Below are 57671 nucleotides of genomic sequence, written 5' to 3'. Positions count from 1 at the left end.
TGCTAATTCAATCAGTATAAGAATGAAAAGTAAATAGAACTCTGATTATGTTCTTATTGTGAAAGGATGGGGGCTATGATAGAAGAATTATTTAAGGAAAATTTAAAAGTGTTTAAGGCATATGAAGTTCCGAAACTTGAGTATAAGGTGAAGCTAGATGCTAATGAAAGTTTTCTGGCCTTGGATGAAGAAATTCTTGAAACAATAGCAAGTAGACTAAAGAAAATTACCATCAATAGATATCCGGATGCAGAGTCCCAGACAGTTTGTCAATTATATGGACAATATTCTGGAATAAGTCCTAAAAATATAATTGCTGGAAATGGTTCTGATGAATTAATACAAATGATTGTAGGAACTTTTGTAGATAAAAATGAAAAAATAATGACCCTAAATCCAGACTTTTCAATGTATAAAAGTTATGTGGAATTAGCCGGTGGTAAGGCGCTACATTTTGAACTAGATGAGGAGTTTAATTTAGATGTAGAATCACTTGTAGAAAAAGTTAATGAAGAAAAGGTAAAGATACTATTTATATCAAATCCCAATAATCCCATAGGAAGGGTTATAGAAAGAAGAGAAATAATAAAAATAATAAAAAGTTGCAATTGCATAGTAGTGATAGATGAAGCTTACTTTGAATTTTACGGGGAGTCGGTAGTGGACGAAGTTCAAGACTATGAAAATTTGATAGTTCTAAGAACTTGTTCAAAGGCTATAGCAGTGGCAGGTATACGATTAGGATTTTTAATAACAAATGATCTTCTTTTAAACGAGATTAAGAAAGTTAAGCCTCCTTTTAACGTAAACTCTGTTACTCAGTTGATAGGTGAAGTAATTTTAGAAAATACAGCTAACATAAAAGAAGCCATAGAAAAAATAGTAAAAGAGAGAAGTTTCCTTTTGGAACAATTAGCCTCTATAGAGAAGATAAAAATATATCCGACCTTTGCTAATTTTATATTAATTCAGTCTGAGAATATAGATAGGATTTACAATGGTCTTTTTGAAAAGGGAATAATAGTGAGAAAGTTTAAGGATGAGAGATTAAAAGGATGTCTAAGAATAACTGTTGGAAGCAGGAAAGAGAATCAGCTGCTATTAGACTGTCTCAAAAGTATAGAACTTTAACAGTGATTTTAGTAAAGATGAAAGGTGAATAGAAAGATATGAGTAGTATTAGAAAGGCGGAAATTTTTAGGATAACTAGTGAAACTGATGTGGCTGTAGAAGTGAACTTAGATGGAGAAGGAATTTATAATGTGGATACAGGAATAGGCTTTTTTGATCATATGCTTTCTCTTATGTCAAAACACAGCATAATTGACTTGAATATAAAGGCGAAAGGTGATCTGTATGTTGATGGACATCATACTGTAGAAGATGTGGGAATAACTCTTGGTAAGTGTATACAAAAGGCTTTAGGAGATAAAAGCGGTATAAAAAGATATGGCACAGCCTTTGTGCCTATGGATGAAGCTCTAGCTGTAGTTTCTATGGATATAAGCGGAAGGCCTTTTTTGGTATTTGACGGCAAGTTTAATTCAGAAAAGGTTGGAAAAATGGATTCGGAGCTAGTTGAAGAATTTTTTAGAGCATTTGCTGTTAACAGTGGAATCACTCTCCATATAAAGGTGCTCTATGGCAAAAATACTCATCATATGATAGAGGGAATTTTTAAGGCCTTTGGAAGGGCTTTAAGAGAAGCAATAAGTAAGGATGATAGAATAAAGGGAGTGATGTCAACAAAGGGAAGTTTATAATTTGTTTGTACTTATGTAGAAATGTTTTTGTGCTGGAGGTGAAAGTAGTGATTTCTATTATAGATTATGGTATGGGAAATTTAAGAAGTGTTGAAAAAGCTTTAGAGTACATTGGAGAACAAGTTGTTATAACTTCAGATAGAGAAGAAATAGAAAAAAGCACTGGAATAATATTACCAGGAGTAGGGGCTTTTCCAGATGCTATAGAGAACTTAAAAAGTAGAGAATTAGATATGGCTTTAAGGACAGCAGTAGATAAAAATAAACCGATGTTAGGCATATGTCTCGGCATGCAGCTTTTATTTGAAGAAAGTGAAGAAGTTAGCTTGAACAAAGGCTTAGGTTTTTTAAAAGGCACAGTTAGAAGACTTTATGGTGGTATAAAAATACCTCACATGGGCTGGAATAGTTTAAAGGTAGAAAGAAATTGTCCTATTTTAGAAGACATAGAGGAAGGAAGCTATGCATATTTTGTTCACTCCTTCTATGCAGATGTTGAAAATAAAGAAAACCTTGATGCTATAAGTTTTTACGGAATCAATATTCCTGCGGTGGTAAGCAGCGGCAATTTATTTGGAGTTCAGTTTCACCCTGAAAAGAGCGGGGATATTGGGATCCAAATGCTAAAGAATTTTGTAAAACTTACAAAATAGATTCGGGAGGTAAGTACAGTGATAATATTTCCTGCTATAGATTTGAAAGAAGGTAAATGTGTAAGGCTTTACCAGGGCGAAATGTCTTCTTCAGAGATTGTTGGTGAAGACGCAGTAAAAACAGCGCTAAGTTTTAAAAATTCAGGAGCTGAATACCTACATATGGTAGATTTAGATGGTGCGGTGAAGGGATCACTTCAGAATATGGATGTAGTTTTGCAGGTAGTAAAGGAAGTTAAAATACCGGTGGAACTGGGTGGAGGTATAAGAGATTTGCAGACTATTGATACAATTATAGACAAGGGTATCAGTAGAGTTATACTGGGAACTGCAGCTCTAAGCAATCCTGAGATGGTAAAGGAGGCTGTGAAAAAATATAACAAAAAGATAGCAATAGGAATAGATGCTAAAAATGAGTTAGTAGCAGTAGATGGCTGGCTAAATGTAAGTAAGGTGAAATATATAGATTTTGCTAAAAAAATGGAGGATATAGGAGTACAAACTATTATATATACAGATATAAGTAGAGATGGAACTTTGACAGGACCTAATTTGGAGCAGCTTTCAAGAATAAACTCCGCGGTCTCCTGTAACATAATAGCTTCTGGTGGGGTAAAAAACATTGAGAGTATTAAAGAACTTAAAGAAATAGGGGTATATGGCGCAATAGTTGGAAAGGCTATTTATTCACATAACATTAATCTGGAAGAGGCAATATCTGTTGGGAGGGAGTAAGATATGCTTGGTAAAAGAATAATTCCCTGTTTGGATGTAAATATGGGGAGAGTAGTAAAAGGTATAAACTTTGTTAAACTTAGAGATGTTGGCAATCCAGTAGAAATAGCAGAATTCTACAATAAAGAAGGCGCTGATGAATTAGTTTTTCTGGATATAACTGCCACTCACCAAGGTAGAAAAACTATGATAGAGGTGGTAGAGAGAACTGCAGAAAAGGTATTTATACCTCTTACTGTTGGTGGAGGTATAGGCAGCATAGAGGATTTTAAAAGTATATTGAGAGCAGGTGCTGATAAAATTTCTGTTAATTCAGCAGCTATAAGAACGCCGCACCTTATTAGCAGGGCCGCAGATAAATTTGGAAGTCAGTGCGTTGTAGTCGCAATTGATGGAAAGATGAGAGAAGATAAATCAGGGTGGAATGTAGTTATAAACGGTGGCAGAATAGATACAGGTTTGGATGCAGTAGAATGGGCGAAAGAAGCAGAAAGACTAGGTGCAGGAGAAATACTTTTAACTAGCATGGATGCTGATGGAACAAAGGCTGGATATGACATAGCTCTTACTAAAGCTATAACTGATAGCTTAAATATTCCAGTAATAGCTTCCGGGGGCTGTGGAAAGTTAGAACATTTCTATGATGTGTTTGCAGAATCTGGGGCAGATGCAGCGTTAGCAGCATCACTCTTTCATTATAGAGAATTAACTATAGGTAAAGTTAAGGAATACTTAAGAGGTAAGGGGCTAGAGGTTAGAATATAAATTCTATAAACTTTAGGTGGATTATATACTGATTTTTGAGGTGGAAAGTAAAAACTTGCTAAAGAAGGTAATTTTAATGAAAAGTTTACAGTTAAGTAATATAAGTAATAATAATCTCAAAGAGGTAGATTTTAATAAGGGATTGATCCCGGTTATTATACAAGATTACGAAAGCAAAGAAGTGCTTATGCTAGCATACATGAATAAAGAATCCCTAAATAGAACTTTGGAAACAGGAACTACATGGTTTTGGAGTAGATCAAGAAATAAATATTGGAATAAAGGGGCTACTTCAGGGCATTTTCAACATGTAAAGAGTATAAGTATAGATTGTGATGGAGACACCTTGCTTATAAAAGTAGAACAGGTAGGTGCTGCTTGTCATACAGGAAGCAGAACTTGTTTTTATAGAGAAATTATTACAGAGTAAAACTTTGGGAGGCTACTTGATTTTAAATTAATAAGGGAGGGGTTAAGATGGAGTTAAAGAGTATCGTAGAGCAACTTTATGGAATAATAGAAGAAAGAAGAGAAAACCCAATAGAGGGCTCCTATACTAGTTACTTATTTAAAGAAGGCTTAGATAAAATATTAAAAAAGATAGGAGAAGAGAGTTCCGAAATAATAATAGGAGCTAAGAATAATAGTAAGGACGAAGTGGTATATGAAACCTGTGACTTGGTTTACCATTTATTGGTATTGATGGTTCAACAGGGAATTGATATTAATGACTTAGTAAAAGAGCTAGAAAAAAGAAGATTAAAAATATGCAATAAAAAACCAGAAAGAAAAACAGTAGAGGGTATACATTAAAGGAAAATTAAGTTTTTAAAAGCACTAATCTTTTTAGGATAAAGTGCTTTTTCCTCTTGTTAACATATACGGAATATTTGCTTACAAGGTACTAGGTTTCATATTACTTAAAATATAGTCTAAGCATATAAGTCTTAATGGATGTCCTGTACCTTCTAAGTTTAGTAAAGAATCTTTTGAACTAATCCGAGCCTTAAGTGCCCTTTTAAAGTGGCGTCTTTCTTTTTTGCCTAAGGATTTATAATATTCATACTCTTCGATGACGATATTTATTGCCTCTAATTTGTAGTAATTTTCTTCAATAATATAGGTTTTTAAAGCAAACACCCATATGTAAAGGAACAATGCCATTATACTCCACATATCTGTTCCTAGAATTTGTCTATTTTGCTCAGGCATTGAAGCTTCTTGAAATCTAAGAATCTGAACAGGCAATTCTGAGTGATTTTTCACTAGACTAAAAGTAGCAATATCATAAGTATTATATAAGATATCATCTAAAAATGTTTTAATGCTAATGGGATAAGCGTTTTTCATTTTTATTTCCTGTTCCAGGCTTTCCTTAATTCTTTCAGATATTATTATAAAACTCTCTAAGTCGTTATTAGAATTTATTAGGCAGTATAAATCATATATATTCTTATAAATTCTATCTAATTGAGTTTTTTCAAGACCAGAGAGATTAGGTGCTAAAGTGAGAAATTTATCACTAATAGTAGAATATTTATCAATAACAATAGGCTTATATGAGAGTTCAAGTCCTAAGGCTTTACACTTAGAAAGTCTTACAGTATGAAGTTCTTTCAAATCTAAAAACAAAAAGTCTATTTTAAGCCCTGGATATCGTTGTCTTTTCCAAGAGTTAAATACAAAAGGTATATGGAATATAAAAGTCATCATAGGTATGGTCCTACCATGGATTTGTACTTCTCTAGGTATATATTCTTTATAACTGCAGTGAATGCCGCCTTTATTAAAATCCTCTTTAATTGAGCGGATTATTTTCTCTAATTCTTTTCTTGATAAATCCGTTGCACAATCTATATCAGCTGTTAATCTTTGGAGTTCCAGAGGAAGATGTAGTTGTGTAGATGCTCCACCCTTTAAGACACATCTATTTTTTGCCCTCCTCTGTATTTGAGAGTGCAGTTCATATATCCAAATTTGATCTTCTAAGGTGTATTTATTTATTATACCAAGCTGCTTAGAGGCAGACTTAATATATCCTTTTGTAAAGTTAACAGATGGATGACAGAGCATATTCTGTTTTTTCCCCGCCAAAACCTTCACCTCTCCATCATAGTTTAGTTTTAGAAAAACTATATTTATATAATTATTATTACAAATTGATTAAATTATATCATAATTGTGCATTGAAAATAATGTTATAATTAGTGAAAGTAGTTATTAAGTTTTAATGGAAAGGGAAAGATGGGAAGTTATGAAGTTAAATAAAATTCATCATGTTGCTATTATCTGTTCTGATTACCAGAAATCTAAAGATTTTTATGTTAATATATTAGGATTAAAGATTATAAGTGAAACTTATCGGGAGGAAAGAAAATCTTATAAACTAAATCTTTTAATTGGAAAGGGGGAAGAAATAGAGTTGTTTTCATTTCCCAATCCACCTAAAAGATCGAGCTATCCTGAGGCAAGAGGCTTGAGACATCTAGCCTTTGAAGTTGATGACATTGAGATTATAGTAAAGGAATTAAATTCAAAGGAGATAGACACTGAACCCATTAGGAAGGATGAAATTACCGGTAAAAGATTTACATTTTTTAATGACCCTGATAACTTGCCAATAGAATTGTATGAAAAGTAACTAAACTCTAGAACATATTAAGGTATACACTTAAATATAAGTTCTTTAACTTTATTATGGTTTATATTTCCAAAAGGGTGCTCATGGCACCCTTTTTATTAGTTAGCATATTTTAAATTATAATTTGTGTAGTAGAGTTAAAAGATATTTTTAAGAAATAATTAAGATTTTGTATATCAATTAATTAAGATGGACATCTTATAATTTTACATATAGATTTTAGAAACATGAGGATAATCCATAAGAAAGGGTGATTGTGAAATGAAGAGGTTAAAAGATAACATATTTCCATTAATGCTAATGCTATTAATACCGTTGGTGAATATTTTTTACGGTTATATAAATAATCCTAGGAGAGGAACACACAGCCTCGTAACGGATTTAGATAGAAGCATACCTTTTATAAAAGCATTTATAATACCCTATTTAATATGGTATCCCTTTATAATACTTACCCTAATATATTTATGCATTTACTATAGAGAAACTTATTATAAAGCTATAAGTACCATAATTATAGGTATGCTTTTAAGTTATTTAGTATACTTTTTCTTCCAGACAACTGTTCCAAGGCCTATACTTACTGAAAATGATTCTCTTACGGAAGTTGTAAAATTTGTATATAAAACAGATAATCCTTTTAATTGTTTTCCAAGTATACATGTTTTAACCAGTTATGCTATGATAAGAGGGGTAAGAAAAAGCAGCTGTAGCAAATTAACTATTAAGTTAACCATTTATTTAACAGCTATACTTATAATTTTATCAACTGAATTTGTTAAACAACATGTTATTTTAGATATATTTTCAGCAATATTGCTAACTGATGGAATATATAGAACTATTGACAATTTGACTATAAAGAGGTGTTTAGTATGGAAAAAGAAACAATTTTGGTCGTGGATGACGAAAAAGAAATTAGAGATTTAATAGGAATATACTTAGCAAATGATGATTATAGGGTTTTAAAAGCAGGAAATGGAATAGAAGCTTTAAATTCCTTGGAAAAAGAAAATGTAGACTTAATAATATTAGATATTATGATGCCTAATATGGATGGAATGGAAGCCTGCATGCAAATTAGAAAAGATAAGAATATGCCAATTATTATGCTTTCCGCCAAGAGTGAGGACATTGATAAGATTATGGGTCTTACCACAGGAGCAGATGACTATGTTACTAAACCTTTTAATCCTTTAGAACTTATAGCTAGGGTAAAGTCTCAGCTTAGGAGGTATAAAAGACTAAACTCATCAGCGGCACTAGAAAGAAATGAGGCTGTGATTGAAGTAGATGACCTTTTAATAAACATAGATACTCATGAGGTTAAAAAAGGTAGTAGAGAAATAAAGTTAACGCCTAGAGAGTTTGATATATTATTATTACTTGCTAGAAACAAAGGTATAGTTTTTAGTATAGAAAAAATATATGAAATGGTATGGAAGGAAGAGTTTTTTCAATCGGATAATACGGTAATGGTTCATATAAGAAAAATAAGAGAAAAAGTAGAGGATAATCCAAGAAAACCTAGATTTATAAAAACTGTGTGGGGAGTTGGATATAAAATTGAAAATTAGGGTTCCCAAAATAATAAAGAAGCTTTTTAGTCCCGGTAGGAAATTGTATACACTGATTTTAAGTAAAGTTAGTAAAAGTATAAGAATGGAATTAGTTTTAGTGTTTGGAATATGTTTACTAGCTTCTATATTGGTGGGAAGTATAGTAAGTGATTCTTTTCAAGGAAGAAACGCTAGAATCGATTACACTACAGGCGTACGAAGGATATCAGAACAGGCAAGTTATATCGCTAATACCTTAAGAGAAGGAAAAGTAAGTGTAAATGATAAGGAGAAGGTACAACAGACTTTGCAGCATTCAATACAATCTGAGAATTTTAAAGTAATAATATCAGACTTAGATGGAAAAGTTTTATACAAATCAGCTAATTCAAATGAAACGCAGATAGACATATATAGTACAATAAAAAATGCAATGGAGACGGTTAGAGATTCTGAATATGGAAACAATTCAGCTGTGTATAGAAATAAAGAATATGTAAGCTTTTACCCTGTGAACTTTACAGATGCAAGGGGATATTTAATAGTAAGCGGAATGCCGCAGGGAGAGATAGTTTATGATAAAAATAATAATAATTTGCCAGGCACAGTAGCAATACTAGTTACTTTTTTATCATCCTTTTACTTTATAACAAATAAAAAGATGAAATACATAGAGGTGGTATCTAAGGGGCTTTTAGAAATATCCAAAGGTAATTTAGACTATAGAATTAAAAAGTATGGAAATGATGAACTTGCTTCTTTAGCAAATAATATTAATTTTATGGCAGAAGAGCTTAAAAATAAGATAGAAAGTGAAAGAAAATCAGAAAGGGCCAAAAGTGAATTAATAACTAATGTATCTCATGATTTGAGAACACCTTTAACCTCAATTAAAGGATATTTATCACTAATTAAAGATAAAAAGTATTCACAGGATTCTCAGTTAGAGCAATATGTAAATATAGCCTACAGTAAGTCAGAAAAGCTTGAAGTTCTAATTAATGACTTATTTGAATATACTAAAATTGCTAATAATGGAGTTAGTTTAGAAAAACAAAATATAGCTTTAAATGGATTATTAGAGCAGCTTATAGATGAATTAGTTCCTATTAGTGAAGAAAACAATGTGACTATATCTAAAGAGTTTGTAGAGGAAAAAGTGATTGTTAGTGTAGATCCAAATAAAACTATGAGAGTATTCGAAAACTTGTTAATGAATGCTATAAGGTATAGCTTGAAGCCAGGAAAAGTTAAGGTAGTTCTTTATAAGGAAGAACAATTTGCTCTAGTAAAAGTGCAGAATAACTGTGACAACATAACTGAAGAGGATTTGGAAAAGATATTTGATAGATTTTATAGAGTAGAGAAATCTAGATCTACAGATACAGGAGGAAGTGGTTTAGGACTTGCTATAGCAAAAAATATTGTAGAGCTTCAAGGAGGCGAAATTGACGTAAACTATAACAATGGATATATAAGTTTTAATATTAGATTTAAACTATGAAAGGGCTAGAGATAAACAAACTTTAGCCTTATTTTAACCTTGAATAGAAACTATGCAACTGCTAGTATTTAGGATAAAGTGAAAGATTTGAAAGAAAATAACAAGTTAAAAATATAAAATTGTGGTATAATTTAGTGTGTGTAATAAATTTAACTTGTGTTATGTTTAATTTTTAACAAATATTATATTATTCAAGAGGACAAGCAGGGGAGGGTTAATCATGGAGAGTAGTATTAAAGATAAGAATACTTTAATATTAGAACTTGTAGAGATTTCTACAAAACCAATATTTAGTTCGAAAAATTATTGGTATGAAAGTATCTATAATATTTTAAGGGGGAAGGCAGAAAACATTAAAACTGAAGAAGAATATATTAATGTATTAAAATCAGAACTTCTTTATCTTAAAAGATTGTGGAATAGAGAATTGGACACAATTTGTCAATGGGGGATAAAAGGTCAAATTCCAGAGGTAGATGAAATTAACAAAGTCATTGTTGAAATAGAAAATGAATGTGAAACTGCTGTAGTTAACGGTAAAATTATATTTAAAGATGGAAAAAGTATAAATAAGGATTATCTGCAGTTTATTGAGAGATATAATGCTATACCAGATTCAAAAGAAAAGATTAGAGCTTTACAAGAAGACTATATGTATCTTCGTATTAGAGATTACATTACTCTAAATATTTATCAGTTTCTTTCTGAAAATAAGGAATTATTATTAGGTTTATTTAAAGATAATGCTAAAGAAACTACTCAGAGAATTGCCGATTTAGTTTCTAGTGCTGCAGATGCTTGCATGTATCCCGATATAGAAAATGTTTAGTATATAAAATAGCAGATGGTCCCCTGAGGTAGTAAAAAGGTTTAACAGATATAAATATATCTGTTTTCCGCCTCGGGGGTCTTATATACTATTTTTAAAATCACTATTGCATATGAAGTAATGATCTTCCCTATATGATTTTCTGCATAACAAGATATAAAAAACTTATAAAACAAATCCTTTATTTTTCTAGCATAAAAGTGTAAAATCTTAGTGGACACTAATTTTGGGGGAGATATTTTGAATAACAATGTAATAAATCAAGTAATAATATTATCATTAGTAATGATGGTTGGAGTATATGCAAGGAAAAGAAATATAATAACTGGAGAAACTAGAAAAAGTCTCTCGGACCTACTTATGAATATAACACTTCCTTTTTTACTTATATCTTCATTTAACTTTAACTACTCAGAGAACATGATTGTAAACGCTAGAACTATTTTTATATATTCTATACTTATTCATGTAATTCTAATATTTGTAAGCAAAATCCTAGCTTTTAAATATCCAGAGAATTCTCAGAAGGTTTTAAGGTTTGTAACAATCTTTTCAAATTGCGGTTTTATGGGATATCCAGTTTTGGAAGGTCTCTTTGGAAAAATAGGGATTTTCTATGGAGCAATTTATAATATACCTTTTAATATATTTATGTTAAGTGCTGGCGTTATGATTTATACAGGTAAAAAGGACTTAAAGACATTAAAAAGTGTTTTAGTACATCCAGGCATAATTGCAACGGTACTAGGTTTTTTAATGTTTATTTTTCAAATAAAGTTACCTTATCCATTATATACCACACTCAGCGTTGTAGGTTCAATGACTACACCTCTTTCTATGGTTATTGTAGGTGCAATGCTTGCAGAAGTTAAGTTTAAGGAGGTTTTTAAAGGAACCTTAGTATATTATGCTTCCTTTTTAAGACTTATGGTGGTACCGTTTCTTACTCTTTTTATTCTAAAATTGCTTAATGCAGACAGATTGCTGTTGCAGGTAAGTGTAGTTATTGAAGCAATGCCGGCAGCAGTGCTAGGATCAATATTTGCAGAAAGATATGGAGCAGATACAGCACTTGCATCAAGAAGTGTGTTTATAACAACTGTAATATCAATGATCACAATACCTATAGTGGTTATGTTTATTTAAAGGAGTGAAGGAATATGTTTGATACCCATGTTCATACTAAAATTTCCACAGATTCAAAAATGGAATTAGAAGATGCTATCAAATTAGCGAAGGATAAAGATATTTCACTAATAATAACGGAACACATGGATTTAAAATTTCCAAAGGAAGGATTATTCTGTTTCGATGCAGAGGACTATTTTAATCAATATGCTAAATACAGAAATGATAGGCTATTACTAGGAATTGAAATAGGGATGAAAGATGATTGTGTCTATGAAAGTAAAGAGTTAATAGAAAACTATCCTTTTGACTATGTACTAGGCTCAATACACTTAGTTAACAACTTAGATATTTACTATCCTAAATATTATGAAGGCGTTAGTAAAAAGGAAGCTTACAAAAGTTATTTTAATGCAATGCTTAAAGCAGTAAATGAATTTGATTTTATCGATAGCATGGGACACATAGATTATATTGCAAGATATTCAAAGTTTGAGGATAGAGAAATATACTATGAAGAGTTTTCAGAAATAATAGATAAAATACTAAAAACAATTATTGAAAAAGAAAAATGTATGGAACTTAATACCAGAAGACTTGATGATATAAAGGTAGCAAAGAATCTTATACCTATATATAAAAGATTTAGGGAGCTTGGAGGCAGAGAGATAACCTTAGGTTCTGATGCTCATAATTCACTAGCAATAGGCGGTAACTTTAGTGTTGCTAAAGAAATAGTAGACTTTTGTGACTTAAGAGTAGTATATTTTAAAGATAGAAAAAAGCAATATGATAAAATATAAATATAGTTAGACTTTGGAGGGAACAAATATGGACTTTACTAAAAACTTAGAAAAAAATATGGAATTCTTACACAAGAAAGGGGCTTTTCTAACTACAAAGGTTGGTGACGAAGTTAATACAATGACTATAAGTTGGGGAAGTATTGGATTTATTTGGGGTAAGCCTATGTTTACTGCATTAGTTAGAAAGTCAAGACATACATACAATCTTCTTGAAAAGGCAGGGGAATTTACTGTAAGCATACCTCTTGATGATAGTATGAAAAAAGAACTAGCATTATGCGGAACAAAGTCTGGAAGAGACATGAATAAAATTAAAGAAGCTAATTTGAAGCTTGAAGAAGGAAGAAGTCTTTCAACTCCTGTTATCAAAGGTTCAAAAGTTCATTTCGAATGTAAAGTAGTGTATAAGCAGCCAATGACTCCAAATCTTTTAGATGAAGCTGTGGATAACAATTCTTATGGAACTAAAGATTATCATACAATCTATTTTGGAGAAATAATAGACTGCTACGAAGAATAAGTATGATGCGACACAAAAGCTTGGGTGCACTGAACACCGGTGCGTTTGATAGAGGTATACTGCTCAAAAGCCCTCACTTCGGGAAGAAGATCTAATGCTGGCTCAACTTCGAAAATGAACTCAAACTCAATGCTTTCTTCGAAAGCTGAGTTTGAGTTAACATTTTCGAAATCGCCAGCATAAGACCTTCTAACCCTCATTCGAAGCTTTCTACACAGTATACCCCTATCTACACACCTGTTTTTAGTGTATACAAAGACTTTGTTGTGTCTGTCATCACACATAAAATTTATGCCACAGCATAACTAATAGATTAAAATAGAAGTAATATAATGTAATATTTAGGCGTTAAATCATAGAAATAAGAATGGGAGGCATGAGTTTGACAAGTTTCTATAATTAGTATTGCTAAATTTGATTAAATAAAAAGTCTTCAACAAAATTATGATTCTTATTGTTTGGGAAACTTACATAATTCAAAATCTCTAATTTTCATCTTACATATTATTCTCCAGTATATAACACTTTAATACTCTTTATTATATTTTGAGTGAAACATAACTATTAAAATTGCTTCCAAAAGCAATATTCCTACAGGAATGCATACTATCCATATTTCCACTCCCATTAATCCTAAGGAAAAACCAATAACCCCTAAAATTGGTGTCATTAGTTGATAGACTCGATAACTTGATTTGTATAGAATAAATTGATTTCTTTCATCATTATTAAGAATTTCATGTTTCTTTTACAGTTACATATCATCTCTCAAGGAATAACTTGTAAGTATTCTACTAATGACTGATGACAATGTCATTATTCCAATGCCTACACCGATTGCTAAAAGCCAGTTTTTTTTATATGAAAATCCAATTAATCACATCCCAAAAATTAGTATTCCTACAACTAATAATGCACATTCCTTTTTATTTTTCTTCATATTATTCATCCTCCTCATAAATAAATATTTCTTCGATACTAAGATTAAAATATCGAGCAATTTTAAATGCTAATATAATAGATGGATTATATCTTCCGTTTTCTAAAGAGCTGATTGTTTGTCTAGATACTTCTAAGATATTTGCCAGTTCTTCTTGATTTATACCTCGTACTTTCCTTATTTCTTCCAACTTATTCTTCACATTTATTTCCTCCGTTTGTAAAGTTAAGCATATGTCAAGTTGGCTTTACATATATCGTAAAAAGTACAAGTCTACATAAAACTTTTGAATGAACTAAAAACAGATATATATCGCTATCTACACACCATTTTTCAGTGCACAAAACTTTTGTGTCGCAATAAACTGCCATTATTCATTTAGCTACACTTTGATTTAATAATTGGTAAACTTATATTGGACAACTTGGTTATAAATCAAGTATCTTCATATACCATAATAACAACTATTATTGCTTTTTCAGAGGTAAAATAAATTAATGATATTACCAAGTTTTTAATTTGATTTCAATGACAAGTAGATTTAAATAAGTTCAAGCTTGTAAATTGTATAATGCGTGTAAAAAATATAATTTTCAGGGTAAGGAAAGATGGCAGTTAGTTCTATTGAGGAGAGTATTAAAAATAAGTTACCACTATGTCACATAATATAGTAATCTCCAATATTATATAGTATAATTGTACTTAATAATATAAAGTAGTATGTATAATGTAATAGTTTTATTAAGGAGGTGAAAGTATTGCAATTTGATAAAGAGATACTGAAGGGATATATTGATACAATGGTATTAAGTGTTTTACAAAACAATGATATGTACGGATATGAAATTGCTAAAAGAATAAGAGAAAAATCAAAAGAAGAGTTTGAGATAAAGGAAGCTACTCTGTATGTATCCTTAAAACGGTTAGAAAAAAAGAGTTATCTAGAAGGATACTGGAATGATGAGGAAGGTACTGGAGGAGGAAGAAGAAGATATTATAGAATTACTGAGGAGGGAAAAAGATATTTAACAGACAAGGTAAAAGAATGGAAGCTTCTAAAATCATTATTAAATAATTTTATGGAGGTTATGTTAGATGAATAAAATTGATGAATATATCGATAGTATTTATGGTAATTTTGATAATTTAGATAAAGATACGAAAATATTAAAAGAAGAAATGAGAAACCATCTGTATGAGGAAGTAGAAGAGTTAAAAAGGCAAGGATTAAGCGAAGAAGAGAGTATAAGCAGAGCCTTGGAAGGTTTTGGCCAGGAAAATTATGTAGTAGCTGAGATGAGCAATGTATTAAAAAGTCGTAATATATTTACCAAAATGCTTGTTAAAGCAGGGATTGCTGTTTTCGTTACAGCATGCTTTTTTCAAGTTGCAAGTATATTTTTCAGTAATGAAAGTATTCATTACTTTAGTTTAGAACTAACAAAAAATCAGTTAAAAAACAGCTCATATTTATTATTTGTAATTTCCCTAGCACTTTGGGACATAGCTTTCTATTATTATTACTTTATTAAAAAACTAGATCTAGTATTACTAGCTTTTATAGCTTGTGATTTTGTCATATGTGTACCTTTCTGGTTTGTATGGATTTTCTTTCCTCAGCATAAGGTGAAAAGCATGGCTTTTATAGTAGGTAGTACTTTCATAATAACCTTAATTATACGGATGTATTACATTAAAAGAAAAAATAATGATAAGTAAAGCATAAAGTGGAAAAGATGAAGAAAGTAGGCTACAATATTACTTAACCTAAAGACAAGTGCAATAGTTTAGAAGATATGAATATATATTAAAAAATAGGAGAGAGGGCCTTATGGGATTAATAAATAAGTTTACAAAGTTAGGAAAGTTAGCAGCTAGTTCTATTGAGGAAAATGTTAAAGGTAAGTTAGCAGAAAGTAAGATTAAAAGTATAGATAAAAAACTAGAAAACTTGGATGAAAAAGAAGGCGCTCATTTAATAATTGAAAAAGAAAATCTTGAAAAAAAGCTTAAGAAAGAAAAAAATGAGGAAGAGAGAAAAAGAAATAAAGTAAGGTCAGAATTAAAAGAGGAAGTTAAACACTCCATATTACAAAGGAAAAAAGACAATAAAAATCTAAATGTTATACAGAAAGTCCAAAAGGAATTTCAAGAAATTCCTATAGCTACTGTAGTAAATGACCTGGCAGAAGGGCTATCTGAGATAGAAAAAGCAAAAAAATGCATAAAAGTTAACCCTGAAAAGATTGAATGCTGGCTTGAATTAGCAGAATCTTTAAGGTTTTATAAAAAAGCTTTTGTAATTATAAATGGAATAAAAGCACCTATTGACCCAATAGGAAGCACTATCGATATTACATCAGAATTAGTTGGAGGATCTATAGAAAGTGCTCTAGATAAGGACAAATGGACTTATGAAAGAGCATTAGAACAAGCTAGAAAGCTAGGAGCTACAGAAAATCAAATAAAGGAGTTTGGCGAAAATTATAAGAGAAATGTTCTTGTTACAACAATAAAAGGAACAGGGCATATGGTTAAGAAACAAAGTCAGAAATTATTAAAGACTAGTGAAAGAATTGTGGATTTTGCTGTAGATAAGCTAATTGAAGACAAATAAAAGTGTAAAAAATTTTTAAACAATTTGTCTTAAGTTTGAACTTAAGGTTAAAAGTATTCTCTATAGGTTTACAGAAAGGCACTTGAAATTTATAATTCCTGTATAAACATAAATCTTTGTATATATAATTATCTATACAAAGGATGAAAATATAGTGTTTATTATAGGAGGATAAATTGAAAAAATTAATTAATTTTTTTAAGGGAATGGCAATTGCTGTGGCGACGCTAGTTCCAGGAGTCAGCGGGGGAACTATGTCCATAGTATTGGGAGTCTACGACGAACTTATTAATTCTATCAGTTCTTTCTTTAAGGATTGGAAAAAACATTTTGTTTTTTTAGCACAAATAGCATTAGGTGGGGCTATCGGTATTCTACTTTTCAGCAGACTAATAGAGAGTGCTCTTAGTAAATATCCCTTTGTGATGAGATTTTTCTTTATAGGGGTGATTCTTGGTAGTTTACCTCTATTATATAAGAAATCTATTTCAGTAAAAAGGAATAATAAAGATTTGATGTTTTTACTAGTAGGTTTGGGAGTTAGTCTTTTAATGTCTGCAGAGCCTGAGGGAATTGCTGCTTTAGCTGCAGCAGAAGGAATGAAAAGTATAATTTTTCTTCTGATTGCTGGAATAATTATTGCAGTAGCATTAATTTTACCAGGTATAAGTGCCTCCTTTATGCTTTTAACTTTGGGACTATATGATATTACATTAAGTTCCATAAATACTTTTAATATAAGATTTCTAATTCCATTGGGGATTGGAATAGTTATAGGTACCTTAGCCACTGTAAGAACCTTAGAAAAACTAATGCAAAGACATCCCGGCAAAACTTATATGCTAATTATAGGCTTTGTAGTAGGTTCTTTAATACCTGTATTTCCAGGTATTCCTCATGGAATCCATATTATACTGTCAACTGCAGTCTTTGTACTTGGCTTTATATTAATATATTGGTTAGGAAAAAAAGAGATTAATTAAAAAGCTTACAAAGCCATATAAAAAGGATTTAGTATAGAAGTTTATGAGAATTTTCTATACTAAATCTTTTTTTATTTAGAAAAACCTTATTCTATTTGTCATCAATATGTTTATACTACCAGGTTAAAAAACTAAAATAATTTAATTTTTATATTTACATGGTTGTTAATACTGTATATAATGTATATATACAGTATTTGCAGAATAAGAGGTGATTAAAATAAATGAATATAATTATTTCTAATTCATCACAGGAGCCCATATATAGTCAAATTGTAACTCAAATTAAGCAATATATTTTAAAGGGTGAATTAGAGGAAGCGGAGACACTTCCGTCAATTAGGAACTTAGCAAAGGAGTTGCAAATTAGTGTTATCACTACTAAAAGAGCTTATGACGAGCTAGAGAGAGAAGGCTTTATAGTAACAGTTCCAGGTAAAGGAAGCTATGTTTCAGCTCAAAACAAGGAGCTGCTTAGGGAAAGCAGGATAAAGATTGTGGAAGAAAAGCTAATGGAAGCTGTTAATGCGGCACAAAGTATAAACTTAACATTACAAGAGCTTCAGGAAATGCTTAAACTTTTTTACGAGGAGGTATAGGAAGTGAATTCGATTCTAGAAGTTAAAAATCTAAATAAGTCTTTTAAGGACTTTTCTTTGAAAAATGTAAGTTTTTCTCTACCGAGAGGATTTATAATGGGATTTATAGGACCTAACGGTGCTGGCAAAAGCACTACTATTAAGTTAATAATGAATTTATTAAAAAAGGATAGCGGTGAAATTAAAGTCTTTGGATTAGATAATATTAAAAATGAAAAAGAAATCAAAAATAAGATAGGTTTTGTATACGATGAAAATTATTTTTATGAAGAACTGACTATAAGCGAAATGAAAAATGTCATTGCTCCACTATATAAATTTTGGGATAAAGACGCTTTTGATAAGCATATAAAAAATTTTGAACTTTCTCCTAAAAAGAAAATAAAGGATTTGTCCAAAGGAATGAAAATGAAGTTTTCCTTGGCAGTTGCTCTTTCACATGGAGCAGAGCTTCTCATAATGGATGAACCAACATCAGGCTTGGACCCGCTAGTAAGAGGTGAACTTTTGGATATATTATCCTTTTTAATACAGGATGAAAACAAAGGAGTCTTTTTCTCAACTCATATAACATCGGACTTAGATAAAACTGCTGATTATATCACTTTACTTCATAATGGAGAGGTTTTATTTTCTACTGCTAAGGATGAACTTTTAGATAGTTATACTATTATAAAGGGGGATAAAAAACTTCTAAATGAAGCTGTTAAACAGAATTTTATCGGTATTAAAGAAAACAGCTTTGGCTTTGAAGGTTTATTGAGAGACAGGAATAGTATTAAAACTCTATTTAAAGATAATGTAATTGTTGAAAAACCAACACTAGAGGATATTATGTTGTATTCTACAAGGAGGAGTTTAAATGATTAATTTAATTATAAAAGATATTTTAGTGCAAAAAAAGACTATATTAATTTCTTTAGTGTATACTATATTTTTTATATTTACTTTTCAAGGTATGGGAAATGTAGGCTTTGTTGGATCAGTAGTAGCGATAGTTTACCTATTACTTAATACTTCCTTGGCATATGATGATAAAAATAAGTCTGAGATTATGCTAAATAGTTTACCTATAAAAAGAGAGGATATAGTTACTGCAAAATATGTTTCGGTGCTTTTATACTTAACTATTGGGATAGGTTTTTATTTTATATCAATTTTATTGATTAAATTAACTATGCTGCCTATTCAACTTAACACTGTTACAACTGTGGATATTATTAGTAGTATGGTTTCTGTAATATTATTAAGTAGTATTAATTTACCTTTGTTTTTTAAATTAGGTTATATTAAATCTAAAATGTTTAGTTTCATTTTGTTTTTCCTATTTTTCTTCGGAGCAGCGTCGCTAGCTGGATACCTAAAGAATAATAAAATTATTGGGACATCAGGGTTACTATTAGATTTTTTATATAATGGGTCAGATATTCAAATATTACTCTTTTTTATTGTAATTGTATTTATACTAGCTTTAGTTTCTTACGGAGTATCTATTATTCTTTATAAGAATAGAGAATTTTAGCCTGAATGAGAAAGTTTAAAAGATGTTGATATAGCTTAGAAACAGGTATACAATTTTAAATAGAAAAAAAGAAAATAGGGAAATGGGGATAGTATAAATGTTGAAGCTTATAAACCTTTCCACATATGATTATGATCTTGAGAAATTTAATTTTGATAGTAAGCAAATAACGGACTTTTTAGAAAAGCATAAGATGGATGGTGTTGAACTTTTAAATCCAGTTACCTGGGAAGAAAGTATTCTTCCTAAAAAAATAGTTAGAGGAGTACACTTAAAGTATTACCCTACATGGTTGGATTTCTGGAATGGTAATAAAAAGGAGCTTTTAAACCAATTTAAAACAAAGGATATGGTTAAACAGTACTATTTAGGTAATAGCAGGGAAGTTATGATACATCACTATAGGAAAGAAATTGAAACTGCCACTAAAGTTGGTGCAGAGTATGTGGTATTTCACGTAGCTCATGTAGAAACTGAACATACTTATGACTACAAATTTACATATTCAGATAATGAGGTGGTACATGCAAGTATTGACTTAATAAATGAGGTGTTTAATGGTATAAACACAAATGTAAAACTTTTGTTTGAAAATATGTGGTGGCCTGGATTTACTATGCTTGACAAAAAAATTGCACTTGAATTGTTAGACAAAGTTCAATATAAAAATAAAGGTTTTATGCTTGATACATCACATCTAATGAATACAAATTTGTATCTTAAAGATGAAAAAGAAGCAGTGGAATATATAATAAACTCTGTAAGGAATCTTGGAGAGTTAAAAAAATTAATAAATGGTATACATCTTAGTTGTTCATTGTCAGGAGACTATGTAAGGTATCAGATAGAGAAAAGTGAGAAAAAAGATAAAGAATTTTCTTTAAACCCAATAAGTGATGAATTATTTATGCATGTTTTTAGAATAGATCCCCATAGACCTTTCACTGATAAATATGTAAAGAAACTTATTGAATTTATAAATCCTCAGTATCTTGTATATGAACTTATAGCAAATTCTATGGAACAACTTGAAGAATATATAGAAACTCAAGATAAAACCTGGAATCTTTAAAAAGAGCTTAAACAACTATTAAAAGGTTAAGAAAGATAAAGCAAAAAATCAATCCATGTGGTAAGGTATGGATTGATTTTTCTTTTTATCCATGTTCACAATAATGTTAGTTAACACAGCGCTTATCTTTAAGTTATTGCTAAAACTTAGTGATTTTATTAGTTTATTTTTTATCCCAGAGTCTAACTAATCTCTCTTTAATTTTAGATTCGAATCCGTTAGATGTTGGATTATAATACACAACGTCCTTATGAGAATCAGGTAAGTACTGCTGTTTAATAAATCCACCATAAGAGTGGGGATATAAATAATCAGTTCCATGTCCTAATTTTTCTGCACCTTTATAATGAGAGTCTCTTAAATAAGAAGGTATTCCAGAATCTCTTCGATCTCTTACGTCAGTAAGTGCTGAGTCAATGGCAATGCAGGAAGCGTTTGATTTTGGTGCTGATGCAACATATATTGCAGCCTGTGATAGTACATATCTACATTCAGGCATGCCAATCATATGGGCAGCATTCATAGCGCTTACAGCTAATACTAATGCCATTGGGTCTGCATTTCCTACATCTTCTGAAGCCTGTATAACAATTCTCCTTGCTATAAATACTGGGTCTTCACCAGCATCCAGCATTTTTCCAAGATAGTATACTGCTGCATCTGGAGAACTGCCCCGAAGGGATTTTATGAAAGCACTGATAGTATCGTAGTGAGATGTACCCCCTTTATCGTACAGTGTCATTTTTCTCTGAATGCATTCTTTTGCATCTTCAACAGTTACAAAAATTTTATCTTCTTTTCTTGATGAGGTTCTAACTGCCATATCTAAAGCATTTAAGGCCTTTCTTATATCGCCATTACTATGTACAGCAAAATAATCAAACACTTCAGGTTCCACTTCTATTTTAAGATAGCCAAAGCCTTCTGGACTTTCAATGGCATTTTTCAATGCTTTTTTAACATCATCCTCGGAAAGACTGTTTAACTGAAAGATCATAGAACGAGAAAGAAGTGCATTATTAACTTCAAAATAGGGATTTTCTGTAGTGGCACCTATCAATATAATGATACCTTTTTCAACTGCATTTAAAACACTATCCTGTTGAGCTTTATTAAATCTATGTATCTCATCAATAAATAATATTGTTCTTTTAGAATAAAACTTTAAGTTATCCTCGGCTTCCTTTATAACTTTCTTTACATCTGCTGTACCAGAATTTACAGCACTTAATTCATAAAAATTTGCCTTTGTTGTATTAGCTATAATTCTTGCTAATGTGGTCTTACCTACGCCAGGTGGCCCATAAAAAATTGCTGAAGAAATATTATCTGTAACTATTGCTCTATACAGCATCTTACCTTTACCTAAAATATGATTTTGACCTATATATTCATCTAAAGTCCTTGGTCTCATTCTTTCAGCCAAGGGCTTTAATCCTTTATTGTTTTTTTCGTTAGCAATATCAAATAAATCCATAATCTCACCATCCTTTTAAAAAGTATTTTATATTATTATACTTCAAAATTGATGGTTTTTAATAATAAAATCAATATTCAAGTATTTATGTGCACATGTTCACTTGTCTGAAGCTGATATTCCAATGCTAACTTTATTTTTAACAGACTATTAATATCTTAATTGCTTTATCTGTTCAACTTATTGTTTATGAATTATAATAAGTGTAACGACTAACCTTCAGCTTATAAGTATTATATAAGCAGCTAGCATATAAAAAACAGTTTAAAGACTGATAACTATTAAAGATGGAGGTAATATCCATGGATAACGAAGAAAAAATCTTAAAGACACTTTCTATAAATCCTAATTATATTAAATCAGTGGAAAATCCTACAGAAGAGATGCAGCTGATGGCAGTTAGGGCAAATGGAATACTTTTAAATTACATAAAAAACCCCACTGAAAAGGTACAATGGGAGGCTTTAAAATATAATAAATGGGCTATAGAATACATCAAAGATCCTTCGGAGGAAATGTGCCTATTCGTAGTAGGACAGGCATGGAATACATTGAAATTTATTAAAAATCCAGGAAAATCGGTTATTATAAAGGCTCTAGAACAAAAGGGATGGGCAATTCAATTTTATGAAAACCCTCCAGAAGAGTTGCAACTCATGGCTGTGGAAAAAGATTGGGATGCTATCAGGTATATTAAAAATCCTACGGAAAAGGTTAAAAAACTTGCAGTAAAAAAAGAGTGGAATAGTATAAAATATATTAAAAATCCATCAGTGGAGCTTCAAAGAATATCAGTGATTCAGAATGAAGAAGCAATAAGATACATTGATAATGTTACAGAAGAAAGCTGGCAGTTTTTCATTAGAGATAACGTAAGGGCATTAAAATATTACAACGGACAAGTACCTCGGGAAAAGGTTCTTGAAATTTTAAAAGAAAGATTAAGCAGTGACGATGTAGACAGAAACTATATAATAGACTTTATAAAAGAAGAAAGTTTAGATATTGATAAGGTCAAGTTTATTCATCACTATGGAAGCAAAGTTGCAAAGGTAATACTTGTAGACTATAAGCTTTCTATATAGCTTAAGTGCTTGAAACAAGAAAAACTATTTATAAAGCTATAAGAGTAATCCCATAGAATTGGTTTCAAAACGATTCTATGGGATTTTAGACTGTTATTATATTTTTTAATAAATAATGGAACTTTTGAACAAAGTGATGTAAAATATTAATTAATAAGAATTATTACTTGGAAAGAAGGTTTGAATATGAACTTTATAGATACATTACTTACAGCAGACTTAGTTATAAAAAGTGGAGCAGTACCGCTATTAATTGGAGAAAGTGGTATAGGTAAAACTGCACTAGCTAAAACGTTAGCTGAGAAAGAAGCCTATTATCTAGTTACAATAGATGGAAATATGCTCAAAGAAGGGGAAATAGGAGGACTACCTACTGTAGAAGATTATACTGTGAATATGGGTGGAAAAGAGGTAATAAAAAAGAGAACAGTTTATGCTGTTCATACAAAGCTTCAAGAGATTGATGATATTATATCTAAAAATCCTGATGAAGAGGTTCTTCTTTTCATAGATGAAATAAATAGATGTGAGCATAGTGTACAGCAAGAGCTTATGAATATAATTTTAAATAGAGAGATAAATGGGTATAGACTTCACCAAAATGTTAAGGTCATAGCAGCTATGAATCCTTCAAGTAAATATGATGATTTTGCCGGTACAGATTATGGCGTAATAGACATGGACCGGGCGCAGGAGGATCGCTTTGTATGGATTGAGTTAGAGGCAGATACAAAATCATGGTTGCAGTGGGGAATGGAAAGAAACCACATAAAAGGAGAGAAAAACATTCATGAGCATGTATTAGAATTTATAGCTAATTTTCCAGAATTTCTTCATACGCCTAACTCTCAGGAGATGATAAAGGCAACACCAAGGAGCTGGGAAAGGGTATCTAATTCTTATAAAGTATATTTAAAAAATCAAAATGAAATACCGTCTAGAATATTCTACAATGTAGTAAGGGGCAACGTAGGGGGAAGTATTGCGCAGGATTTTATAAACTTTATAGAAAATAATAAAAACCCCTTAATAAGACCTGAAGATCTATTTAGAAATGATGAATTGACCGATGATCTTAGGGAGAAAGTAAAGGACGAAAGCCACTCTAGACTTTATCTTTCTGCTAAAAATGCATTAATTTATTTGGCGGAGGAAAAGCATAGTGAGTTTGAAATTAGGTTATTTACAGATTTTCTACAGCTTTACCCTACTGATTTAAGAATGGCTATAATGCAAGAAATCAAGTGGAATTATGAGGACAATCTTTATAAGGAGTTCTTGAATGAAGAAGTTTTTATAGAAAGTTATTTTTCTATGTATGAGAAGCTTTAAAAAGGAAAAGGTAGAAAGAGTTCTGAGAGCCGAAAATAGAGGATTGGTGTAAAGTAGGTCTATTTATGGTTATTGGAGATATTTCTAATTATTTAGAAGGGGGGAGTATATATGGAAACAAGTAATAGCTTTGAACAATTAAGAAAAAGGCTTTATGCAGAGGTGCTGCAATGGCAGGGCGATAAGGATATAACGGAAGAATTTGAAAAGGATTTTTCAAGACTTATAGAATTATGTACCTTCTCAATGATGGGAAGTGAGGATAATTATTTCGCGCTATTTACTATGCAAATGAAACGAGAAGTTAAATTAGATATAGAAACAGCAGTAGGAAGTATAGCAGCTTTATCTCACTATAAAATATACTTCAATCCCTACATTTTTTTACAGTGCTCTATAGAGGAAATGAAGGCACTACTGAAGCATGAGGTTTATCACATTATGTATAATCACTTTAAAAGAGCTGAACATATTAAAGGTAAATACAGCAGCTTGGCTATAAGTAGAGCTATGGATGTTTCTATAAATCAATATATAAGGAATTTACCACCTTGGTCTGATAAGCTGCATAATGTGAGTTTAACTTACAATATTGATTTAAAACCTAATCTAACAATGGAGGAATATGCAAAGGAGATTCAAGAAGGAATAGATAAGCTGAAAGGTAAGGAGGGAAAAGAAGTTATAAAAGATAAAGGCGATGATGAAGAGTTTCAGATCAAAAAGGAACATAATCCGGAGCGGGCTCACCAATTGTGGGAGGAAAATGAATACTGCCTTAATTTTGAACAAATAAAAGAGCTTACTAAAAAGATTGCCAGTAATGCGGCTAAAGGAAAAGTACCTGGAGAATTTAGAGAGATTTTAGAGAGATTAAATCAGAGGCCAGAAATATCTTGGAAGGATTATTTAAGGAGAAACATAGGGAAATTACCTTCTGGATATAAGAAAACTATTACCAGAAAAGATAGAAGACAGCCGAATAGGCTAGATATAAGAGGAAGGTTATCGAGAAAAGTTACTGAAATAGTTGTAGCTATTGACATAAGTGGAAGTATTTCCGATAGGGAGATAGAGCAAATAGTAATTGAGGTATTGGAGATTGTAAAAAATAGCAATTCTGAAATAACAATTATAGAGTGCGATAATAGGGTTAGAAGAGTCTATAGAGCTAAAGATAAAAAGGATATTAGATCTAAATTAGATACAAGGGGAGGAACTGCCTTTTCGCCGGTATTTGAATATATAAAGAGAAAATCCATGAGAGACTGTTTCATAATTTATTTTACCGATGGTGTAGGTGAAGAAGTATTAAGCTGTACTCCTATAAATAGAAATATTTTATGGGTGCTTACAGGGAAAGGTGAAAAACTTTCACTAAGAAATCCCTATGGACCAGTGAAAAAACTATCCTCAATAGAAGTAAAATCTGCAGATCCAACCTACGCTAAAGACACAATGAAAGAAATACTGATGGACTGGGCAAAGTAGAATATTTTGTTAACTTTATTGTTGACAATTTTACTCGGGTTTGCTATTATAAAGTTGAAAGCATAGTAAAACGCTCAACATTAAAGGAGGTGGTTAGGTGAAGCTATCAACTAAAGGAAGATACGGTGTAAAAGCTATGGTTGATTTGGCTATTCATTATGGAGAAGAACCATCATCCATAAAAAGTATATCGGAAAGACAACATATTTCGGAATATTATCTAGAGCAGCTATTTTCTCCTCTTAGGAAGGCGAACCTAATTAAGAGTATTAGGGGTGCTCAGGGAGGTTATATATTAAGTAGAGAGCCTAGAGACATAACTGTAGCGGATATAATGGAGGTCCTTGAAGGACCTATAGAAATATCAGAATGCATAGATGGGGATAGTGAGAAATCCTGCAGTAATATAGATTGCTGTGCTACAAGATTATTATGGTCTAGGATAAAAGAAAGTATGGACAGTGTTATGGAGTCCACCACATTACAAGATATGGTAGATGATTATAATAAAATGAAATACAATAGAGCGAAAGGGGATAATGTCAATGAATAAAAAGGTTTATATGGATTACTCAGCTACTACTTATACAAAACCAGAGGTTTTAGAGGAAATGCTTCCGTTTTTTACAGAGCATTTTGGAAATCCATCATCATTGTATTCCATGTCAGACGTTCCTAGAAAGGCAGTGAATACAGCTAGAGAAAGAGTAGCTAAGGCTATAAATGCTGAGAAAGAGGAGATATTCTTTACAGCTGGTGGTTCTGAAAGCGATAACTGGATATTAAAGGGTATAGCTTTTGCTAATAAAAATAAAGGAAATCATATAATAACTACTAAAATAGAGCATCATGCAATATTACATGCATGTAAGTTTCTTGAAAAGAACGGATTTGAAGTAACTTATCTTCCTGTAGACGAATATGGAATAATAAGCTTAGAAGACTTGAAAAATGCTATTACTGATAAAACAATACTTGTTTCAATAATGTTTGCAAACAATGAAATAGGAGCAATTCAACCTATAGCGGAAATAGGTAAGCTTTGTAGAGAAAAGAAGGTTTATTTCCATACAGATGCGGTGCAGGCTATAGGACACGTAAAGATAGATGTAAAGGAAATGAATATAGATGCATTATCAATGGCAGGTCATAAGTTCTATGGACCTAAAGGTGTAGGTGCAATGTATTTAAGAAAAGGTGTGAAAATAGAAAACTTAATCCACGGTGGTGGTCAAGAAAAAGGTAAAAGAGCATCAACAGAAAATGTTCCTGGAATCGTAGGTATGGGAAAGGCTATTGAATTAGCTACAGAAGAGCTAGAAACAGAAGCTGCTAGATTAAGAGGTTTAAGAGATAAGCTTTTAAATGGTCTTGTTGAAAAAGTACCTTATGTTAAAATTAATGGTCCTATAGGCGACAACAGAATGCCAGGAAACGTAAATGTAAGCTTTATAGGAATAGAGGGAGAAACTTTATTACTTGATTTAAATGATGAAGGAATATATGCTTCTACAGGAAGTGCCTGTGCATCAGGTTCTTTAGATCCTTCACATGTTCTTTTATCCATAGGATTATCCCATGGAGTAGCACATGGATCATTAAGACTAAGTCTTGGATCTGGAACTACAGAAGAGCAGGTAGACTACGCTCTAGAAGTAATTCCAAGAATAGTTGCCAGAAGAAGAGAGATGTCACCATTCTGGGAAGATTTTATAAAAGAAGAAAATGCTAAAAAGGAAGGTAGGTAGTTAATATGTATAGCGATAAGGTTATGGAACACTTTAGAAATCCTAGAAACGTTGGAGAGTTAGAAGATGCCAATGGTATAGGGGAAGTGGGCAATCCTCAATGTGGAGATATAATGAAGATTTATATAAAAGTAGAAGATAATATAATAAAGGACGTAAAGTTTAAAACTTTCGGATGTGGTTCAGCAATAGCTTCCTCAAGTATGGCTACAGAACTTATAAAAGGAAAAACTGTAGAAGAAGCTTGGAGTCTAAGTAATAAAGCGGTGGCAGAGGCTCTAGATGGACTTCCACCAGTAAAAATGCACTGTTCAGTACTTGCAGAAGAAGCTATTCATAAAGCTATAAATAACTATAGAGAATCACAAGGATTAGAACCTTGGGAAATGAAAAATCATTCAGATCATATTCATGACCATGTTCATGGACACTAAGAATAATATAAGAATATAAAACCTTACAAAAAATATAACTTCATTTAGAAGTTATATTTTTTTGTTTAACTGGCAAAACTATTAATTATTAAGTTTCAATTCTTAACATTTTATAATTTTGGCGGTGGTAAGTTGTATAGAAGTAAGGACTTTACTCTTATGGATGTTGTAGATATTAGTGGAAAAAGATTAGGTTATATTAAAGACTTGCTAGTAGATTTTAATAGAAAAAAAGTTATAGGTTTTAATTTAGCTTCAAGCAGTTTATTCAAGAAAAACCTAAACATAATGATGAATAACATAGTGGGGTACAATTCTACTATGGTTGTCACGGAGGCTACTAAGGGGGTATTTCTCCAGTTTAATGATATAAGAGGAATGGATATCCGAGATAGAAAGGGTAATATAGTAGGCATGATAGAAGACGTTTTATTTGACGAAAATAACTTTTCTATAAGAGGAGTAGTAATATCTACCGGATTTATAAATAACTTTATCCTTGGGAAGAAAATTATTTTAATTAATAACTTAATACTAGGAGAAAATACTTTGCTTTTTAATGGTAAAAAAGACAACTTGAATTTTTCAACTGTACCACACAAATTATTTATGGAAGAGGATAATAATGAAAAAGATAAAAAGATTAACAGTATATAAATACTTAATAGTTTTTATCATTGTAATTATACTGGCGTTCTTATCATTAAAAAGTGTGGTTATAAGAGAAATAATTAATTTATTGCTTGTCTCTTTTGTTATATCTTATACTTTAAAGCCTCTACAAAAGGTAATGGAACAAAGGAGAATAGGTAGAAGAACTGCAGCTTTAATGTTAATATGCGGATTAATATTGTTATTAGTTGCCATATTTACTCTCTTAATACCTTCTATATTTAAAGAAAGCCTAAATATAAATGATACAGTAGTTAATATTCAGAAATTTATAGATGGAATATATTCTAAGCTTAAACCAATAAGTATTAATAAAACAATGTATACTGCAATGGATAATCTATATGGAAAGATAAATAATCACATAATATCAGTATTTACCAGAATATTTGATGCTGTTTTAAATATAGGGGAAAATATAGTTATGATAGCGGTTATTCCTATAATATCGTACTATTTCCTATCTGATGGGGAGTATATTTCTAGTAGATTATTAAATTTTCTCCCTGTTAGAAGTAGAGATATGGTGAAAAAAGTTACATCAGATATTGATAAGATACTGGGAAGATATATTGTTAGTCAGTTGTTTTTATGTGGATTAATTGGTGTAGCAACTTTTATAATACTATTATTTTTGAAGGTGGATTTTCCAGTTATTTTATCTATATTGAACGCTTTTTTCAATATAGTGCCGTACTTTGGGCCAATATTTGGAGCAGTTCCAGCTATATTTATTGCTTTAATCGATTCTCCTGAAAAAGCTCTATGGACTGCTCTGTGGCTGTACATATTGCAACAGATAGAAGGAAATATACTATCACCTAAGATTACTGGAGATACTGTTAGTATGCATCCTCTTATTGTTATATTACTTTTAATTATAGGGGGAGAGACTGCAGGGTTCGTAGGGATGATATTGGCTGTACCTATAGGGGTCATTATAAAAGTAATCTATGAGGATTTGAACTACTATTTGTTTTGATTAAATGTTGACAGATATAACATTTTTCTTTATAATTTGTAGCATAATTAGATAGTAAGGCAATGATTGGAAGGAGTAAATATATCTTTATATTTAGAGAGGAAGTGGAAGGTGAGAACTTCTTATAAAGTATGTTGAAGCAGTCCATGAGTCATGATTTTTAAAGAGACACAGTACTAAAGTATATGAAAAGAACTCTTATTAATGTTCTATAGATGGTAGGGTTTTTGGTTTGAAAAACAGCTGTGTAACTAGGGTGGTACCACGGAATGAGCTTTCGTCCCTTACTGGGATGGAAGTTTTTTTGTTAAAAATAAATTAAGATAAAATAAATTAAGATAAAGGAGAGATGAACTTTGGAAAAGTTAGGTTTAAATCAATTAAGAGAAATGTACTTAAGTTTTTTTGAAGGTAAGGGACATTTAAGATTACCAAGTTATCCACTAATACCGAAAGATGATAAAAGCTTACTGCTTATAAACGCAGGTATGGCACCTTTAAAGCCTTATTTTACTGGTCTACAGGTTCCTCCTAGTACGAGGGTTACTACATCTCAAAAGTGTATAAGAACTGGAGATATAGAAAATGTAGGAAAGACTTCAAGACACGGCACTTTCTTTGAGATGCTTGGAAACTTTTCTTTTGGAGATTACTTTAAGGAAGAAATTATTCCTTGGGCATGGGAATTCTCTACAGAAGTTTTAAAGCTACCAAAGGATAGACTCTACGTAACTATTTATCTTGAAGATGATGAGTCTTATGAGATATGGACTAGAAAAACAGACATAGATCCTTCAAGAATTTTTAGATTAGGAAAAGATGATAATTTCTGGGAGCTTGGAGTAGGACCTTGCGGACCTTGTTCGGAAATTCATTTTGATAAGGGTGAAGGCAAAATAAATTCTGCAGAAGAATTTGTTAAGGCTGCCGACGAAGATAGGGTAATGGAATTCTGGAATCTTGTATTTACACAATTTGATAAGGATGAAGAAGGAAATTACAATAGACTGGCAAAACCTAACATAGATACAGGAATGGGGTTAGAAAGAATAGCTAGTCTAATGCAGGGAGTAGACAGCATTTTCGAGGTTGATACTATAAAGTCTATATTAGACCAAATCAGCAAAAATTGCGGAATACAGTATGGAAAAGATGAAAAAAGCGATATTTCTATGAGAGTAATAACTGATCATATTAGAAGCGTTACCTTTATGACTAGTGATGGCATATTACCTTCTAATGAGGGAAGAGGATATGTACTTAGAAGACTATTAAGAAGGGCTGCAAAGCATGGAAAGTCTCTAGGAATAAGTGAGCCTTTCTTATATAAACTTACCGATGTTGTTATAGAAAGTTCCAGCGGAAACTATCCTGAACTTGAGGAAAAAAGAGAGTATATAAAGAAAGTTATTAAACTAGAGGAAGAGAGATTTGATGAGACTATAGATAGTGGAATGCAGATCTTAAATGAATATATAGAAGAACTTCAAAATAGCAGTGCATTTGTATTATCAGGAGAAAGAGTATTTAAACTTTATGATACTTACGGTTTCCCATTAGAGCTTACCCAGGAAATTCTTGAGGAAAAAGGGATGACAGTGGACATAGAAGGTTTTGATAAAGAAATGCAAAGCCAAAGAGAAAGAGCAAGAGCTGCTAGAGAAGAAACAAATTATATGGGGGCAGAGGATACTATACTTAATAAAATTCCTTTAGAGATAGAAACTGTTTTTGAAGGCTACGAAACTCTATCTACTATATCAAAGGTAAGAGTTATAGTTAAAGATGAGAAATTTGTTACTTCTGCTGAAGAGGGAGATAAAATAGTAATAGTTACAGATAATACTCCTTTCTATGCAGAAATGGGAGGCCAGGTAGGAGATAAAGGAGTAATATTCAATAGTTCCTTCAAAGCTGAGATACTAGACTGTAAAAAGAATGTAGCAGGAAAAGTGTTGCATTTTGCAAAGGTTCTATCAGGTATTATAAAAGTAGATGAGGATGCTACGTTAAGCGTAGATGAAGAGAGAAGAAATAATATAAGAAGAAATCATACCGCAACTCATCTTCTTAATGAAACCCTAAGAAAGGTTTTAGGAGAGCATGTTCATCAATCAGGTTCCTATGTTGATGATGAAAGATTAAGATTTGATTTTAATCATTTTGAAGCTGCAACAGGTGAAGAACTTAAAAAGATAGAAAAGATAGTTAACGATAGTATAATGAAGGTTTTAATGGTTAAAACTGATGTTATGAGTATAGAGCAGGCTAAAGAAAGTGGGGCTATTGCATTATTTGATGACAAGTATAAAGATGAGGTAAGAGTTGTTTCTGTAGGTGATTTTAGTAAAGAATTATGTGGTGGAACTCATGTAAGAAACTCTGGTGAAATAGGATTGTTTAAAATAGTTTCAGAGGCAGGTGTAGCTGCTGGTGTAAGAAGAATAGAAGCTGTTACTGGAGCGAAAGCTATTGCTTATGTAGAAGCTAAAAATGAGCTTTTAAAAGAAATCGCTAGCAAGCTAAAGTGCTCTGAAAAGGAAATAATTCATAAACTTGAGCTACAAGGGGCAGAATTAAAGGAAAGAGAAAAAGAGATTACTGAATTAAAATCTAAGCTAGCAGGAAACGCTGAAGATGACATATTAAACAGTGTAAGAGAAATAAAAGGTGTAAAACTATTTACAGGGGTGCTAAAGGACATTGACGGTGATGCCCTAAGGGATTTAGCAGACAAGATTAGAAGCAAAGGTGAAGATTGTGTAGTTCTTTTAGGAAGCACAGTAGAAGAAAAAGTTCAATTTGTAGCTATGGCATCTAAAGGAGCTATAGAAAAAGGAGCACACTGCGGAAAGCTAATAAAGGAAGTAGCATCCATTGCTGGCGGCGGCGGTGGTGGAAGACCAGACATGGCCCAAGCAGGAGGTAAATTGCCTGAAAAACTAGAAGAAGCGGTGGCTAGCTCTTCAGCTGTTATGGAAAAACTAGTTAAATAGTATACTTTTTATTAAATATGTTCTATAATATATTTAACTAGAATTATTAGAGGGGTGAGATAAATGAGTAACGATAATACTATTCAGTTTGATATTTCTAAAAGCAAAAAGGATTTAACAAAGGAAATATTAACAGAAGTTTATAACTCCCTTATAGAAAAAGGGTATAATCCAGTTAATCAATTGGTAGGATATTTGATATCTGGAGACCCTACATATATAACAAATTATAATGGAGCTAGAGCTTTGGTAAGGAAGCTTGAAAGAGATGAAATATTAGAGGAAGTTTTAAAGGCATACTTAGATATAAAATAAAAGTGCCCTTAGGGGCATTTTTATTTTAAATTTGAACATAATAAACAGGAGAGAATAAATGAGAATACTAGGCTTGGATATTGGTGATAAAACAATAGGTGTTGCAGTAAGTGATTTGCTTGGATTTACAGCACAGGGGGTAACTACCATAAAAAGAATAGGAAAAGAAAAAGATATACAAGAATTAAAGAAAATATGTGAAGAATATAAGGTAGAAACTATTGTTGCTGGACTTCCAAAGAATATGAACGGAACTTTAGGACCACAGAGTGAGAAGGTATTAAAATTCTGTGAAGTAATTGAAGAAAGAATTGGATTACCTATAAAAATGTGGGATGAAAGGTTAACAACAGTAGCAGCCCATAGAGCTATGCTTGAAGCAGATTTATCTCGTGCGAAGAGAAAGAAGATAGTTGATAAGATGGCCGCTATGTATATATTGCAGGGATACTTGGACAGTATTAGTAGTAAATAGACTATGTATTTTCATATGGTTAATAGTTCAAATACTAAGAGCTTATAATTAAGGTGTTTAATTTGATAATATAAATTTAAGAGGTGAAATATATGGATAATGATGTAAGCAGCATAGTTTTAAACGACGAAGATGGAAATGAAGTAGAATTTGATGTAATAACTAAACTAGATATAGAAGAAAAAGAGTATGTAGTTGTAGTGCCGAAGGATGAAGAAGAAACAGATGAGGCAATAGTACTTAGAATTGATAAGGACAATGAAGGAAACGATATATTAGTTACAGTAGAAGATGATGATGAGTTTGCAATAGTAGCAGAGGCCTATGAGACATTATTTGGGGATGATGGTGAACTTGATTAATATTCTATTATAAAAGCTATGTATATCACATAGCTTTTCATATTATCAATAGACTTTCAATTGACAATTAATACAATAAGTATTAAACTAAAATTTGAAAATGACGAAAAAAAATAATGGTGGAAACGAGGTAGTCCAATGTCAAAGCTTTCGCCGGAAGATATAGAAAGATTTAAAGGTAATCTAAAAGAAAAAGGATACAAACTTACGCCTCAAAGACGGGCGATAGTAGATGTGATAATAAGAAATGAGGGAAGTCACCTCACAACAGAAGAATTATATGACCTGGTAAAAAGAGAATGTCCAGAAATAGGGCTTGCTACAGTTTATAGAACAGTGCAATTATTGGAGGCCTTAGGCGTTATTTGTAAATTGGATTTGAATGATGGATGTAGTAGGTATGAATTAATTCATGAAGAGGAAAATCATCAGCATCATCATCTAGTATGTACTAACTGTGGAAAAGTAATTGAAGTTCAAGATGATTTATTAGAAGTACTAGAAAATGAAATTGAGGGGAAATATAATTTCAAGATAAAAAATCATAGTGTTAAATTTTATGGAATATGCAATGAATGTACAAAAAATTATAATAAATAAATTTGCAAAAATTAAAAAAAACGAATAAGGAGGGGAGAATTTTTGCGTAGGGAAAAAGATAAAGTGAGAATTATTCCACTAGGTGGACTAAATGAAATAGGAAAAAATCTCACTGCGATAGAATACAAAAATGATATAGTAGTGATAGATTGTGGACTTAAGTTCCCAGATGAGGAGATGCTTGGTATAGACATAGTAATACCGGATATAAGCTATCTTGAAAAGAATATAGAAAAAGTAAAGGGAATATTTTTAACTCATGGTCATGAGGATCATATTGGAGCGTTACCATATATATTAAAAGAGATGAATGTTCCAGTATATGGTACTAAGCTGACTTTAGGTATCCTTCAGACAAAGTTAAAGGAACATAATCTTTTAAGTGTAGTAGAATTAAACTGTATAAAACCAAGAGATATAGTTAAGCTGGAAAATGTCTCTGTAGAATTTATAAGACAGAGTCACAGCATAGCTGATTCAGTAGCAATTGCTATACATACACCAATTGGGGTTATTCTCCATACAGGAGATTTTAAAATTGACTACACACCAATCGATGGATGTGTTGCAGACCTAGGTAGATTTGCAGAGTTAGGCAAAAAAGGTGTAGCAGTTATGCTTGCTGATAGTACAAATGTAGAGAGACCAGGCTATACGATGTCAGAAAGCATTGTAGGTGAAACTTTTGAAGAGTTTTTCAACAGTGCGAAAGGGAGAATAATTGTAGCTACCTTTGCTTCTAACATTCATAGAATACAACAGATAATTGCGGCAGCAGAAAAGCACGATAGAAAAGTTGCTGTTTCTGGAAGAAGCATGGAAAATATAATGGAAGTAGCTAAGGAACTAGGGTATATTCATGCAGAGAAAGACGTGTTTATTAATATAGACAGCATAAATAAATACCCAGATAACAGAATAGTTATAATTACCACTGGCAGTCAAGGGGAGGCGATGTCAGCGCTTTCAAGAATGGCTGCGTCAGAACATAAAAAGGTAAATATTGCTCCAGGAGATATGATAATAATATCAGCTACACCTATACCGGGAAATGAAAAACTAATTACTAGAGTTATAAATCAATTGTTTAAAAAAGGTGCAGAAGTAATATATGAAGCTCTAGCTGATGTACACGTTTCAGGTCATGCTTGCCAGGAAGAATTAAAACTTATGCATACCCTTGTAAAGCCTAAGTTTTTCATACCAGTACATGGTGAATACAGACATTTAAAGCAGCATGCAGAATTGGCAATTAAGTTAGGACTTTCGCCAAATAATGTTGTTATTGCAGATAATGGAGAAGTAATAGAGATAACAAGAGATTCTATAAGAAAGAATGGAACTGTTGTATCTGGTCAGGTATTTGTTGATGGACTTGGCGTTGGAGATGTTGGAAATATAGTTTTAAGAGATAGAAAACACCTCTCACAGGATGGAATACTTACTGTGGTAGTTACTATAGAAAAGGAAACAGGAAGTGTAATAGCAGGTCCGGATATTATATCAAGAGGATTTGTATATGTAAGAGAATCAGAAGATTTAATGGAAGAAGCAAGGGAATTGGTTAGAGAAGCTCTAAGAGAGTGCGAAGAGAAGCATATAACTGAATGGGCTAGTATAAAATCTAACATAAAGGAAGCTCTTAGAATGTTCCTGTATGAAAGAACAAAGAGAAAACCAATGATACTTCCGATTATTATGGAAATATAGGAATTAGAGTAAAATTAAGAATAAATGTAGGCCTTTATCTATCCATATAGAAACCTACATTTATTCTCAATTAGTAAAAAGAGGGGGTACTGGTAATGAATATATATGATAAAACTCATGAATTTGCTAAAGAGTTAAGAAATGTACCTGAAATCGTTCAGCTAAGAGAGTTAAGTAAAAAAATTGAAACTGATGAAACAAACAAAAAAATGTTAAGTGATTTTAGAAGAGTACAATTTGAAGCTTATTCAGAGCAAGTAGAAAAAGGAAGTATATCTGATTCTGTAAAAGAAAAGCTTAATAATATAGGTTCAGTCATATCCATGAATCCAACGTTATCAGAGTATCTTCAGGCAGAGCAGAGATTTAGTGTTGTATGGGATGATATACTAAAGATACTAAATGATGCCATAGGAATTGATTTTGGTTTTGCTACAGAGAAATAATTCTACAAAAGTTGACTTTTTACGTCTATAATACTAAAATAGATAAGTAAGACTAAATCCAATTGGATACGTAACAGTATCCAATTTTTTTGAGTATTTTATTTAAAGAATAAGAACAAGTTTTGATATAACATCAGTTTTTACAAATATAAATTTGTGTCTTAAACAAAATTGGAGGAATAATAATGGAATTATTTACAAGAAATGATATAAGAAATGTGGCTATAATAGCCCACGTTGACCACGGTAAGACTACTTTAGTTGATGCGTTACTTAGACAAAGCCGTGTATTCAGAGAAAATGAAAAAGTTGATGAAAGAGTAATGGACTCAAATGATCTTGAAAAAGAGAGAGGAATAACTATTCTTTCAAAAAATACTGCAGTTATGCATGATGGAGTAAAAATAAACATAGTTGATACACCTGGACACGCTGATTTTGGTGGCGAAGTTGAACGTGTACTTAAAATGGTGGATAGTGTTTTACTAGTTGTAGACGCTTATGAAGGTCCTATGCCTCAGACTAAGTTTGTTCTAAAGAAAGCATTAGAGTTAAATTTAAATCCAATAGTAGTTATAAACAAAATAGACAGACCAGACGAGAGAGCAGCAGATGTTTTAGATGAGGTTTTTGATCTATTTGTAGAACTTGGTGCTAATGATAACCAGTTAGATTTTAAAGTAGTTTATTGTTCAGCAAGAGCTGGTTTTGCAAAGAAAGAACTAGAAGATGAATCTGATAATATGGAACCTTTATTTGATACTATTGTGAAAAATGTTCCAGCACCACAAGGTCATTTAGATATGCCTCTTCAAATGTTAGTTACAACTATAGATTATAATGAATACGTTGGTAAAATAGGAATAGGAAAAATTGAAAGAGGAAGCATTAAGAAGAATCAACAGGTAGCCTTAGTAAGAAAAGATGGAAAAGTTGATAATGTTAAAGTATCAAGTCTTTATGTATATAATGGTCTAAAGAAAGAAGAGACTGATGAAGCTAAACTTGGAGATATAATAGCTGTAGCTGGTATTCCAGATATAAATATAGGTGAAACTATAGCAGATGTTAATGAGCCTGAAGCACTTCCATTTGTAGAAATAGATGAACCAACATTAAGTATGAACTTTATGGTTAATGATTCACCTTTTGCTGGTCAAGATGGAGACTATGTTACATCAAGACATCTTAGAGATAGATTGATGAAGGAATTAGAAACAAATGTATCTTTAAGAGTTGAAGAAACTGAGTCTGCAGATTGCTTTAAGGTAAGTGGTAGAGGAGAACTTCATCTTTCTGTTCTAATTGAGACAATGAGAAGAGAGGGATATGAATTCCAAGTTTCTAAACCTTCTGTAATATTTAAAGAAGAAAATGGAAAAAAACTAGAGCCTATAGAATATTTAACTATAGATGTTCCAGAAGAGTTTATGGGACCGGTTATGGAAAAGTTAGGACCTAGAAAAGCAGAAATGGTAAACATGACATCAGCAGTTAACGGATATACAAGATTAGAGTTCAAGGTTCCTGCAAGAGGACTTATAGGATTTAGAAATGAATTTATGACTGACACTAAGGGAAATGGTATAATGAATCATGTTCTTCATGGTTATGAAGAATATAGAGGAGAAATTCCAGAAAGAACTAGAGGTTCCCTTGTAGTATTTGAAACAGGAACATCAATTACTTATGGATTATTCAATGCACAAGAGAGAGGAACATTATTTATACCGGCAGGTATAGATGTTTATCAGGGAATGATAGCTGGAGAATGTTCTAGAGCAGAAGATATTGATGTTAATGTATGTAAGAAGAAACAGTTGTCAAATACAAGATCTTCAGGATCAGATGAAGCTCTAAAACTAGTTCCAGTAACTCAAATGTCCTTAGAGCAAAGTCTTGAGTTTATAGCATCAGATGAACTTGTAGAGGTAACTCCTAAGAATATAAGAATGAGAAAGAAGCTATTAAATCCAGAGATGAGAAAAAGAGCTCAAAGGAAAAAATAAGGATGAATTGAAATGAAGAAGATAAACTTATTAAAAGTTTTCGTAAGTTGTTTATTATTTTTCATTATAATACTTGGAGGATTTTTATACTTTAGAGGAAGCGTTTTAAAGCATCCTCTAAAGTCTTCCGATAAGAAAGTGCAGTTTGCCGTCAATGATGGAGACAACTTAGATACTGTAATTCAGAATTTAAGCGATAAAAACTTTATATCAAATGCTTATCTTATAAGACGATATGTAGATATCAGTAACATTAATCAACAAGTAAAACCGGGAAAATATTCCTTTTCAGAGGATATAACTTTAGAAAAGTTTATTAGGTTGTTAAACAAAGGTATTAAAGATGATGAGCCTGTTAAAGTTGTAGTACCTGAAGGTTATGATATTGAACATATTGCATTAGCTTTAGAAAAAAAAGATGTAATAACTAAGGAAGAGTTCATAAAAAGCTGCAGAGAATATAAACTTCCAGAGTTTATAAAAAATAATTCTAAGAGAAAATATGCATTAGAAGGATATCTGTTTCCAGACACCTATGAATTTTTAAAAGGTACTGAGGGAAAAGAGATAATAAATGTTATGCTGAAAAGATTTTCTTCAATAATTAATGATATTGAAAAAGAAACTGGCAAAAGTATTAATTATGAAGATTTAGATAGAATAATAACTATGGCATCTATTATAGAAAAAGAAGTTGAAAGACAGGATGAGAGAGAAAAGGCTGCTTCTGTATTTTACAATAGAATAGACAGGGGTATGAAACTACAGTCCTGTGCTACAGTTTTATATGCACTAGGTTATCATAAGGATAAATTATACTATAATGATTTAAAGATAAACTCACCTTATAATACCTACATTGAAAAAGGATTACCAGTAGGGCCTATTTCAAATCCAGGCAAGGAGTGTATTAAAGCAGCCATAAATCCTAAAAAAACTAATTATTTATTTTTTGTTTCAAATAATGACGGTACACACTTCTTTACAGATAGTGAAAAGAAATTTTCAGAAGTTAAGAAGGTTACACAGGGAGAGTAAAACAGTTGACAATGGACAATTGACAGGAAGTAGTCAGTTGTCAACTGTCAACTTTTTTATATAATATAAATGTAGCTAAATTCTTGAGACTTATAATAAATTTAATTAGATTATTATAGTTTTGGAGGAAAAAAATGAGCGGTGTTGCATATGAGTACATGGAGCATTATATAAGAGGCCTTATAGAAGAGCATGAAGGTATTTTAAAAGAACTTGAGGACTACGGCCATAATAACTTTGTTCCTATAATACAAAAGGAAGTAGCAAAGTTTCTTGAACTTATGATACAGATGAAGAAGCCTATAAAGATTTTAGAATTAGGTACTGCAATAGGATATTCAGCAATTTTAATGAGTTTAAGTTCTAAAGGAAAAAGCTCTATAACAACTATAGAAAGAGATTCTAAAATGGTTGAGATTGCTAGCAGTAACATAGAAAAGTATGGTTTCAAGGATAAGATAAATATCCTACAAGGAGATTGTCTAGATATTCTAGAAAAACTAGATGATAAATACGACTTAATATTTATGGATGCAGGAAAAGGCCATTATAATCAGTTTCTCCCTCACTGTATTAGACTACTTAATGAGGACGGAGTAATAATAGCTGACAATGTACTTTTTAGAGGGATGGTTGCATCCGATGAACTTGTAGAAAGAAGAAAAATAACTATTGTTAAAAGAATGAGAAAATACCTAGAGATGGTATCTAAAGATAAAAATTTAGTAACCTCAGTTATACCTATGGGTGACGGAATTGCGGTTACTAGGAGGAGAGATTAATATGAAAAAGCCAGAATTACTAGCACCAGCTGGAAATCTAGAAAAGTTAAAAACTGCTATAGATTTTGGTGCAGATGCAGTCTATCTTGGTGGAAGTAAGCTCAATTTAAGGGCTTTTGCAGATAACTTCACTGATGAAGAATTAAAAGAAGGGATAGAATATGCTCATAGTAGAGGTAAGAGAGTATTTGTTACAATAAATGTATTTCCACATAATGAAGACTTAGAAGGATTGGAAGATTACTTAATAAACCTACACAAAATAGGGGTAGATGCTATAATTGTATCTGACCCAGGAATAGTTATGACTGCAAGAGAGGTAGTACCAGAGTTAGAGCTGCACTTAAGCACTCAAGCCAATAACGTAAACTGGAAATCCGCAATATTTTGGCATAAGCAGGGCATAAAGAGAATAGTTTTAGCAAGAGAATTATCCTTGCAGGAAATAAAAGAATTAAAAGAAAAGATACCTGAATCCTGTGAAATAGAGGCCTTTGTTCACGGTTCAATGTGCATGGCTTATTCTGGTAGATGCGTTATTTCTAATTATATGACTGGAAGGGATTCCAATAGAGGTCAGTGTGCTCAACCATGCAGATATAAATACTACCTAGTAGAGGAAAAAAGACCAGGAGAGTATTTCCCGGTATTTGAAGATGAAAAAGGAGCCTACATATTAAATTCCAAGGATTTATGCACGATAGAGCATATACCGGAACTAGTTGAAGCTGGTATAGAATCCTTCAAGATAGAAGGAAGAATGAAGAGTGTCTTTTATGTAGCTTCCGTTGTTAAAGCTTATAGACAGGCGATAGATGCATATTTTGAAAATCCAAAGGACTATAAGTTTAACAGCGATTGGTTAGAAAATCTTGAAAAAGCAAGTCATAGGGAGTATTTTACAGGATTTTACTTTGGAGATCCAAACAAACAAACCTATGGATCATCTTCTTATATAAGAGGTTATGATATCGTAGGGATAGTAAAAGCTTATGATAGTAGTACTGGCGTTGCAACAGTTGAGCAAAGGAATAAAGTACTAGAAGGAGACAAAGTAGAGGTTTTAAGACCAACTGGAGAAAACCTTGAAATATTCCTAGAGGATATGAAGAACGGAAAAGGTGAAAAAATTCCTTCAGCACCTTCAGCACAGATGATATTTACCATAAGAACAGACGTTGAATTAGTAGAAGGAGACATGTTGATCAAAGGTAAAAAATAAATAAAGGTATTTAATATTGCTACAAAAGGGGGATAATAAATGAAGCGTCCAATTCTAATAGGAATTACTGGTGGAACCGGTTCAGGAAAAAGTACTGTTGCTAAAGAAATATATAAGAAGTTTAATAAGGATTGCATTGCAATGATAGAGCAGGATTCTTATTATAAAGATCAAAGTCACCTTTCTATGGAAGAAAGGATAAAAACTAACTATGACCATCCTAATGCCTTTGATACAGCACTACTTATAGAGCATTTAAAAGATTTGTTAGATAGCAAGTCTATTGAGAAGCCTATCTATGATTTTGAGGTTCACAACAGAAAAAAAGAGACAGTAAAAATTGAATCTCGAGAAATAATCATAGTAGAAGGAATACTTATCCTCCAGGAAGAAAAAGTAAGAGATTTATTAGATATAAAAATATACGTTGATACAGATGCCGATGTAAGAATAATAAGACGAATCTTAAGAGATATAAATGAAAGAGGAAGAACAGTAGATTCAGTTATAAATCAATACTTAAATGTAGTAAGACCAATGCATATGCAATTTATAGAACCAACTAAAAGATATGCTGATATTATAATACCTGAAGGTGGTCACAACAAAGTGGCTATAGACATTATGGTAGCAAATATAAAACAAATTTTACAAAGAGATTAGTAAATATATGAATAAAATACCTCATTTTGGACAAAATTTTGTCTGAGTGGGGTGTTTTTTTATGATAATAAAAGTAAGTAGAGCAAAGATAGGAAAAAGGCAGCGTATAATATTAGCAATTTTTTTAATTATACTTAGCATATTGTATTATAGAATAGTTAAATTTCAATATATCGGGTCAGATATACTAAGTGCACAAGCAGATTCTCAATATGCATATAAAGAGTATATTACCGATTCAAATTATTTATTATTTGATAGTAATGGAAAGCAGCTATTAAATTATGATAAAAAATATTATGCAGTAATTTCACCAGATATATTTAAAAGAAACAATTTAGATACGGATTCGGATCAAATCTTAACGTTAATGTATATTCTTCGAAATTACAATAAAGAATACGATCTAAGCAATATAGGAATGTTAAAAAGCAGCCAGAAACTTTATTATGAAATTGATGAGAGTACTTATAATAAGTTAAAGTTGGTGAAAAATGTTAAAGGATTTTATGTGTATGAATCCTCATCATTAAATAAGGACGGGGTATGGAAATTAGAGAATCTATTAGTTAATCCTAGAAGAACTGATAATAATGAATTAAAGTCTGCGGATTCCTTGGAGATGCAAATTTATAATAAGACAAAAGACAATAAAAAGCCTCAGATAGTATTTAATCGAGATGTAAATGGCAGCATAATCGGGGAAGAAACTGAGTTGCCTAAAAATAATATAAACGTCAGATTAACAGTAGATAAAAATATAGAGGATAAGATAAAAGAAATACTAGTTCAAGATAAGAATTTTTCTCAAATCGGAGTAGTATTAATGGAAGCAAATACAGGTAAGATTAAAGCCTTAGTTCAGAAAGATGATAGTAAGCCTAATGTAAACTTAGGAGTAGCTACTAATCATGGTTTTTTTGCTGGTTCAATATTTAAGATTATAGTTGAAGAGGCAGGATTAGATAGAAAAAGTATAAGTAGCAATGATGTATTTACTTGTAGAGGTCTATATGAGGGAGAAAAGCACAAGAAACATGGAACTTTAACTGTAGAAGAGGCTTTTGTAGTATCCTGTAATGACATATTTGCTCAAATAGGAAATAAAGTAGGTTTTAATAACTTTTATGATAATGCTAAGTCCCAGGGACTTTTAGAAAAGGTACTAGGTTTTGATAGTGAGAAAGAGGGCATTTCTGAAGTGAAAAATGCTAAGTATAGTGACGGAAGCTTAGGAATTGCATCTATTGGTCAAAGCATTAGAATAACTCCTGTTGGAGCTTTAAGTATAGCGAACACTGTTGCTAATAATGGTGTATACGTAAAGCCATATATTATAGATTCCTATGTAGATGACAATAACAACGAAATAGAAACCTTAGCTACAGATCAGAGGCCAGTAGTAGAAAAGTCTACAGCCGATACTATAAAAAATCAAATGAAAAAGGTTGTAAAAGAAGGAACTGCCAAGGCAGCTTTCATAGATGGCTTAGAAATAGGAGGAAAAACTGGAACTACAGAAAGGATGGAAGTATCAAAACAGGGAGAGGTAGAAGAACATTCAGATGGATGGTTTGCAGGATTTTTTAAGATAAATAATAAATACTATTCTATGATTGTATTTATACAGGATATAGATAAGGATAAAGATAGTGGAGGATCTACATCAGCGCCAGTATTTAAAGACATTGTTAACGGAGTAAGTCAATATCTAAAATAATTTCATATTTACATGCACTTTTTTTAGCACTACCTCATAATATATTAATAAGCACTATTAGGAGGAGCAGCCCGTGTTTTTAACAAATTGCTTATTAGATATTGTAGGTAATATGGTCTTTTTAACAGCTTATATTACGAACAGTAGTTCGTTTCCGCAGCCTCTAAATGACCAGGAGGAAGAGTATTATTTAAGGATGTTAAAAGAAGGAGATATGGTAGCTAAAAATATTTTGGTTGAAAGAAACTTAAGGTTAGTAGCACATATTGTAAAGAAATATTCATATCCAGGTAAGGAAGTTGATGACTTAATATCTATTGGAACAGTGGGTTTAATTAAAGCTATAGATTCTTTTGATGCATCGAAAGGAACCAGACTTGCAACATACGCGGCAAAATGTATAGAGAATGAAATACTTATGCTTATAAGAAATAATAAGAAGAACAAGAGTGAGGTATATTTACAGGATCCTATTGGCATTGATAAAGAGGGAAACGAAATATCTCTTATGGACGTTTTAAGTAGTGATGAAGATTCTATAATAGAGATTGTTGAAAGTAAGATACAAATTAAAAAGTTGTATTCCAAGATAAATACTTGCCTTTCTGAAAGAGAAAAAAATGTAGTTGAAATGAGGTATGGACTCTTAGAAGGAAAGCCAAAAACCCAAAGGGAAATAGCAAAAATTCTTGGTATTTCTAGATCCTATGTTTCCAGAATAGAAAAGAGAGCACTAAAAAAGTTAAATAAAGAGTTAAACTTGGGAAAAAAATAATTAAAACTGAGAATTAATTCTCAGTTTTAATTTGATTTTTAGTTTAATAAATTAAAATAATAAAAGGAATTTAATAAAATTTGTAGAATTATAATCTTATGTGTTTATGATTATATACGATAGTTATAAAGGATGCTAAATTTTTGATTATAGTAAGCATTGATGAAAGGAGAGCATAAATGGAACTACTAAAGGATTTACTAGATATAACCATGAAAGAAAATGCTTCAGATTTGCACTTAACTGTTGGGGTGCCGCCTGTGATAAGGGTGAATGGAGAATTAAGGCATATAAGCAATGTAAAGCTTCAGCCAATAGATACTGAAAATTATGCTAAGGAAATATTAGGAGAAGATTATGAGTCTTATATAAAAATAGGAGATTTAGATACTTCTTTTTCTGTTGCTGGTACCGGCAGATTTAGAGTTAATTTGTTTAAACAGAGAGGAAGTAGTGCTATTGCCATAAGGGTTGTTGGCTCCAAAGTCCCTACATTAAATGACCTTAATTTTCCGCCTATTATAAAAGAACTTGCAGCTAATAAGAGAGGTCTAGTTTTAGTTACAGGTCCTACTGGATCTGGTAAGAGTACAACCCTAGCTGCTATGATAAATGAAATTAATGCTACTAGGGCTTCACATATAATTACACTTGAAGATCCCATTGAATATTTACATAAACATAATAAATCTATAATCAATCAAAGAGAGATAGGAAAAGATACATTAAGCTATGCTAATGCTTTAAGATCAGTACTGAGGGAAGACCCTGATGTTATTCTTGTGGGAGAAATGAGAGATTTGGAGACCATATCCGTAGCGTTAACAGCAGCAGAAACAGGACATTTAGTTTTATCTACATTACATACTATAGGAGCGGCAAAAACTATTGATAGAATTGTAGATGTGTTTCCGCCGCACCAGCAGCAGCAGATTAAAATTCAGCTTGCTGCAGTACTTAAAGGGATTGTTTCACAACAGCTTTTGCCTAAGGTGAATGGAAAAGGAAGAGAGGCAGCTTTAGAAATAATGGTAGCTACCAGTGCAATTCAAAACATGATTAGGGAAGGCAAAACCCATCAAGTGGAATCATCAATGCAAACTGGTGCTAAATATGGAATGAAGACAATGGATATGTCGTTGTCAGAACTCTATAAGAAAGGTTTAATATCCTATGAAACAGCTCTTAGCTATGCTATAGACAGGGATATGCTTACAAAAATTATTTCTTTATAAGTAACAATTATACTTTAATAGAGAAATGAGTATATATAGAGTAGCTTTCGTATTAACTTTAAAGTGCTCTAAAAAAGCAGAGTCCATAGGACCCTGCTTTTTTATTAGAATATGAAATAGTCTAAAGTTTTCAAGCAAAATTGATCTTTTAGAGATGTACTCTTCTTCTCAACTTCCTTAGTTTTTTCTATTTTACTCTCAGTTATATTAGCGGTGTTAACTTTTTCGACAGTAGCATTCATAGTAAATCCTCCTTAAATTTTTAAATTTAAATTTTAAGAGAGGACTTAACCAAAGGATTCGTCTTTTTTATGAAGCCTTCGTAAATCAATGTAGAAGATCAGTTCGTAGCGCCTCATAAGGCTCTACCCCCTTTTCTAATTGCTGTACTATAACAGCTAAGTTTATTTTTGTTAATTATATAATACCATATAACTTTATTAATAACAAATGGACTTTATATAGTTAAAGTTAATTAAAATTCAAAAAACTTGTAATAATAATAATTAAGTGCATTTATGTATATATTGCTATAGATATCTTGTAGTTAGTCAATTTTACAATTATACATAAAATAATTTCCATAATTATTAAAAATTCTATAGTAATTAATTTTTATTTATGCTAAAATAACCTTGAATTAGGGGGGATTGATAGTGAGCGTTTTTAAGGAAATTATTCATGATACCTCTCGTGTTTTAACCTATATAGTGTACATTATAACCATATATTACTTATGTATATCTTTTTTCGGCATATATAGAAAAAAAGAGAAGAGAGAGGTAAAACCGAAGAAAAGCTTTGCACTGATTGTAGCAGCACATAATGAAGAAATTGTTATTGGAGATATTGTAGAAAGTTTAAAAAGGCTTGATTACCCTAAACACCTTTATGACATTTATGTTATTGCAGATAATTGTACTGATAAAACTGCACTAAGAGCAAGAGAAAAAGGTGCTATAGTTTATGAAAGAGTGAATAAAGAAAAAAGAGGAAAAGGCTATGCACTTGAATGGATGTTTGATCATATTTTTAATATGGAGAAGAAATATGATGCAGTTTCGATATTTGATGCAGATAACCTAGCTCATAAGAACTTTTTAATAGAAATGAATAAAAAACTATGTGAGGGATATAAAGTTGTTCAAGGATATCTAGATAGTAAAAATCCAGAGGATACATGGATTACTGGAAGTTACTCAATATCCTTTTGGACTAACAATAGAATGTTTCAATTAGCTAGAAACAATATTGGACTATCAAGTCAATTAGGTGGAACAGGATTTAGCATTGATACAGAAATATTAAGAAAATTAGGTTGGGGTGCTACGTGTTTAACTGAGGACTTAGAATTCACCTGTAAGCTAGTTTTAAATGGTTATAAAGTAGGTTGGGCACATGATGCTGTTATATATGATGAAAAGCCTCTTACGCTGGCTCAGTCCTGGTGGCAGAGAAAAAGATGGATGCAGGGATTTGCAGATGTTTCAAGTAGGTATTTTTTTAAATTACTAAGAAGAGCAATATCTAAATTTAGCTTTGTTGCTTTGGATTGTGCACTGTATAGCATTCAACCTATAATTGCCATTTTGATAGGTATCTCTGCAATAACCGGTGTATTTCAATACTTTATGAAAGCATTTAATATAATATCTAACTTCAATACTTTTATTTATTCATTCAACTTTAACTTACTTACTATTGCTATTGGCATTTTTGGAGTTTTACAATTTATATACACGCCGCTTATACTAGTTCTAGAAAAGAAGCTTAACTTAAAAATATTCTGGTATTATATAATATATCCTGTTTATGCTATTACATGGTTTCCGATTTCCATTCAAGGAATCATGGACAAAAATAATAAGGAGTGGAGTCATACTTTACATACCAGAAGTGTAAAAATAAATGATTTAGAAAAAGCCAATTAGAATATAGATAGGGAAAGACTGGAAGTCTTTCCCTTTTGGAATATTGAGTAAACAAAAAATAAGATTATTTAACTATATTTGAGATTTTATTAAAATATGATAAAATATAAGAGGAAAATTAGAATTTTTGTTGAATATATACTTTGATGGTTCTCTTACAGGGGGGGAAATGCTTAATGAATGAATATATAATTGGAATAGATATTGGATCATCGAAGATATGTGCTGCTGCCGGAAAAATAGACAAGCACGGTAGAATGCAGATAATGGGAATTACATCGGCAATTTGTAATGGAGTAAAAAAAGGAATTGTTGTTGATATAGATAGTACTTCTGAATCTGTAAAACAGTGTATTGACGGACTAGAAAGAATGGTCGATATCAAGATTACGGATGCATACATATCTTTACCTGGAGGAATAAGTGAGCTGGTTTGGAATAAAGGTGTTGTAGCTGTAGCTTCAGAAGATAGAGAGATAAAGGATAACGATGTTAAAAGAGTTATAAAAGCATCTAAAATCATTACAATTCCATCCGATAAAGAAATTATAGGTGTAATACCCCAGCAGTACATAATCGATGGGTATGATAAGATAAAAGACCCTATAGGTATGAGTGGATTGAGATTGGAAGTAGATGCTCAAATCATACTAGCTCAAACTACTGTGGTAAATAATCTATTTAAAAGTATAGAGAAAGCTGGAATAAATGTATCTGGCATAGTATTCCAACCTTTAGCTCTATCAGAGGTTGTGTTAAAAAAAGAAGAAGTTGAAAGAGGAGTAGTATTAGTAGATGTAGGAGCAGAATCTATTAATATATATAGTTTTGAAGGGGGAAATCTAGTAAGTATAAGTACAATGTCATTAGGTGGAAATACTATAACTAATGATATTGCAGTCTGTCTTAAGCTTCCTTTTTCAGAGGCTGAAAAACTAAAAATTAAGTATGGTAGTGTTGGTAGAAGCTCCGTTAACAATGATATAAAAATAGAAGTCAACGCTGACTATAATAACAAGATTCATGTAGATCAGGATATACTTAAACAAGTAATTGAGGCTAGAGTTGAGGAATTACTGTGCATTATTAAAGGTGAATTAAAATCTAATGAACACTATGACAAAATTTCAGGTATAGTCTTTGTTGGAGGGGGATTTGCATTAATTAAAGGAATTGAAGACTTTAGCAAGGATATACTACAGAAACCTGTTAGAGTAGGAAGTCCTGAATATATTGGAGCAGCAAGCCCTCTATATGCAGCAGCTGTAGGTGCAGTAAAGGATGCTGCAGACTCTATGAAAGATAAAAGTTTAAGGATTAAGTCAGAGAAGGAAACAGAAGGTATTCAAAGGGAATGGACTAAAGAGAGAAACAAACATGAAGAAAAAAAAGAAAATAGTAGTGGCTTTGTATCAAAATTAAAAGATTTTTTCACAGATTTTTTCTAATAGGGAGGTAAATATTGTGCTAGATTTTGATGTTGATGTTCAACAATTAGCTAATATAAAAGTAATAGGATGCGGTGGTGGAGGAAACAACGCCGTAAATAGAATGATAAGAGAAGGACTAAAGAATGTTGAGTTTATTTCTGTAAATACAGATAAGCAGGCATTAGCTCTTTCTCAGGCGTCACAAAAGATACAAATAGGAGACAAACTTACTAAAGGTTTAGGAGCAGGTGCAAATCCTGAAATAGGAAATAAAGCAGCTGAGGAAAGTAAGGAAGAAATATCTCAGGCCATAAAAGGTGCAGATATGGTATTTATCACTGCAGGTATGGGTGGCGGAACCGGTACTGGAGCAGCACCTGTAATTGCAGAAATAGCTAAGTCTATGGGAATACTTACTGTAGGAGTAGTAACTAAGCCTTTCCCTTTTGAAGGAAGAAAAAGAATGCTTCACGCAGAAATGGGAATAAAGAATTTAAAAGAGAGAGTAGATACATTGGTAACTATTCCAAATGAAAGACTACTTACAATTGTGGATAAAAAAACTACATTGATGGAATCTTTTAAATATGCAGATGACGTTCTAAGACAAGGTGTACAAGGTATATCTGACTTAATTACAATACCAGGTCTTGTTAACCTTGACTTTGCAGATGTTAGAACTATCATGATAGACAAAGGTCTTGCACATATGGGAGTAGGAAGAGGAACAGGAGATAATAGAGCACAAGAAGCGGCAAAGCAAGCTATTTCCAGTCCTTTACTTGAGACATCTATAGTAGGAGCTACTGGAGTACTTCTAAATATAACTGGGGGACCGGACTTGGGACTTCTGGAAATAAATGAAGCAGCAGAAATAGTACAGGATGCTGCTGACCCAGATGCAAACATCATATTCGGTGCTGTAATAGACGAAAATATAAAAGATGAGATAAGAATCACAGTAATTGCCACAGGCTTTGAATCAGAAAAGATGCAAAGAACTCAGCCAGAGCCGGTTGCAAAAGTAACTGCAGCTCCAACACAACCAACAGTTAGTTTTACAAGTAATAGAGATGAAGCCGCAGCTACTGTAGAATATCATCAAAATTACGATGAAAATAACCTTGAAATACCAGCCTTTTTAAGAAGACAAAGAAAGTAATATAAGAATAAAAAAACAAGTGTAGCCTATGGCTACACTTGTTTTTTTATTCTTATAGCATACAGGAAGCAAATTATAATAAGTTGGCATATTATAGCATATAAAAATAATAATAATTTATAAAAAATGACAAAATTTTAAAGATAATAAGTATATAATAAAAAGTAAGAAAATGGAAATTCATTGTAATGGAGGTGAATATAGTATTTGATTATATATATCGATGTTTTGATTTTTCAAAACTTAGTGGTTAACCTATTTTTGTTATATATAACTGCCCGTACTTTGAGAGTAAAAGTAGAACTAAGATATATCTTAGTTGCAGCAGCTATTGGTAGTATGTATGTTATAACTTTAGTCTATCCGGAGCTAAAAAGGTTTTCTACGGTTCCATTTAAAATGATAATAGCAGCAGCCCTAATACTAATTAGTTTTAGAAAAAGGAAAGTGTTTTTTAATTTAAAGGCGTTATCTATATTCCTCTTGTATTCCATGCTTCTAGCTGGAACTTGCATGTTTATACAATATAACGAAGACTATGATATTAATAACTTTGTTATTATAAACTTTTCCTATAAAAAGCTTATGCTTTCAATAATGATAATATATATATTAATTGATAGAATAGTAATCTACATAAAAGATAGAAAAGACTTAAAAAGTCTTATATATGATGTAGATATTGTGTTAAAGAACTCAGAGAAAAATATTAAGGCTTTTTTAGATACTGGCAATGAATTAAGGGAACCAGCTACTAACCTACCAGTAATTATAGTGGAGAAAAAGGTTTTTAAGGATATAGATTTAAATCTATATGATAAATTTTATATTCCCTATAGAGTAGTAAATGGACAAAGTGGTAACCTCCAAGGATTTAAACCTCTCTGTATAAGAATACACGGTGGAGAGGAATGTCAGAATAGAGAGGTAATAGTTGCTTTTTGCGAAGAAAGATTAAGTGATTTTAATGATTATGAAGCTCTTTTATCTAGAGGAGTAATGTAAAGGATATTAAATTGATTGGAGGATTAATATGATTAAATTAAAGATATTGTTAAATAGAATATTAACTAAATTTAAGGTCTTTATAAAGACAGTGTACTACATAGGTGGCAATGAGGTACTTCCCCCTCCTCTTAGTAAAAAGGAAGAAGATGATCTAGTTGCAAGACTTGTAACTGGTGAGGAGAGTGTAAGATCTACGTTAATAGAAAGGAATTTAAGATTAGTAGTATATATAGCAAGAAAGTTTGAAAATACAGGGGTAAACGTAGAGGATTTAGTATCAGTAGGAACTATAGGTTTAATTAAGGCTGTTAACACCTTTGATCCAGAGAAAAAAATAAAATTAGCTACATATGCATCTAGATGCATTGAAAATGAAATACTTATGTATTTAAGAAGAAATAGCAAAGTAAAAGCTGAAATTTCCTTTTATGAGCCTTTAAATATTGACTGGGATGGAAATGAACTATTATTATCAGATATATTAGGTACAGATAATGATGTGGTTTATAACCTCATTGAGGATGAAGTTGATAAGCAACTTTTAATGGTAGCAATGAAAAAGTTAAGTGCCAGAGAAAAGGAAATAGTAAATCTAAGATTTGGATTAGGCGGTCAAGGAGAAAAAACACAAAAAGAAGTTGCTGATATGCTTGGTATATCTCAATCATACATTTCCAGATTAGAAAAAAGAATAATAAAAAGATTAAAGAAAGAAATAAATAAAATGTTATAAGGTTGTCTTTAGTATAAAAAAGCCCTACTTAGGAAATAATTAAAATGCTATATATTCTAAAGGGGCTGATGACTTTATGATAATTAATAAAGTTGAAATCTGTGGAGTTAACACTGCCAAATTACCAGTATTAAAGGAAAATGAGATGAGAGGACTGTTAATGGAGATGAGAAGTGGAGACTACTCATCAAGGGAAAAGTTTATCAAGGGTAATTTGAGACTGGTATTAAGTGTTATCCAAAGATTTAACAACCGAGGAGAAAATGTTGATGATTTATTTCAAGTTGGTTGTATAGGATTAATTAAGGCCATTGATAACTTTGATTTAAATCAAAATGTAAAGTTTTCTACTTATGCCGTTCCTATGATTATAGGAGAGATAAGAAGGTATTTAAGAGATAACAACTCTATAAGAGTAAGCAGATCTCTAAGAGATATTGCTTATAGGGCTCTGCAAGTTAGAGATAAACTTATAGGCGAAAATAATAAGGAGCCTACAATATCTCAAATTGCTAAAGAGTTGAAAGTGCCAAGAGAGGAAGTAGTATTTGCATTAGATGCTATTCAAGATCCGGTATCTCTCTTTGAACCTATTTATCATGACGGTGGAGATGCAATTTATGTAATGGATCAAATAAGTGACAACAAAAACTTAGATGATAGCTGGCTAGAGAACATAGCTATAAAGGAGGCTATGAAAAAATTAAATGATAGGGAGAAGCTTATACTCAACTTGAGATTCTTTGATGGTAGAACTCAGATGGAGGTAGCAGATGAAATAGGCATATCCCAGGCTCAGGTTTCTAGGTTAGAAAAAACCGCCTTAAGACATATGAGAAAATATGTATAGCCTTGGTAATAATTGTACTTATATTTAATTTTAGGATAAAAACTGAGAGTATACTAATATGACGATATTAGTATACTTTTCTCGGTTTTTATTTTTTATGAATTATTAAAAGAATATAAGCATATTATTTACTGAGCAGTTATTGCGAAGAAGTCTTGAAAGGCTAATTTTAACTGAGAAAACTTGGAGGGATAAAAATGGATGAAGAAAAATCTTTATATTCTTTAGGAAATTTAAGGGCAATGGAAATTATAGATATAAATACGGGAACAAAATTAGGATTTATAAAAGATTTAAAAATTGATTGTGATGAATATAAGATTATATCTATTATTTTACCATCTCAAAAAATGTCTTGGTTTGGGAAAAGTGAAGATATAGAAGTTCCTTGGGAAAATGTAAAGAAGATAGGTGTTGATGTTTTGCTTATAGATGGAGGAGAGTTTATGTTGAAGGAATAAGTGAATGTACAAAAGGTTAGATTTATAAAATTAATTAAAATCTACTAAACTATAGAATTTACCACTGAAATGTGTATAATTATTATAGGCGTAAATTTAAAAAGGATAATATATTTAGAAGGACGTGAAGAGATGTGAAGTGCCCTTACTGTGGTTATTTAGAAAGCAGGGTAGTAGATTCAAGATCAACCGAAGATGATATGTCTATAAGAAGAAGAAGAGAATGCTTGGAATGTGCGAAAAGGTATACTACATATGAAAAAGTTGAAAATGTGCCTATACTAGTTATAAAGAAAAACATGAATAGAGAATACTTCGATAGAACAAAAATAATAAATGGATTAATAAAAGCTTGTCAGAAAAGGCCTGTTTCGAGGCAGCAAATAGAGAATATTGCAGATGAAGTAGAAAAAAAGATTAGTAATAAAATGATGACAGAAGTTCAGTCTGAGTATATTGGTGAAATGATAATGGAGAGTCTCAAGGATTTGGATGAAGTGTCTTATGTTAGATTTGCATCTGTATACAGACAGTTTAAAGATATCAATACTTTCATGGAAGAAATTAAAAATTTACTGGGCAATAAGTAATGTGTTTTTAACTTATATTATATAAGTTGCCTATATAAAGAACAGCCTGTATCCTTTATAATTATAAGGGGTATAGGTTATTTTTATCTGATGATGTTTAAGTAAACAGTACTATAGTAATATAGAAATTCATGTTAAAATATGAGTATGATTATTAACTAAGTTTTGGAGGGTAAAGATGGAGAGAATATTAGTTGATGGATATGAGTTTATAAAAGTTGATTTAAATGGGGCTACAGCAGTATTTTCTACTGGAAAACAAGGATTAGATTTTAATAAGAATACAGAAGAAGGACTAAGGAATATAGAAAATATAAAAAAGTGGTTTCAATTAACAGAAGTAGGTTATATGAGTCAGATACACAGTAATTCTGTTATTACTTATAATGGAGAAATAAAAGAAGGGGATGCACTGGTAACCAATGAAGAAAGTACTGCTGTTGGAGTATTTACTGCAGACTGTGTACCTATTCTAATATATGATAAGAGAAATAAAGCGATAGCAGCAATTCATAGCGGTTGGAGAGGAACTTTTTCCTGCATTGCTCTTAAAACTGTTGAAATTATGGAAAAGCAATATGATACAAAAGCTGAAGATTTAGTTGTTTATATTGGACCCCATATGCATCAGTGCTGCTACGAGGTTAGTGAGGAAATAATAGACGAGTTCAGGAATCAAGATATATATAAAGATTTAGATTTATCAGAGGGAAGAATGCTAAGTATGTTAAAATGTATCATTTATCAATTAAGAATTAAAGGGGTAAGGGAAGAAAATATAAAGGATTTAAATATTTGTACCTTTTGTAACAAAGAATATGAATTACATTCTTACAGAAAGAGCACAAATAAATATGGAAGAATGTTTTCCTTTATATTCTTAAAATAGTTTCGAGAGGCTGAGGTGTTTAAGGGATGTCAGAAGATAAAATACTAATAGTTGACGATGAAGAGCATATCCGAGAATTAATTAAATTTAATTTAGAACAAAAGGGTTATAAAACTATCTCTGCAGATAACGGCATAGATGCTTTAAAAATAGCTAGATCAGAAAATCCCCAATTAATATTATTAGATGTTATGTTACCGGGAATAGATGGTTATGATGTCTGCAAGGAAATAAGAAGAGATCATTCTATTTCTACTACTCCTATAATCATGATTACTGCTAAAGGAGAAGAGTTTGATAAAGTGTTAGGACTAGAACTAGGTGCAGATGACTATATAACAAAGCCTTTTTCTATTAGAGAGCTCACTGCTAGAGTTAAAGCTATACTTAGAAGAACTGCACTTAAACCTGTAGATATCTCCTTCAGTTTTGGAGGAATTAATATTGATTTAGAAAAACACGAAGTAACTAAAAATGGAGAAAAAGTAGATTTAACTCTAAAAGAGTTTGAATTACTTGAGATTTTAATAAAAAATAAAGGAAGAGTAATGACAAGAGATTTTTTATTGGATAAAATATGGGGTTACGAGTATATGGGAGAAACAAGAACTGTTGATGTTCATATAAGACATTTGAGACAAAAAATAGAAGTGGATGATAAAAAACCAAAATATATAGAAACTATCCGTGGAATTGGTTATAGATTTAGTACAGGGGAATAGTTGGTGGCCTATTATGAAAAGAAAAATAATGTCTTCAATGCTAAGTACTCTATTTCTTAGTTTGACTATAATGACTATATTATTTATAGTAATAGAAAACTATCAATATATGCAGAATATGAGACAGACTTTGAAAATTAATAACGAAGTAATTATCAATGTACTGAGAAATGAAAAAGAGGAAGATAGAAAGGCTCTTTTTAAAGATAACTTTAAAAATGACATGATAAGACAGACTTATATTGACCCTAATGGAAAAGTATTAAGTGATTCCGTGGCAGATTCAACTAATATGGATAACCATAATTTAAGAAAAGAGATACAGGAGGCAAGAAAGAACGGAACTGGCTATAGTATAAGACACAGTATAACAACTGGTACAAGTACATTATACTTTGCTACTTCTTTTAATAGTGGGTATATTGTAAGAAGTGCTGTAACCATGCAGGTTATAAAGGGTGTTGAAAATAATTACTTGAAATACTATATGTTAATTATGGTATTTTCCGTGTTAGTATCTTTAATATTTGCATCCCAGTTATCCCATTCCATAGTTAAGCCTATTAAAGACCTTCAATTTATTACAGATAGAATTTCTCAGGGAGAATTAAGCAGAAGAGTTAACGTAAATTCTGCCGATGAGATAGGAAGGTTAGCTATAACTTTTAATAAGATGGCAGGTAGACTTCAGGATACCTTAAAGGACTCCCTAGATAAACAAAACAAGTTAGCAGCCATATTAAAGAGCATGGATAGTGGTATTATAGCTGTAGATAAGAATCATAAAATTATAATGATAAACCCCTATGCGAAAAAGATTTTCGGCATTAACAGAGATATAATAGGGGAAAACCTAATGGATAACATAAGAGACTTTGAATTGGAAAATATATTTAAGGATAGCAAGGAAGATTATAGAGAACTTAAAATATTCTGGCCTAAAGAGAAAGAGTTAAGAGTAAGAACTGCAGATATTATAAATAATGAACAGAAAATTGGTACTGTGGCAGTAGTACAGGATATAACGGACATTAAAAAACTCGAAAATGTAAGATCTCAGTTTGTGGCTAATGTTTCTCATGAGTTAAAAACCCCTCTTACATCGATAAAAGGTTTTGCGGAAACTTTAAAATATGTAGAGGACCCTACAACAAAGGAAAGGTTTTTAAATATTATAAACGACGAGGCTGACAGACTTACAAGGCTAATTAATGATATTTTAACCCTTTCTCATATAGAGAGTGGAGTAGAGCAAAAAAAGGAAGAGATAAGCATAAATAATATCATTAAGGATGTTTACTATCTAATGAAAAATACTGCGGAAAAGAAAAGAATTAGAATTTTGCTTAAAGAAGAAGTGGTACCTACCGTTTGGGGAGATAGGGACAGATTTAAACAAATGCTTATTAACTTGGTAGACAATGCGATAAAATATTCAGATGAAAATGGAGTTGTAACAATAGGAATAAAATATGAGAAGGAAAAATGTATATTATGGGTTGAAGATAACGGCGTTGGCATAACAAAGGAGCATATAGAAAGGCTATTCGAGAGATTTTATAGGGTTGACAAGGCTAGATCTAGAACCCAAGGAGGAACAGGTCTAGGGCTTGCTATAGTTAAACATATTGTAATGAGCTTTAATGGTGATATTGAAGTTGACAGTAAGGTAGGGAAAGGTAGTAGGTTT

62 protein-coding genes and 1 other annotated feature (2 of these 63 running past the window's edge) are annotated in these 57671 nt (G+C 31.5%); of the genes, 58 read left to right on the top strand and 4 right to left on the bottom strand.

Going from position 1 to position 57671, the window contains the following annotated elements; genetic code table 11:
• The 8 genes from hisD to hisE all read left to right on the top strand — a co-directional run.
• Nucleotides 1–37, top strand: the 3' end of a protein-coding gene (gene hisD / locus N4T77_RS10130; protein WP_261671671.1) for a histidinol dehydrogenase. 1274 nt of this gene lie to the left of the window's left edge; the window shows 37 of its 1311 coding nt (coding positions 1275–1311); the start codon falls outside the window, past its left edge; its stop codon occupies nt 35–37.
• 38 nt (nt 38–75) lie between these two features.
• Nucleotides 76–1131, top strand: coding sequence for a histidinol-phosphate transaminase (hisC, locus tag N4T77_RS10125; protein WP_261671670.1), 1056 nt, complete (start codon nt 76–78; stop codon nt 1129–1131).
• A 38-nt stretch (nt 1132–1169) separates the two neighbouring features.
• Nucleotides 1170–1763, top strand: a complete 594-nt coding sequence (gene hisB, locus N4T77_RS10120; protein WP_261671669.1) for an imidazoleglycerol-phosphate dehydratase HisB — start codon at nt 1170–1172, stop codon at nt 1761–1763.
• Nucleotides 1764–1810: 47 nt separating this feature from the next.
• The gene (gene hisH, locus N4T77_RS10115) at nt 1811–2416 is read left to right on the top strand and encodes an imidazole glycerol phosphate synthase subunit HisH (protein ID WP_261671668.1); all 606 of its coding nucleotides are present in this window, start codon (nt 1811–1813) and stop codon (nt 2414–2416) included.
• An 18-nt stretch (nt 2417–2434) separates the two neighbouring features.
• On the top strand, nt 2435–3151 hold the full coding sequence (gene hisA, locus N4T77_RS10110) for a 1-(5-phosphoribosyl)-5-[(5-phosphoribosylamino)methylideneamino]imidazole-4-carboxamide isomerase (protein ID WP_261671667.1): 717 nt from the start codon (nt 2435–2437) through the stop codon (nt 3149–3151).
• A gap of 3 nt (nt 3152–3154) precedes the next feature.
• Nucleotides 3155–3916: an imidazole glycerol phosphate synthase subunit HisF gene (gene hisF / locus N4T77_RS10105; RefSeq protein ID WP_261671666.1), complete on the top strand. Its 762-nt coding sequence runs from the start codon at nt 3155–3157 to the stop codon at nt 3914–3916.
• Nucleotides 3917–3992: 76 nt separating this feature from the next.
• Entirely contained in the window at nt 3993–4346 is a 354-nt protein-coding gene (gene hisI, locus N4T77_RS10100) for a phosphoribosyl-AMP cyclohydrolase (protein ID WP_261671665.1), read from the top strand.
• 47 nt (nt 4347–4393) lie between these two features.
• Nucleotides 4394–4729: a phosphoribosyl-ATP diphosphatase gene (gene hisE, locus N4T77_RS10095; RefSeq protein WP_261671664.1), complete on the top strand. Its 336-nt coding sequence runs from the start codon at nt 4394–4396 to the stop codon at nt 4727–4729.
• Between the two features lie 81 nt (nt 4730–4810).
• On the opposite strand, the gene N4T77_RS10090 is transcribed toward hisE, so the two are convergent.
• On the bottom strand, nt 4811–6010 hold the full coding sequence (locus N4T77_RS10090; protein WP_261671663.1) for a nucleotidyl transferase AbiEii/AbiGii toxin family protein: 1200 nt from the start codon (nt 6008–6010) through the stop codon (nt 4811–4813).
• Nucleotides 6011–6170: 160 nt separating this feature from the next.
• Here N4T77_RS10090 and N4T77_RS10085 point away from each other — a divergent pair, with 160 nt between their 5' ends.
• The 8 genes from N4T77_RS10085 to N4T77_RS10050 all read left to right on the top strand — a co-directional run bounded on the left by N4T77_RS10085 (nt 6171) and on the right by N4T77_RS10050 (nt 12903).
• Entirely contained in the window at nt 6171–6557 is a 387-nt protein-coding gene (locus N4T77_RS10085) for a VOC family protein (RefSeq protein ID WP_261671696.1), read from the top strand.
• A gap of 261 nt (nt 6558–6818) precedes the next feature.
• Nucleotides 6819–7487, top strand: a complete 669-nt coding sequence (locus tag N4T77_RS10080; RefSeq protein WP_261671662.1) for a phosphatase PAP2 family protein — start codon at nt 6819–6821, stop codon at nt 7485–7487.
• Nucleotides 7433–8134 carry a response regulator transcription factor gene (locus tag N4T77_RS10075; protein WP_261671661.1) on the top strand — a complete coding sequence of 234 codons (702 nt, stop codon included), beginning with the start codon at nt 7433–7435 and terminating at the stop codon, nt 8132–8134. Before N4T77_RS10080 ends, N4T77_RS10075 begins: the two co-directional genes overlap by 55 nt.
• An 85-nt stretch (nt 8135–8219) precedes the next feature.
• Entirely contained in the window at nt 8220–9620 is a 1401-nt protein-coding gene (locus N4T77_RS10070) for a HAMP domain-containing sensor histidine kinase (RefSeq protein ID WP_261671659.1), read from the top strand.
• A gap of 220 nt (nt 9621–9840) precedes the next feature.
• Nucleotides 9841–10449 carry a hypothetical protein gene (locus N4T77_RS10065; RefSeq protein ID WP_261671658.1) on the top strand — a complete coding sequence of 203 codons (609 nt, stop codon included), beginning with the start codon at nt 9841–9843 and terminating at the stop codon, nt 10447–10449.
• Between the two features lie 240 nt (nt 10450–10689).
• Complete coding sequence (locus N4T77_RS10060) at nt 10690–11595, top strand: AEC family transporter (RefSeq protein ID WP_261671657.1); 906 nt, start codon at nt 10690–10692, stop codon at nt 11593–11595.
• A gap of 14 nt (nt 11596–11609) precedes the next feature.
• Nucleotides 11610–12380 (top strand): histidinol phosphate phosphatase, encoded by a 771-nt coding sequence (locus tag N4T77_RS10055; RefSeq protein ID WP_261671656.1) that lies wholly within the window; start codon nt 11610–11612, stop codon nt 12378–12380.
• 28 nt (nt 12381–12408) lie between these two features.
• A complete protein-coding gene (locus N4T77_RS10050; RefSeq protein WP_261671655.1) occupies nt 12409–12903 on the top strand; it encodes a flavin reductase family protein in 495 nt (164 codons plus the stop codon).
• Between the two features lie 941 nt (nt 12904–13844).
• Here the strand turns inward: N4T77_RS10050 and N4T77_RS10045 are convergent.
• Complete coding sequence (locus N4T77_RS10045; RefSeq protein WP_261671654.1) at nt 13845–14045, bottom strand: helix-turn-helix transcriptional regulator; 201 nt, start codon at nt 14043–14045, stop codon at nt 13845–13847.
• 556 nt (nt 14046–14601) lie between these two features.
• Between N4T77_RS10045 and N4T77_RS10040 the strand changes: the two genes are divergently transcribed.
• From N4T77_RS10040 to N4T77_RS10005, 8 genes are all read left to right on the top strand, one after another.
• On the top strand, nt 14602–14946 hold the full coding sequence (locus N4T77_RS10040; RefSeq protein WP_261671653.1) for a PadR family transcriptional regulator: 345 nt from the start codon (nt 14602–14604) through the stop codon (nt 14944–14946).
• Nucleotides 14939–15562, top strand: a complete 624-nt coding sequence (locus N4T77_RS10035; protein ID WP_261671652.1) for a permease prefix domain 1-containing protein — start codon at nt 14939–14941, stop codon at nt 15560–15562. The genes N4T77_RS10040 and N4T77_RS10035 overlap by 8 nt, the downstream gene beginning before the upstream one ends.
• 112 nt (nt 15563–15674) lie before the next feature.
• Nucleotides 15675–16460 (top strand): hypothetical protein, encoded by a 786-nt coding sequence (locus tag N4T77_RS10030; RefSeq protein WP_261671651.1) that lies wholly within the window; start codon nt 15675–15677, stop codon nt 16458–16460.
• A 176-nt stretch (nt 16461–16636) separates the two neighbouring features.
• Nucleotides 16637–17443, top strand: a complete 807-nt coding sequence (locus N4T77_RS10025) for a DUF368 domain-containing protein (RefSeq protein WP_261671650.1) — start codon at nt 16637–16639, stop codon at nt 17441–17443.
• Between the two features lie 224 nt (nt 17444–17667).
• Nucleotides 17668–18042, top strand: a complete 375-nt coding sequence (locus N4T77_RS10020; RefSeq protein ID WP_261671649.1) for a GntR family transcriptional regulator — start codon at nt 17668–17670, stop codon at nt 18040–18042.
• A gap of 3 nt (nt 18043–18045) precedes the next feature.
• Nucleotides 18046–18912: an ABC transporter ATP-binding protein gene (locus N4T77_RS10015; RefSeq protein ID WP_261671648.1), complete on the top strand. Its 867-nt coding sequence runs from the start codon at nt 18046–18048 to the stop codon at nt 18910–18912.
• Complete coding sequence (locus N4T77_RS10010; protein ID WP_261671647.1) at nt 18905–19564, top strand: ABC-2 transporter permease; 660 nt, start codon at nt 18905–18907, stop codon at nt 19562–19564. The genes N4T77_RS10015 and N4T77_RS10010 overlap by 8 nt, the downstream gene beginning before the upstream one ends.
• 97 nt (nt 19565–19661) lie before the next feature.
• The gene (locus tag N4T77_RS10005; protein ID WP_261671646.1) at nt 19662–20636 is read left to right on the top strand and encodes a TIM barrel protein; all 975 of its coding nucleotides are present in this window, start codon (nt 19662–19664) and stop codon (nt 20634–20636) included.
• Between the two features lie 163 nt (nt 20637–20799).
• On the opposite strand, the gene N4T77_RS10000 is transcribed toward N4T77_RS10005, so the two are convergent.
• On the bottom strand, nt 20800–22113 hold the full coding sequence (locus tag N4T77_RS10000; protein ID WP_261671645.1) for a replication-associated recombination protein A: 1314 nt from the start codon (nt 22111–22113) through the stop codon (nt 20800–20802).
• A 302-nt stretch (nt 22114–22415) separates the two neighbouring features.
• On the opposite strand from N4T77_RS10000, the gene N4T77_RS09995 reads away from it, so the two are divergent.
• From N4T77_RS09995 to N4T77_RS09885, 23 genes are all read left to right on the top strand, one after another.
• On the top strand, nt 22416–23198 hold the full coding sequence (locus tag N4T77_RS09995) for a hypothetical protein (protein WP_261671644.1): 783 nt from the start codon (nt 22416–22418) through the stop codon (nt 23196–23198).
• Between the two features lie 186 nt (nt 23199–23384).
• Nucleotides 23385–24530, top strand: coding sequence for an AAA family ATPase (locus N4T77_RS09990; protein WP_261671643.1), 1146 nt, complete (start codon nt 23385–23387; stop codon nt 24528–24530).
• A gap of 111 nt (nt 24531–24641) precedes the next feature.
• Nucleotides 24642–26021 (top strand): VWA-like domain-containing protein, encoded by a 1380-nt coding sequence (locus N4T77_RS09985; protein ID WP_261671642.1) that lies wholly within the window; start codon nt 24642–24644, stop codon nt 26019–26021.
• Nucleotides 26022–26118: 97 nt separating this feature from the next.
• Nucleotides 26119–26574, top strand: coding sequence for an Rrf2 family transcriptional regulator (locus N4T77_RS09980; RefSeq protein WP_261671641.1), 456 nt, complete (start codon nt 26119–26121; stop codon nt 26572–26574).
• The gene (gene nifS, locus N4T77_RS09975; protein ID WP_261671640.1) at nt 26567–27769 is read left to right on the top strand and encodes a cysteine desulfurase NifS; all 1203 of its coding nucleotides are present in this window, start codon (nt 26567–26569) and stop codon (nt 27767–27769) included. The genes N4T77_RS09980 and nifS overlap by 8 nt, the downstream gene beginning before the upstream one ends.
• 5 nt (nt 27770–27774) lie before the next feature.
• Nucleotides 27775–28203, top strand: a complete 429-nt coding sequence (nifU, locus tag N4T77_RS09970; protein WP_261671639.1) for a Fe-S cluster assembly scaffold protein NifU — start codon at nt 27775–27777, stop codon at nt 28201–28203.
• A 132-nt stretch (nt 28204–28335) separates the two neighbouring features.
• Nucleotides 28336–28860 carry a PRC-barrel domain-containing protein gene (locus tag N4T77_RS09965; RefSeq protein WP_261671638.1) on the top strand — a complete coding sequence of 175 codons (525 nt, stop codon included), beginning with the start codon at nt 28336–28338 and terminating at the stop codon, nt 28858–28860.
• Nucleotides 28829–29857 (top strand): AI-2E family transporter, encoded by a 1029-nt coding sequence (locus tag N4T77_RS09960; protein ID WP_261671637.1) that lies wholly within the window; start codon nt 28829–28831, stop codon nt 29855–29857. The genes N4T77_RS09965 and N4T77_RS09960 overlap by 32 nt, the downstream gene beginning before the upstream one ends.
• 53 nt (nt 29858–29910) lie before the next feature.
• Nucleotides 29911–30145: a binding site (T-box leader), on the top strand.
• 68 nt (nt 30146–30213) lie between these two features.
• Complete coding sequence (gene alaS / locus N4T77_RS09955; RefSeq protein ID WP_261671636.1) at nt 30214–32853, top strand: alanine--tRNA ligase; 2640 nt, start codon at nt 30214–30216, stop codon at nt 32851–32853.
• A 63-nt stretch (nt 32854–32916) separates the two neighbouring features.
• The gene (locus tag N4T77_RS09950) at nt 32917–33168 is read left to right on the top strand and encodes an IreB family regulatory phosphoprotein (RefSeq protein WP_261671635.1); all 252 of its coding nucleotides are present in this window, start codon (nt 32917–32919) and stop codon (nt 33166–33168) included.
• Between the two features lie 58 nt (nt 33169–33226).
• The gene (gene ruvX / locus N4T77_RS09945) at nt 33227–33643 is read left to right on the top strand and encodes a Holliday junction resolvase RuvX (RefSeq protein ID WP_261671634.1); all 417 of its coding nucleotides are present in this window, start codon (nt 33227–33229) and stop codon (nt 33641–33643) included.
• A gap of 92 nt (nt 33644–33735) precedes the next feature.
• Entirely contained in the window at nt 33736–34005 is a 270-nt protein-coding gene (locus N4T77_RS09940) for a DUF1292 domain-containing protein (RefSeq protein WP_261671633.1), read from the top strand.
• A 138-nt stretch (nt 34006–34143) separates the two neighbouring features.
• Nucleotides 34144–34605, top strand: coding sequence for a Fur family transcriptional regulator (locus N4T77_RS09935; protein WP_261671632.1), 462 nt, complete (start codon nt 34144–34146; stop codon nt 34603–34605).
• A gap of 42 nt (nt 34606–34647) precedes the next feature.
• A complete protein-coding gene (locus N4T77_RS09930; protein WP_261671631.1) occupies nt 34648–36315 on the top strand; it encodes a ribonuclease J in 1668 nt (555 codons plus the stop codon).
• A 95-nt stretch (nt 36316–36410) separates the two neighbouring features.
• Nucleotides 36411–36761 carry a YlbF family regulator gene (locus N4T77_RS09925; protein ID WP_261671630.1) on the top strand — a complete coding sequence of 117 codons (351 nt, stop codon included), beginning with the start codon at nt 36411–36413 and terminating at the stop codon, nt 36759–36761.
• 185 nt (nt 36762–36946) lie between these two features.
• Nucleotides 36947–38770: a translational GTPase TypA gene (typA, locus tag N4T77_RS09920; RefSeq protein WP_261671629.1), complete on the top strand. Its 1824-nt coding sequence runs from the start codon at nt 36947–36949 to the stop codon at nt 38768–38770.
• Nucleotides 38771–38782: 12 nt separating this feature from the next.
• The gene (mltG, locus tag N4T77_RS09915) at nt 38783–39808 is read left to right on the top strand and encodes an endolytic transglycosylase MltG (protein WP_261671628.1); all 1026 of its coding nucleotides are present in this window, start codon (nt 38783–38785) and stop codon (nt 39806–39808) included.
• Nucleotides 39809–39942: 134 nt separating this feature from the next.
• Nucleotides 39943–40590 (top strand): O-methyltransferase, encoded by a 648-nt coding sequence (locus N4T77_RS09910; RefSeq protein ID WP_261671627.1) that lies wholly within the window; start codon nt 39943–39945, stop codon nt 40588–40590.
• 1 nt (nt 40591) lies between these two features.
• Entirely contained in the window at nt 40592–41812 is a 1221-nt protein-coding gene (locus N4T77_RS09905; RefSeq protein WP_261671626.1) for a U32 family peptidase, read from the top strand.
• 39 nt (nt 41813–41851) lie between these two features.
• Nucleotides 41852–42475, top strand: a complete 624-nt coding sequence (udk, locus tag N4T77_RS09900; protein WP_261671625.1) for a uridine kinase — start codon at nt 41852–41854, stop codon at nt 42473–42475.
• Between the two features lie 61 nt (nt 42476–42536).
• Nucleotides 42537–44195: a penicillin-binding transpeptidase domain-containing protein gene (locus N4T77_RS09895; protein ID WP_261671624.1), complete on the top strand. Its 1659-nt coding sequence runs from the start codon at nt 42537–42539 to the stop codon at nt 44193–44195.
• A 73-nt stretch (nt 44196–44268) separates the two neighbouring features.
• Nucleotides 44269–44970 carry an RNA polymerase sporulation sigma factor SigK gene (gene sigK / locus N4T77_RS09890; RefSeq protein ID WP_261671623.1) on the top strand — a complete coding sequence of 234 codons (702 nt, stop codon included), beginning with the start codon at nt 44269–44271 and terminating at the stop codon, nt 44968–44970.
• Between the two features lie 179 nt (nt 44971–45149).
• On the top strand, nt 45150–46205 hold the full coding sequence (locus N4T77_RS09885) for a type IV pilus twitching motility protein PilT (RefSeq protein WP_261671622.1): 1056 nt from the start codon (nt 45150–45152) through the stop codon (nt 46203–46205).
• 104 nt (nt 46206–46309) lie between these two features.
• Here the strand turns inward: N4T77_RS09885 and N4T77_RS09880 are convergent, their stop codons facing one another.
• Nucleotides 46310–46447, bottom strand: a complete 138-nt coding sequence (locus N4T77_RS09880) for a hypothetical protein (protein WP_261671621.1) — start codon at nt 46445–46447, stop codon at nt 46310–46312.
• Between the two features lie 414 nt (nt 46448–46861).
• On the opposite strand from N4T77_RS09880, the gene N4T77_RS09875 reads away from it, so the two are divergent.
• The 11 genes from N4T77_RS09875 to pnpS form a co-directional block, all read left to right on the top strand.
• On the top strand, nt 46862–48136 hold the full coding sequence (locus N4T77_RS09875) for a glycosyltransferase family 2 protein (RefSeq protein WP_261671620.1): 1275 nt from the start codon (nt 46862–46864) through the stop codon (nt 48134–48136).
• Between the two features lie 176 nt (nt 48137–48312).
• Nucleotides 48313–49584: a cell division protein FtsA gene (ftsA, locus tag N4T77_RS09870; RefSeq protein WP_261671619.1), complete on the top strand. Its 1272-nt coding sequence runs from the start codon at nt 48313–48315 to the stop codon at nt 49582–49584.
• A 16-nt stretch (nt 49585–49600) separates the two neighbouring features.
• Entirely contained in the window at nt 49601–50728 is a 1128-nt protein-coding gene (gene ftsZ / locus N4T77_RS09865) for a cell division protein FtsZ (protein ID WP_261671618.1), read from the top strand.
• A 207-nt stretch (nt 50729–50935) separates the two neighbouring features.
• A complete protein-coding gene (spoIIGA, locus tag N4T77_RS09860; RefSeq protein WP_261671617.1) occupies nt 50936–51733 on the top strand; it encodes a sigma-E processing peptidase SpoIIGA in 798 nt (265 codons plus the stop codon).
• Between the two features lie 28 nt (nt 51734–51761).
• On the top strand, nt 51762–52469 hold the full coding sequence (gene sigE, locus N4T77_RS09855) for an RNA polymerase sporulation sigma factor SigE (RefSeq protein WP_261671616.1): 708 nt from the start codon (nt 51762–51764) through the stop codon (nt 52467–52469).
• A gap of 76 nt (nt 52470–52545) precedes the next feature.
• The gene (gene sigG, locus N4T77_RS09850) at nt 52546–53319 is read left to right on the top strand and encodes an RNA polymerase sporulation sigma factor SigG (protein WP_261671615.1); all 774 of its coding nucleotides are present in this window, start codon (nt 52546–52548) and stop codon (nt 53317–53319) included.
• 197 nt (nt 53320–53516) lie between these two features.
• On the top strand, nt 53517–53780 hold the full coding sequence (locus tag N4T77_RS09845; protein WP_261671614.1) for a YlmC/YmxH family sporulation protein: 264 nt from the start codon (nt 53517–53519) through the stop codon (nt 53778–53780).
• 134 nt (nt 53781–53914) lie between these two features.
• Nucleotides 53915–54370, top strand: a complete 456-nt coding sequence (gene nrdR, locus N4T77_RS09840; protein WP_261671613.1) for a transcriptional regulator NrdR — start codon at nt 53915–53917, stop codon at nt 54368–54370.
• Nucleotides 54371–54548: 178 nt separating this feature from the next.
• Complete coding sequence (gene pgeF, locus N4T77_RS09835) at nt 54549–55259, top strand: peptidoglycan editing factor PgeF (protein WP_261671612.1); 711 nt, start codon at nt 54549–54551, stop codon at nt 55257–55259.
• A gap of 26 nt (nt 55260–55285) precedes the next feature.
• A complete protein-coding gene (locus N4T77_RS09830; protein ID WP_261671611.1) occupies nt 55286–55981 on the top strand; it encodes a response regulator transcription factor in 696 nt (231 codons plus the stop codon).
• Nucleotides 55982–55994: 13 nt separating this feature from the next.
• On the top strand, nt 55995–57671 hold the 5' portion of the coding sequence (gene pnpS / locus N4T77_RS09825) for a two-component system histidine kinase PnpS (protein ID WP_261671610.1). Its footprint extends 36 nt past the window's final position; the window shows 1677 of its 1713 coding nt (coding positions 1–1677); its start codon is at nt 55995–55997; its stop codon lies beyond the right edge, outside the window.

It is taken from the genome of Clostridium sp. CX1 (assembly GCF_025398335.1).
GTDB classification, from domain to species: Bacteria; Bacillota; Clostridia; order Clostridiales; family Clostridiaceae; genus Clostridium_AM; species Clostridium_AM tanneri.
This window is presented reverse-complemented; position numbering and strand designations above follow the sequence as displayed.

Coding starts and splice junctions, on each gene's coding strand:
- hisC (WP_261671670.1), top strand. CDS start 76: ATGATAGAAGAATTATTTAAGGAAAATTTAAAAGTGTTTAAGGCATAT.
- hisB (WP_261671669.1), top strand. CDS start 1,170: ATGAGTAGTATTAGAAAGGCGGAAATTTTTAGGATAACTAGTGAAACT.
- hisF (WP_261671666.1), top strand. CDS start 3,155: ATGCTTGGTAAAAGAATAATTCCCTGTTTGGATGTAAATATGGGGAGA.
- hisI (WP_261671665.1), top strand. CDS start 3,993: ATGAAAAGTTTACAGTTAAGTAATATAAGTAATAATAATCTCAAAGAG.
- hisE (WP_261671664.1), top strand. CDS start 4,394: ATGGAGTTAAAGAGTATCGTAGAGCAACTTTATGGAATAATAGAAGAA.
- N4T77_RS10085 (WP_261671696.1), top strand. CDS start 6,171: ATGAAGTTAAATAAAATTCATCATGTTGCTATTATCTGTTCTGATTAC.
- N4T77_RS10080 (WP_261671662.1), top strand. CDS start 6,819: ATGAAGAGGTTAAAAGATAACATATTTCCATTAATGCTAATGCTATTA.
- N4T77_RS10075 (WP_261671661.1), top strand. CDS start 7,433: ATGGAAAAAGAAACAATTTTGGTCGTGGATGACGAAAAAGAAATTAGA.
- N4T77_RS10070 (WP_261671659.1), top strand. CDS start 8,220: ATGGAATTAGTTTTAGTGTTTGGAATATGTTTACTAGCTTCTATATTG.
- N4T77_RS10065 (WP_261671658.1), top strand. CDS start 9,841: ATGGAGAGTAGTATTAAAGATAAGAATACTTTAATATTAGAACTTGTA.
- N4T77_RS10055 (WP_261671656.1), top strand. CDS start 11,610: ATGTTTGATACCCATGTTCATACTAAAATTTCCACAGATTCAAAAATG.
- N4T77_RS10050 (WP_261671655.1), top strand. CDS start 12,409: ATGGACTTTACTAAAAACTTAGAAAAAAATATGGAATTCTTACACAAG.
- N4T77_RS10035 (WP_261671652.1), top strand. CDS start 14,939: ATGAATAAAATTGATGAATATATCGATAGTATTTATGGTAATTTTGAT.
- N4T77_RS10030 (WP_261671651.1), top strand. CDS start 15,675: ATGGGATTAATAAATAAGTTTACAAAGTTAGGAAAGTTAGCAGCTAGT.
- N4T77_RS10020 (WP_261671649.1), top strand. CDS start 17,668: ATGAATATAATTATTTCTAATTCATCACAGGAGCCCATATATAGTCAA.
- N4T77_RS10010 (WP_261671647.1), top strand. CDS start 18,905: ATGATTAATTTAATTATAAAAGATATTTTAGTGCAAAAAAAGACTATA.
- N4T77_RS10005 (WP_261671646.1), top strand. CDS start 19,662: ATGTTGAAGCTTATAAACCTTTCCACATATGATTATGATCTTGAGAAA.
- N4T77_RS10000 (WP_261671645.1), bottom strand. CDS start 22,113: ATGGATTTATTTGATATTGCTAACGAAAAAAACAATAAAGGATTAAAG.
- N4T77_RS09995 (WP_261671644.1), top strand. CDS start 22,416: ATGGATAACGAAGAAAAAATCTTAAAGACACTTTCTATAAATCCTAAT.
- N4T77_RS09990 (WP_261671643.1), top strand. CDS start 23,385: ATGAACTTTATAGATACATTACTTACAGCAGACTTAGTTATAAAAAGT.
- N4T77_RS09985 (WP_261671642.1), top strand. CDS start 24,642: ATGGAAACAAGTAATAGCTTTGAACAATTAAGAAAAAGGCTTTATGCA.
- nifS (WP_261671640.1), top strand. CDS start 26,567: ATGAATAAAAAGGTTTATATGGATTACTCAGCTACTACTTATACAAAA.
- nifU (WP_261671639.1), top strand. CDS start 27,775: ATGTATAGCGATAAGGTTATGGAACACTTTAGAAATCCTAGAAACGTT.
- N4T77_RS09960 (WP_261671637.1), top strand. CDS start 28,829: ATGAAAAAGATAAAAAGATTAACAGTATATAAATACTTAATAGTTTTT.
- N4T77_RS09950 (WP_261671635.1), top strand. CDS start 32,917: ATGAGTAACGATAATACTATTCAGTTTGATATTTCTAAAAGCAAAAAG.
- ruvX (WP_261671634.1), top strand. CDS start 33,227: ATGAGAATACTAGGCTTGGATATTGGTGATAAAACAATAGGTGTTGCA.
- N4T77_RS09940 (WP_261671633.1), top strand. CDS start 33,736: ATGGATAATGATGTAAGCAGCATAGTTTTAAACGACGAAGATGGAAAT.
- N4T77_RS09935 (WP_261671632.1), top strand. CDS start 34,144: ATGTCAAAGCTTTCGCCGGAAGATATAGAAAGATTTAAAGGTAATCTA.
- N4T77_RS09925 (WP_261671630.1), top strand. CDS start 36,411: ATGAATATATATGATAAAACTCATGAATTTGCTAAAGAGTTAAGAAAT.
- typA (WP_261671629.1), top strand. CDS start 36,947: ATGGAATTATTTACAAGAAATGATATAAGAAATGTGGCTATAATAGCC.
- mltG (WP_261671628.1), top strand. CDS start 38,783: ATGAAGAAGATAAACTTATTAAAAGTTTTCGTAAGTTGTTTATTATTT.
- N4T77_RS09910 (WP_261671627.1), top strand. CDS start 39,943: ATGAGCGGTGTTGCATATGAGTACATGGAGCATTATATAAGAGGCCTT.
- N4T77_RS09905 (WP_261671626.1), top strand. CDS start 40,592: ATGAAAAAGCCAGAATTACTAGCACCAGCTGGAAATCTAGAAAAGTTA.
- udk (WP_261671625.1), top strand. CDS start 41,852: ATGAAGCGTCCAATTCTAATAGGAATTACTGGTGGAACCGGTTCAGGA.
- N4T77_RS09895 (WP_261671624.1), top strand. CDS start 42,537: ATGATAATAAAAGTAAGTAGAGCAAAGATAGGAAAAAGGCAGCGTATA.
- N4T77_RS09885 (WP_261671622.1), top strand. CDS start 45,150: ATGGAACTACTAAAGGATTTACTAGATATAACCATGAAAGAAAATGCT.
- N4T77_RS09880 (WP_261671621.1), bottom strand. CDS start 46,447: ATGAATGCTACTGTCGAAAAAGTTAACACCGCTAATATAACTGAGAGT.
- ftsA (WP_261671619.1), top strand. CDS start 48,313: ATGAATGAATATATAATTGGAATAGATATTGGATCATCGAAGATATGT.
- sigE (WP_261671616.1), top strand. CDS start 51,762: ATGATTAAATTAAAGATATTGTTAAATAGAATATTAACTAAATTTAAG.
- sigG (WP_261671615.1), top strand. CDS start 52,546: ATGATAATTAATAAAGTTGAAATCTGTGGAGTTAACACTGCCAAATTA.
- N4T77_RS09845 (WP_261671614.1), top strand. CDS start 53,517: ATGGATGAAGAAAAATCTTTATATTCTTTAGGAAATTTAAGGGCAATG.
- pgeF (WP_261671612.1), top strand. CDS start 54,549: ATGGAGAGAATATTAGTTGATGGATATGAGTTTATAAAAGTTGATTTA.
- N4T77_RS09830 (WP_261671611.1), top strand. CDS start 55,286: ATGTCAGAAGATAAAATACTAATAGTTGACGATGAAGAGCATATCCGA.